Source organism: Luteibacter anthropi (assembly GCF_023699965.1).
Lineage (GTDB): Bacteria > Pseudomonadota > Gammaproteobacteria > Xanthomonadales > Rhodanobacteraceae > Luteibacter > Luteibacter anthropi.
Window position 1 is genome coordinate 1,731,374 of record NZ_CP077072.1, and the last position, 56,621, is coordinate 1,787,994.

54 protein-coding genes and 1 tRNA gene (2 of these 55 running past the window's edge) are annotated in these 56,621 nt (G+C 63.1%); 28 read left to right on the top strand and 27 right to left on the bottom strand.

Translation table 11 applies throughout. The annotated features are described in order from the left end of the window. From KR767_RS07715 to KR767_RS07735, 5 genes are all read left to right on the top strand, one after another. A protein-coding gene (locus KR767_RS07715; protein WP_250878700.1) for an LTA synthase family protein crosses the window boundary here: on the top strand, positions 1–1,029 show its 3' portion. Its footprint begins 870 nt before the window's first position; only the last 1,029 of its 1,899 coding nucleotides appear in the window; its start codon lies beyond the left edge, outside the window; its stop codon occupies positions 1,027–1,029. 244 nt (positions 1,030–1,273) lie between these two features. After that, positions 1,274–1,681 (top strand): GntR family transcriptional regulator, encoded by a 408-nt coding sequence (locus KR767_RS07720; protein WP_250878701.1) that lies wholly within the window; start codon positions 1,274–1,276, stop codon positions 1,679–1,681. Between the two features lie 19 nt (positions 1,682–1,700). Further along, on the top strand, positions 1,701–2,609 hold the full coding sequence (locus tag KR767_RS07725) for an ABC transporter ATP-binding protein (RefSeq protein ID WP_250878702.1): 909 nt from the start codon (positions 1,701–1,703) through the stop codon (positions 2,607–2,609). 16 nt (positions 2,610–2,625) lie between these two features. Then, positions 2,626–4,467, top strand: a complete 1,842-nt coding sequence (locus KR767_RS07730) for a hypothetical protein (RefSeq protein WP_250878703.1) — start codon at positions 2,626–2,628, stop codon at positions 4,465–4,467. A gap of 18 nt (positions 4,468–4,485) precedes the next feature. Beyond that, a complete protein-coding gene (locus KR767_RS07735) occupies positions 4,486–6,564 on the top strand; it encodes a S9 family peptidase (protein WP_250878704.1) in 2,079 nt (692 codons plus the stop codon). A gap of 45 nt (positions 6,565–6,609) precedes the next feature. Here the strand turns inward: KR767_RS07735 and KR767_RS07740 are convergent, their stop codons facing one another. The 6 genes from KR767_RS07740 to KR767_RS07765 all read right to left on the bottom strand — a co-directional run bounded on the left by KR767_RS07740 (position 6,610) and on the right by KR767_RS07765 (position 11,892). After that, positions 6,610–7,905, bottom strand: coding sequence for an OmpA family protein (locus KR767_RS07740; RefSeq protein WP_250878705.1), 1,296 nt, complete (start codon positions 7,903–7,905; stop codon positions 6,610–6,612). Between the two features lie 101 nt (positions 7,906–8,006). Then, the gene (locus KR767_RS07745) at positions 8,007–8,861 is read right to left on the bottom strand and encodes a cobalamin-binding protein (protein ID WP_250878706.1); all 855 of its coding nucleotides are present in this window, start codon (positions 8,859–8,861) and stop codon (positions 8,007–8,009) included. After that, positions 8,858–9,646 carry an ABC transporter ATP-binding protein gene (locus KR767_RS07750; protein ID WP_250878707.1) on the bottom strand — a complete coding sequence of 263 codons (789 nt, stop codon included), beginning with the start codon at positions 9,644–9,646 and terminating at the stop codon, positions 8,858–8,860. Before KR767_RS07750 ends, KR767_RS07745 begins: the two co-directional genes overlap by 4 nt. Further along, the gene (locus KR767_RS07755; RefSeq protein ID WP_250878708.1) at positions 9,643–10,605 is read right to left on the bottom strand and encodes a FecCD family ABC transporter permease; all 963 of its coding nucleotides are present in this window, start codon (positions 10,603–10,605) and stop codon (positions 9,643–9,645) included. Before KR767_RS07755 ends, KR767_RS07750 begins: the two co-directional genes overlap by 4 nt. A gap of 157 nt (positions 10,606–10,762) precedes the next feature. Next, the gene (locus KR767_RS07760) at positions 10,763–11,086 is read right to left on the bottom strand and encodes a DUF3011 domain-containing protein (RefSeq protein ID WP_250878709.1); all 324 of its coding nucleotides are present in this window, start codon (positions 11,084–11,086) and stop codon (positions 10,763–10,765) included. A 14-nt stretch (positions 11,087–11,100) separates the two neighbouring features. Further along, the gene (locus KR767_RS07765; RefSeq protein WP_250878710.1) at positions 11,101–11,892 is read right to left on the bottom strand and encodes a MipA/OmpV family protein; all 792 of its coding nucleotides are present in this window, start codon (positions 11,890–11,892) and stop codon (positions 11,101–11,103) included. 197 nt (positions 11,893–12,089) lie between these two features. On the opposite strand from KR767_RS07765, the gene KR767_RS07770 reads away from it, so the two are divergent. Both KR767_RS07770 and KR767_RS07775 read left to right on the top strand, forming a co-directional pair. Further along, on the top strand, positions 12,090–12,797 hold the full coding sequence (locus tag KR767_RS07770) for a response regulator (protein ID WP_250878711.1): 708 nt from the start codon (positions 12,090–12,092) through the stop codon (positions 12,795–12,797). A 6-nt stretch (positions 12,798–12,803) separates the two neighbouring features. Beyond that, positions 12,804–14,087 carry an ATP-binding protein gene (locus KR767_RS07775; RefSeq protein ID WP_250878712.1) on the top strand — a complete coding sequence of 428 codons (1,284 nt, stop codon included), beginning with the start codon at positions 12,804–12,806 and terminating at the stop codon, positions 14,085–14,087. A gap of 682 nt (positions 14,088–14,769) precedes the next feature. Here KR767_RS07775 and KR767_RS07780 read toward each other — a convergent pair. Together KR767_RS07780 and KR767_RS07785 are read right to left on the bottom strand one after the other, a co-directional pair. Beyond that, positions 14,770–15,060: a hypothetical protein gene (locus KR767_RS07780; RefSeq protein WP_250878713.1), complete on the bottom strand. Its 291-nt coding sequence runs from the start codon at positions 15,058–15,060 to the stop codon at positions 14,770–14,772. Next, positions 15,057–15,389, bottom strand: a complete 333-nt coding sequence (locus tag KR767_RS07785; RefSeq protein WP_250878714.1) for a hypothetical protein — start codon at positions 15,387–15,389, stop codon at positions 15,057–15,059. The genes KR767_RS07780 and KR767_RS07785 overlap by 4 nt, the downstream gene beginning before the upstream one ends. Before the next feature lie 1,355 nt (positions 15,390–16,744). Between KR767_RS07785 and KR767_RS07790 the strand changes: the two genes are divergently transcribed. The 4 genes from KR767_RS07790 to KR767_RS07805 are packed head-to-tail and all read left to right on the top strand — an operon-like array spanning position 16,745 to position 20,906. Beyond that, entirely contained in the window at positions 16,745–17,428 is a 684-nt protein-coding gene (locus KR767_RS07790) for a DUF3348 domain-containing protein (protein WP_166946005.1), read from the top strand. Positions 17,429–17,438: 10 nt separating this feature from the next. Continuing rightward, a complete protein-coding gene (locus tag KR767_RS07795; RefSeq protein ID WP_250878715.1) occupies positions 17,439–19,721 on the top strand; it encodes a DUF802 domain-containing protein in 2,283 nt (760 codons plus the stop codon). Further along, positions 19,718–20,368 (top strand): OmpA family protein, encoded by a 651-nt coding sequence (locus KR767_RS07800; protein WP_250878716.1) that lies wholly within the window; start codon positions 19,718–19,720, stop codon positions 20,366–20,368. Before KR767_RS07795 ends, KR767_RS07800 begins: the two co-directional genes overlap by 4 nt. Continuing rightward, on the top strand, positions 20,358–20,906 hold the full coding sequence (locus tag KR767_RS07805; RefSeq protein ID WP_250878717.1) for a DUF2894 domain-containing protein: 549 nt from the start codon (positions 20,358–20,360) through the stop codon (positions 20,904–20,906). The genes KR767_RS07800 and KR767_RS07805 overlap by 11 nt, the downstream gene beginning before the upstream one ends. Positions 20,907–20,958: 52 nt before the next feature. On the opposite strand, the gene KR767_RS07810 is transcribed toward KR767_RS07805, so the two are convergent. Together KR767_RS07810 and KR767_RS07815 are read right to left on the bottom strand one after the other, a co-directional pair. Beyond that, complete coding sequence (locus KR767_RS07810; RefSeq protein ID WP_166946013.1) at positions 20,959–22,185, bottom strand: MFS transporter; 1,227 nt, start codon at positions 22,183–22,185, stop codon at positions 20,959–20,961. Between the two features lie 165 nt (positions 22,186–22,350). Next, positions 22,351–22,989, bottom strand: a complete 639-nt coding sequence (locus KR767_RS07815; protein WP_166946014.1) for a TetR/AcrR family transcriptional regulator — start codon at positions 22,987–22,989, stop codon at positions 22,351–22,353. Positions 22,990–23,080: 91 nt separating this feature from the next. On the opposite strand from KR767_RS07815, the gene KR767_RS07820 reads away from it, so the two are divergent. Continuing rightward, complete coding sequence (locus KR767_RS07820) at positions 23,081–23,746, top strand: O-methyltransferase (RefSeq protein ID WP_166946016.1); 666 nt, start codon at positions 23,081–23,083, stop codon at positions 23,744–23,746. A gap of 3 nt (positions 23,747–23,749) precedes the next feature. Here KR767_RS07820 and KR767_RS07825 read toward each other — a convergent pair whose 3' ends face one another. The 4 genes from KR767_RS07825 to KR767_RS07840 form a co-directional block, all read right to left on the bottom strand. Next, positions 23,750–24,253 (bottom strand): P-loop nucleotide/nucleoside kinase family protein, encoded by a 504-nt coding sequence (locus KR767_RS07825; protein ID WP_250878718.1) that lies wholly within the window; start codon positions 24,251–24,253, stop codon positions 23,750–23,752. Positions 24,254–24,264: 11 nt separating this feature from the next. Beyond that, complete coding sequence (locus KR767_RS07830; protein WP_250878719.1) at positions 24,265–24,873, bottom strand: 2-hydroxychromene-2-carboxylate isomerase; 609 nt, start codon at positions 24,871–24,873, stop codon at positions 24,265–24,267. 8 nt (positions 24,874–24,881) lie between these two features. Further along, positions 24,882–25,682, bottom strand: coding sequence for a CmcJ/NvfI family oxidoreductase (locus tag KR767_RS07835; RefSeq protein ID WP_250878720.1), 801 nt, complete (start codon positions 25,680–25,682; stop codon positions 24,882–24,884). A gap of 143 nt (positions 25,683–25,825) precedes the next feature. Then, the gene (locus KR767_RS07840) at positions 25,826–26,719 is read right to left on the bottom strand and encodes a LysR substrate-binding domain-containing protein (RefSeq protein ID WP_250878721.1); all 894 of its coding nucleotides are present in this window, start codon (positions 26,717–26,719) and stop codon (positions 25,826–25,828) included. Positions 26,720–26,853: 134 nt separating this feature from the next. Between KR767_RS07840 and KR767_RS07845 the strand changes: the two genes are divergently transcribed. After that, entirely contained in the window at positions 26,854–27,828 is a 975-nt protein-coding gene (locus KR767_RS07845) for an alpha/beta hydrolase (RefSeq protein ID WP_250878722.1), read from the top strand. 84 nt (positions 27,829–27,912) lie between these two features. Here the strand turns inward: KR767_RS07845 and KR767_RS07850 are convergent, their stop codons facing one another. From KR767_RS07850 to KR767_RS07860, 3 genes are all read right to left on the bottom strand, one after another. After that, positions 27,913–29,232 carry a type II toxin-antitoxin system HipA family toxin gene (locus KR767_RS07850; RefSeq protein WP_250878723.1) on the bottom strand — a complete coding sequence of 440 codons (1,320 nt, stop codon included), beginning with the start codon at positions 29,230–29,232 and terminating at the stop codon, positions 27,913–27,915. Next, complete coding sequence (locus KR767_RS07855) at positions 29,232–29,480, bottom strand: helix-turn-helix domain-containing protein (RefSeq protein ID WP_166946030.1); 249 nt, start codon at positions 29,478–29,480, stop codon at positions 29,232–29,234. Before KR767_RS07855 ends, KR767_RS07850 begins: the two co-directional genes overlap by 1 nt. Positions 29,481–29,641: 161 nt before the next feature. Then, a complete protein-coding gene (locus KR767_RS07860; RefSeq protein WP_250878724.1) occupies positions 29,642–29,998 on the bottom strand; it encodes a DUF1428 domain-containing protein in 357 nt (118 codons plus the stop codon). A 243-nt stretch (positions 29,999–30,241) separates the two neighbouring features. Between KR767_RS07860 and KR767_RS07865 the strand changes: the two genes are divergently transcribed. The 8 genes from KR767_RS07865 to KR767_RS07900 all read left to right on the top strand — a co-directional run bounded on the left by KR767_RS07865 (position 30,242) and on the right by KR767_RS07900 (position 44,552). Further along, complete coding sequence (locus KR767_RS07865) at positions 30,242–31,246, top strand: glucokinase (RefSeq protein ID WP_250878725.1); 1,005 nt, start codon at positions 30,242–30,244, stop codon at positions 31,244–31,246. Further along, positions 31,243–33,597: a beta-N-acetylhexosaminidase gene (locus tag KR767_RS07870; RefSeq protein WP_250878726.1), complete on the top strand. Its 2,355-nt coding sequence runs from the start codon at positions 31,243–31,245 to the stop codon at positions 33,595–33,597. The genes KR767_RS07865 and KR767_RS07870 overlap by 4 nt, the downstream gene beginning before the upstream one ends. A gap of 130 nt (positions 33,598–33,727) precedes the next feature. Next, positions 33,728–36,907, top strand: coding sequence for a TonB-dependent receptor (locus tag KR767_RS07875; RefSeq protein ID WP_250878727.1), 3,180 nt, complete (start codon positions 33,728–33,730; stop codon positions 36,905–36,907). Between the two features lie 9 nt (positions 36,908–36,916). Next, positions 36,917–38,278 carry an APC family permease gene (locus KR767_RS07880; RefSeq protein WP_250878728.1) on the top strand — a complete coding sequence of 454 codons (1,362 nt, stop codon included), beginning with the start codon at positions 36,917–36,919 and terminating at the stop codon, positions 38,276–38,278. 4 nt (positions 38,279–38,282) lie between these two features. After that, entirely contained in the window at positions 38,283–40,991 is a 2,709-nt protein-coding gene (locus KR767_RS07885) for a glycoside hydrolase family 2 protein (protein ID WP_250878729.1), read from the top strand. Positions 40,992–41,001: 10 nt separating this feature from the next. Further along, on the top strand, positions 41,002–42,012 hold the full coding sequence (locus KR767_RS07890; protein ID WP_250878730.1) for a LacI family DNA-binding transcriptional regulator: 1,011 nt from the start codon (positions 41,002–41,004) through the stop codon (positions 42,010–42,012). A 12-nt stretch (positions 42,013–42,024) separates the two neighbouring features. Continuing rightward, a complete protein-coding gene (locus KR767_RS07895) occupies positions 42,025–42,846 on the top strand; it encodes a sulfotransferase family protein (RefSeq protein ID WP_250878731.1) in 822 nt (273 codons plus the stop codon). Beyond that, positions 42,843–44,552 (top strand): bifunctional sulfate adenylyltransferase/adenylylsulfate kinase, encoded by a 1,710-nt coding sequence (locus KR767_RS07900; RefSeq protein WP_250878732.1) that lies wholly within the window; start codon positions 42,843–42,845, stop codon positions 44,550–44,552. The genes KR767_RS07895 and KR767_RS07900 overlap by 4 nt, the downstream gene beginning before the upstream one ends. 28 nt (positions 44,553–44,580) lie before the next feature. Here KR767_RS07900 and KR767_RS07905 read toward each other — a convergent pair whose 3' ends face one another. The 5 genes from KR767_RS07905 to KR767_RS07925 all read right to left on the bottom strand — a co-directional run bounded on the left by KR767_RS07905 (position 44,581) and on the right by KR767_RS07925 (position 48,232). Next, positions 44,581–44,901 (bottom strand): hypothetical protein, encoded by a 321-nt coding sequence (locus KR767_RS07905; protein ID WP_250878733.1) that lies wholly within the window; start codon positions 44,899–44,901, stop codon positions 44,581–44,583. Further along, entirely contained in the window at positions 44,898–45,470 is a 573-nt protein-coding gene (locus tag KR767_RS07910; protein ID WP_250878734.1) for an RNA polymerase sigma factor, read from the bottom strand. The genes KR767_RS07905 and KR767_RS07910 overlap by 4 nt, the downstream gene beginning before the upstream one ends. Beyond that, positions 45,463–45,834 (bottom strand): DUF6249 domain-containing protein, encoded by a 372-nt coding sequence (locus KR767_RS07915; RefSeq protein WP_250878735.1) that lies wholly within the window; start codon positions 45,832–45,834, stop codon positions 45,463–45,465. The genes KR767_RS07910 and KR767_RS07915 overlap by 8 nt, the downstream gene beginning before the upstream one ends. Positions 45,835–45,865: 31 nt before the next feature. Beyond that, complete coding sequence (locus tag KR767_RS07920) at positions 45,866–47,380, bottom strand: serine hydrolase domain-containing protein (RefSeq protein ID WP_250878736.1); 1,515 nt, start codon at positions 47,378–47,380, stop codon at positions 45,866–45,868. A 102-nt stretch (positions 47,381–47,482) separates the two neighbouring features. Further along, complete coding sequence (locus tag KR767_RS07925) at positions 47,483–48,232, bottom strand: AraC family transcriptional regulator (RefSeq protein ID WP_250878737.1); 750 nt, start codon at positions 48,230–48,232, stop codon at positions 47,483–47,485. A 92-nt stretch (positions 48,233–48,324) separates the two neighbouring features. Here KR767_RS07925 and KR767_RS07930 point away from each other — a divergent pair, with 92 nt between their 5' ends. After that, positions 48,325–49,242 carry an NADP-dependent oxidoreductase gene (locus KR767_RS07930; protein WP_250878738.1) on the top strand — a complete coding sequence of 306 codons (918 nt, stop codon included), beginning with the start codon at positions 48,325–48,327 and terminating at the stop codon, positions 49,240–49,242. Between the two features lie 347 nt (positions 49,243–49,589). On the opposite strand, the gene KR767_RS07935 is transcribed toward KR767_RS07930, so the two are convergent. Continuing rightward, positions 49,590–49,665: transfer RNA gene (locus KR767_RS07935), tRNA-Ile, on the bottom strand. A gap of 319 nt (positions 49,666–49,984) precedes the next feature. On the opposite strand from KR767_RS07935, the gene KR767_RS07940 reads away from it, so the two are divergent. From KR767_RS07940 to KR767_RS07960, 5 genes are all read left to right on the top strand, one after another. Then, positions 49,985–50,248, top strand: coding sequence for a helix-turn-helix domain-containing protein (locus KR767_RS07940; protein WP_250878739.1), 264 nt, complete (start codon positions 49,985–49,987; stop codon positions 50,246–50,248). Further along, on the top strand, positions 50,245–51,567 hold the full coding sequence (locus KR767_RS07945; RefSeq protein WP_250878740.1) for a HipA domain-containing protein: 1,323 nt from the start codon (positions 50,245–50,247) through the stop codon (positions 51,565–51,567). Before KR767_RS07940 ends, KR767_RS07945 begins: the two co-directional genes overlap by 4 nt. Positions 51,568–51,637: 70 nt before the next feature. Continuing rightward, positions 51,638–51,856 (top strand): HipA N-terminal domain-containing protein, encoded by a 219-nt coding sequence (locus KR767_RS07950; protein ID WP_250878741.1) that lies wholly within the window; start codon positions 51,638–51,640, stop codon positions 51,854–51,856. Between the two features lie 76 nt (positions 51,857–51,932). After that, positions 51,933–52,142 (top strand): hypothetical protein, encoded by a 210-nt coding sequence (locus KR767_RS07955; protein WP_250878742.1) that lies wholly within the window; start codon positions 51,933–51,935, stop codon positions 52,140–52,142. Positions 52,143–52,144: 2 nt separating this feature from the next. After that, complete coding sequence (locus KR767_RS07960; RefSeq protein ID WP_250878743.1) at positions 52,145–52,453, top strand: helix-turn-helix domain-containing protein; 309 nt, start codon at positions 52,145–52,147, stop codon at positions 52,451–52,453. Between the two features lie 79 nt (positions 52,454–52,532). Here the strand turns inward: KR767_RS07960 and rpoD are convergent, their stop codons facing one another. Together rpoD and dtd are read right to left on the bottom strand one after the other, a co-directional pair. Beyond that, positions 52,533–54,401, bottom strand: coding sequence for an RNA polymerase sigma factor RpoD (gene rpoD / locus KR767_RS07965; protein ID WP_166946075.1), 1,869 nt, complete (start codon positions 54,399–54,401; stop codon positions 52,533–52,535). A gap of 178 nt (positions 54,402–54,579) precedes the next feature. Beyond that, the gene (dtd, locus tag KR767_RS07970; protein ID WP_250878744.1) at positions 54,580–55,020 is read right to left on the bottom strand and encodes a D-aminoacyl-tRNA deacylase; all 441 of its coding nucleotides are present in this window, start codon (positions 55,018–55,020) and stop codon (positions 54,580–54,582) included. Between the two features lie 162 nt (positions 55,021–55,182). Between dtd and KR767_RS07975 the strand changes: the two genes are divergently transcribed. Further along, a complete protein-coding gene (locus KR767_RS07975) occupies positions 55,183–56,091 on the top strand; it encodes an LpxL/LpxP family acyltransferase (RefSeq protein WP_250878745.1) in 909 nt (302 codons plus the stop codon). Here KR767_RS07975 and KR767_RS07980 read toward each other — a convergent pair. After that, on the bottom strand, positions 56,066–56,389 hold the full coding sequence (locus KR767_RS07980; protein WP_166946080.1) for a hypothetical protein: 324 nt from the start codon (positions 56,387–56,389) through the stop codon (positions 56,066–56,068). The two genes, KR767_RS07975 and KR767_RS07980, sit on opposite strands and share 26 nt — an antisense overlap. Beyond that, positions 56,386–56,621, bottom strand: partial view of an ArnT family glycosyltransferase gene (locus KR767_RS07985; RefSeq protein ID WP_250878746.1) — the final stretch only. Its footprint extends 1,708 nt past the window's final position; 236 of the gene's 1,944 nt are visible here — the last part of the coding sequence; its start codon lies beyond the right edge, outside the window; the stop codon is at positions 56,386–56,388. Before KR767_RS07985 ends, KR767_RS07980 begins: the two co-directional genes overlap by 4 nt.

Genomic DNA, 56,621 nt, shown 5'->3' on the forward strand with positions numbered 1-56,621 from the left:
GGCGGCGACGGCTACACGCCCGAACTGGACAAGCTTTCCAACGAAGGCTGGTGGCTCACCCGCACCTACGCTACCGGCACGCGTTCCGCACGCGGCCTCGAAGCGGTGACCACGGGCTTCATGCCCACGCCGGCCGAGGCAGTGCTGAAGCTGCCCCGCAGCCAGCGCGACTTCTTCACGCTGGGTGCCCTGCTCGACACCTTCGGTTATCACACCCGCTTCCTCTACGGCGGCGAAGCGCACTTCGACAACATGCGCTCGTTCTTCTTCGGCAACGGCTTCAACGAAGTGGTCGATAGCGCCAACTTCGAAACGAAGCCTTCGTTCGTTGGCTCGTGGGGTGCGTCCGACGAAGACATGTTCAACGAGTTGCACCAGCGCCTGCTCGACGATGGCGAAAAGCCCACACTCACCGTGGCCTTCTCGGTCTCCAATCACACGCCGTGGGAATACCCGGCAGGTCGCATCAAGGCCGAAGGCGAGCCGGCAAGCAACGCGAACGCCGTGCGCTACGCGGACTGGTCCATCGGCCGTTTCTTCGAGCGCGCCAAGCAGTCGCCGTACTGGAACCACACCGTGTTCCTGATCGTGGCCGACCACGATGCGCGCGTGTTCGGTGCCAGCCTCGTGCCGGTGCGTCACTTCCACATTCCCGCGCTGATCCTCGGCGCCGGCGTGCCGGTAAAGAAGGATGACCACATCGTCAGCCAGATCGACCTTGCACCGACCCTGCTCTCGCTGATCGGCATCAGCAGCGAGCACCCGATGCTGGGTGCAGACCTGACTAAGCGTTATCCGGATCGCGCCATCATGCAGTACGGCGACAACTACGGTTACCTGAAGGACGACACCCTCGTGGTGTTGCGCCCCAACCAGCCGGCCACGCAATACCACTACCTGGTCGATGGCGAGAAACTGGAGCCGCAGCCGGTGGACCCGCAGCTTGAAAAGCTCGTGCTGGCGCACGCCCTGTGGCCCAGCTGGGCCTACAGCAAGCAGCGCTACCGCCTGCCCGAAAAGACAAAATAACCCCTGTAGGAGCGCGCCTTGCGCGCGACCGGTTCATCGCCAAAACCCGGTCGCGCGCAAGGCGCGCTCCTACAACGTAATCGGGACAGCTACCGAAGGTGCGGGAGCCGATCGCGTCGGCGATCAACCCCGCGGTCCGCTTCACGCAGCACGCCCCGCGCAACCATCACCTGCCTTCCGGCCTATTGAACCCGGCGGCCCGCCTGTAGTGTACTACTCGCACTAGTACACATGGTTCACCATCATGGCCCGTACCCAGGCACTTCCCATCCAGATCACCACTGGCGATCCGCGCCCTATCGGCCGGCAGATCATCGATGCCGTGCGCATGCGCATCGCTACCGGCGACCTGCGTCCGGGCGCACAACTGCCCAGCGTGCGCGGCCTGGCACAGCAATTGACGATCAACCCGAACACCGTCGCCAAGGCCTATGCCGAGCTGACGGCCGAAGGCTGGCTCGAATCGCGCCAGGGGCTGGGGTTCTACGTCGCCGAACCGCGTCAGCGCCTGAGTTCGGCCGAGCGCGACCGGCGCATGGACGAGGCCATCCAGTCCTTCGTGCATGAGGTGATCGCACTGGATTACCCGCCAGAACGTGCGATGGCGCGGCTCGACAAGGCATTGGCGATCCTGGGCAGGAAGACGGCCTGAGCGCCGCAGGGGAGGGGATATGAACGACGATCCGGTGATCCGCACCATCGGGCTGTGCAAGCGCTATGCGGGCAAGATGGCGATTGACAATCTCGATCTGGAGATCGGGCGCGGTAGTATCCATGCCATCGTCGGCGCGAACGGCGCCGGCAAGTCCACGCTGTTCCGCATCCTGCTGGGCTTTCTCCCGGCCAGCTCGGGAGAGGCCTTCATCCTGGGTCGCGACTGTCGTTCACTCACGCCGCATGATCGCGAGCGCATCGGTTTCGTCAACGAAGAACACACGCTTCCGGGATGGATGAGCGTGGATGCGGTGACGGCGATGCAACGTCGCCAGTATCGTCACTGGCACCAGGAGACCTTCGACGAGACGATCGGCCATTACAACGTGGTGCGCACGCAAAAGGTGTCGCAACTCTCGCGCGGCGAACGTGCCGGTTTCAACCTGGCGCTGACGCTGGCGCAACAGCCTGAACTGCTGGTCTTCGACGAGCCGACCCTGGGCCTCGACGTGGTCGCCAAGCGGGCCTTCCTGGAAACCCTGCTTTATTCGAACGCCACGCGCGATTGTACGGTGGTCTACTGCTCGCACCAGATGGAAGAGATCGAACGGGTCGCAGACAACCTCATCATCATGGAGCGTGGTGCGCTGAGGAACATGTCGCCACCGGATGATTTCCGTGCACGCGTGATGCACTGGGTTGCCGACATTCCCTTCCGTGGCCCGGATGCCCGTCTCGTTCCCGGCCTGCTCGAAGTGCAACGCATCGACGGCCTGTATCACTACCTTGTGCTGGACCAGGGGGAAGGCTTCGCAGGATTCCTGCACGCCTGTGGGGCTCGTGATATCCATCACCTGCCCGTCAGCCTGGATCGCGCGGTGAACGGCTTTCTCGCCAAACACCACGCCGTGCCGCGTGCGGCCTGACGCGAGGACCGAAACGATGCCTGACATCATCCGCGCCGAATGGCTCCGCTATCGCCTCTGGGTACTGCTGTATGCACTGGCGCACCTGCTCGCGCTGGCGTTCCTGAATCGTCTTACCGATCTCGGCCAGCAGCCGGTCAATGTGCGCCGCGTCTTTGCAGCAGGTTATGTGGTTACCGGCCTGTTGCTTGGCCTGCACCAGATGGGCACCTGGAGGCGTCCCAACCAGTGGCTCAACCTGCTGCATCGCCCGGTGGCACCCTGGCGCATCGGACTGGGGTTGTTCATCGCCGGTTGCCTCGGCCTGCTTGTGGCGATCATGCTGCCTCTGCTACTTGCCGTTGCATGGCAGGCTTATGGGACGGCACGCGTCGTCGACCTTCGCCATGTACTGATCCCGTTGGCCGCGTTCCTGATAGCCATGTGTGCCTACTTCGCAGGAGTGTACGGCCTGCTTGCCGACCGACGGTACGCAGCGTCGGGGCTGGTGCTGATCCTGTGGATCATGGTTGCGAAGGCGTCCGGTCCGGCGGCGATCCTTTTGCAGCTCATCGCCAGCGGTTACACCTTTGCCCTTGCGATGCTCGCCTTCAGACCGGACCTGGGTTCACCGCCACGTTCCCTGTCTGCCCTGGTCCTGGTCGCGATTCCGGTACAGGCAGGTATCTACGTGCTGATCCTGCTGGGCGGTTTCATTGCCGAAATGGGCTGGATCATGTCAGGTACGCATCCTGGCAACATGGTGACGCCGCCGAAGGGTGGCTTTACCGAGGCCATGCGCATGAGCCCGCGTGATCGCATGCTCGCGGGCCTTGAAGATGTGTCGCTGCCCGATGCACCGTTATGGCGCGAGCAGGTGGCGCTTTCGGAAGTCCACGTCATCGAGCGACCGGCGGGTGCGCCTGCGCTACGCAATGAGATGAGCAACAGCGCACCCATGGCGTTCGAGGATCACGATGCGCGTATCCAATGGACGTTCAGCCACCGGCATATGCGTTACCAAGGGGTCGATATGGCGACCGGGCTTCCGGCCGGCATCCTCGGTGCAGGCGAGGACAATGCGGCCTTTCCGGCCCTTGCCACACCTCTGGGCGATCTGCCCGGATTGTCCAGGGGCGATGTCATCCTGGCGGCGGGACCGACGCTCTATCGATACGTGGCGGCGGTAAAACGTATCCTGCCTTTGCTGACGCTTCCCTCCGGCGAACGTATCGTGCGCATGACGCCGATCGGTGGCAGCGTTGCCGTTTTGAGTGATCGGGCGGTCTATCTCTACGACGGTCGCTACCTGGCCGATGGCGATCATGCGATGCATCCGCGGCAGCGAGTCGCCATTCCCGGTCATGCGGGCGATCTTTCCGCCATCGGGCTGGTGGAACTGGTTGACGGCTATCTGGTCTCTTTCACTTTCGCCGCCCAGGCCTATGACATGGTGGGCGTGCCGCCTTACCTGACCGTCCTTCGCGTCAACGACCAGGGCATGGTGACTCCTGTTGCCACCCGTGCACTGGGTGAGGACTATCCGGCGATCTACCGTTATCGCGCGTGGTGGCCTTCGCCGGTCATCCACGCGTTGCGCCCGTGGGCGGTGGGGTTCCTCGCGCCGGTCGATGACATGGACAGTCACGATACGCCACCCGTCCCCGCGCCCATTCGCACACTGGCATGGGCGCTCATGGGAATCAGCCTCCTGTGGGGCGCATGGCTGGCCCGGCGGCGCGAGCTGTCGACTCCCGCACGGCTGACATGGACGCTGGCCTGTGGGCTGATCGGCCTGCCGGCCGTCGCAAGCTTGTGGCTCATTCTGCCGGCTGCCGAGCGGGTACCTCGCCTGGAGCATCTTCCTCACCACGCCTGACTCCGATCCGGAGGTTTCATGAAATCGTTCCGGCCATGGCTCGGGGCGCTGGCCGCGCTCGTCTTTTGCAACACCCTTCAGGCTATGGATTTCGCAACGCGGTTGAAGATAGAGGCGGCCCGTCCCGTGGCGCCTCACCTGCCACGCACCGGTTTTCTACAGCGTACCGCCATCGAGCAAGCGGCTATCTCACCCGACGGCGGCCGCGTGGCATTCCTTCGCTCGAAGGGAAGTGACAAAGTGGTCTGGTTGATGGATACGACCAGTGGTGCCGAACATCCCTTGCTCGCGCGCAGCGATGCTCGCCGCCTGGCGTGGACCCGCAATGGGGAATGGCTGCTGCTGGTATCGCCGGGCAAGGTCTTTGCACTGGCCGCAGGCCGCGAGCGCGGTGCACGGGTGGTGATTGAACTGGGCGGCCCTCAAAAGCGGGAATTCATCGATATCGATCCCTCTACACCCACATCCATCGTGGTTCGCGAGCGGCTGCCGGATGCCATGGGCCGGCCCGTTGCATGGCGGCTGTCACGGGTTGGCATCGATGGCCGGGTGGACGTGTTGGATACCGATACCGACCGGATCGAAGGCTATGCCTTTGCCGGTACCGGCGTGCTCGCGTATGTCCAGCACCTGCGCGGGAAGTCGCTTGTGACGACGCGGATCGATGCATCCGGCGCCCGTAGCGATGTCATGCGATGTCAGGTCATGCGCCGCTGCGAGCTATGGCCCTTGCTGGACAGCAGCGGCGACCTGTTTTTTGTTGCGGATGAAAACGACTCGCCCACACGGCTGTACCGGATGAAAAATGGTGAGAGGGACGTCATCGCAGGCGATCCCGGTCGACTTGCGGATATCGCCGTCATAAGTGCAGATCCTGCATCCGGTCTGCCATGGCTTCTGAGTTTTCGTGGGCCCGTGGCCATGATCGGGGGCCTCGACGACAGGGCGAGGCAACGCCTCGCAGATCTGGAGCACCGGCTCCCCGGTCGGGCCCTTGCCATCGATGCGGGGCGTTCGCACTGGCTGATCGTGGAGCAGGGCGGTGATATGCAGGGGCGGCGATATTACTTGCTGGATACCGCCAGCAACTATCTGCTGCCCGTGCTCGAAGAGTTACCACTACGCGCCCGCGATGATGTGGCCGGACGCTGGCTGCCCTCCGATGCACTCGCCAGCCAGCTTCCTTTCGAATGGACGGCGTCCGACGGCATGCGCCTGCACGGTTTCGTCCGTGTGCCGCCGGGGCGTGACGCAAGGAACCTGCCCATGGTGGTTCTCGTTCATGGCGGTCCATGGGCCAGCGTAGCGCCGGATGATTTCGGTTCCGGCGTGGCGGCCTTTCTTGCCAACCGTGGCTACGCGGTATTCGAGCCGAACTACCGTGGCTCGGTGGGCTACGGAACGAACTATATGCTGGCCCCGCATGGCGATTTCGGTAACGGTCGCGTGCAGAAGGATATTGTCGAAGGCGTGCAGGCATTGCTTGCCCAGGATGTCGGTGACCGCGACAGGATCGCTATCGCAGGTGCATCCTTTGGTGGCTACTCGGCGCTGCTCGGCCTTACCTGGCAGGGCGATATGTTCCGCGCAGGCATCGCCATCGTCCCGCCCACCGACTTTGCGTGGGATATCGAATGGGTGCGGCGCTCGCGCGAAGCGAACGTGCTGTCGTCGAAACTGCCTTATGAAGACTGGATGTCGGCGGTGTCGCTGGACCCATCGAATACATCGACCATGGCACACCTCCATGCGCAGTCTCCGCTATCCAATACAGACCGGATGATGCGCCCCGTGCTGATCGTGGCCGGAGGTAACGATCAGCGCGTAGCGTTGCGCGGTGTGCTGGGCTATGTGGCGAAGTTGCGCCTGCGGGGTCACCCGGTCAGCCTGCTGGTCGACCCTGCGGCAGGCCATGCGGATGATCTTCCCCTGGGCCGGGAGACCACCTTCCATGTCATGGCGGCCATGTTGCACCGGTATCTGGGTGGCGATGCGGACGATCCCGCCGACATACCCATGGAAGATTATGTGCGACGCAATGGGCGATCCGATACCGCAGGCGTATTCCTCCTGCCTGTGCCGGATGCGCATCCATGAATCCCTGTGCCGCCGATGTCATGAAGGTGCGCGAGGTGACGGCACCTATCCGTCTCTCCGGTCGGCGTTATTCATGAATATCTTGATATCCACGCGCCGATCCGGCGCCATGCACTCGTCCAGTGCCTTGCCTGTCATCGTGGCCGGGCAGGTCGCCGATGCGGAAAGTGAGCCTTTACCCGCTGAGCTAATGCGCTTGTCGTCTTTACCCAGGCCAAGGCTCTTGGCGAGTTCATCGGCTACCGCCCGGGCGCGATCCTCTGAAAGCTTCTGGTTGGTGAGGCCGGCTTCCTGAGGAATGCGTCTGTCGGCGTGACCGGTCACAACGATGTTGCTGATCGCAAGGCCCGCAGATTTCATCCTGGCTTTTTGTTCCGTCCCAAGCTGGCTGATGATCGCGGTGCCTTGAGGGGTAAGCTCCGATCGCCCCCCTTCGAAAAGTATCTGGGTATCCAGGTTAACGCAGTGACTGATTTCCCCTGATTTGCTCTCGCGAACGATCCGGATGCCTTCACGACGCACTTCGATTCGCGCTTTATCCGGGGCGCCTGCCTTGTCACCGGGGATGGCAATCAGTGAGCGATCGCCGGGACCATGCCACCATACCCGCATGCCGTCCACGGCGAAGTCCTGCGTGCCTTCGACGCTGCAACTGAAGATGGGCGCATCGATCTTGGCGGCCGCAGCCTTGATGACGCGAAATTCTTCCGGCGTGGCGATGATCCGGACATTGTCCGCATAGATACCCATGTCCCGGAACGTGGCCAGCTCCATCCGGCCGACCAGCCAGGTCGATATGAGCATTGGAAACAGGATGCCCAGGGCAATGAGTATGGCTCCCACCCTACGGCTGCGCTTCGTATGCGCGGGCGTCGACCGGTTGGGATAGGCGATGCAATCGATGCCGAGGACAATACCCAGGCCGCCCATCATGAGAGCTGCCAGAAGCTTGAACCACTCGAATGCATCCAGGACCGCCCAGGCGATGTATAACGTCAAGCCGAGGATGGTGAGTGAGGGCAGCAGGAGAAGCAGGCCGAGGCCGAGGTTTTCATCCTTGACGCCCGGCCATGTTCTTCTGGCCTTCAGGCCCTTGTAGACCAGGTTTATACCCAGGCAAACGGCACTCCCTACCAGAAGCCAGAAAATATAGATGAGCCCGAAAGCCAGTGCCGCAAAGAGGAAAAGCAGCGTGTCGCCTATCTGGACGCCGGATGGGAAGAAATGGGCGTAGAAGTAACAGTACGCAAATACGATAAGCACACCGATCGCGGAAGCGATGCCGATGATGAGTTTGCCGATAGCCTGCATGGCCTCGGCCATCTCCTTGAGACTCGTCACGAGTGTTTCCCCTGAATCATCCATGGATGATGCGTCAATGCACGGATATATTCGCCAGTGGTGGCCCGCGCCGCAAGAGGGCAATGGGGCCCCGTGGGGCGCTACCTTGCTTTGTCCAGCCGACGACACAAGGCCTCGACTCCTTCAAGGATCGATGGCGAAGGAAGCGACAGCGTCGGGGCGTCAATAGCGAAAACCTGGCCATTCCTTGCCGCATTCAGCGAAGGGCTTTTCTTCCAGTTGGCGAGACTGTCTTTGTCGTCGCCTGTGGTGATGATGACATCCGGGTTACGGGAAAACACGGCCTCCCTGGTTATTGTCGGGGCTGCCTGGGGCAGGTCCGCGAAGATGTTCGATGCACCGCACAGGTTGATGGCGTCGTCGATGATCTGCGTATGGCCGATGGTCATCAGCGGCTTGTCCCATATCTGGAAAAACACGCTGAGCCGTCGACGTCCGGCATAGGTGGCCCGGAGCGACCCCAGTGCTGCATCGAGGCGCGTCGCATTGCGATTCGCCGTCTCGCTGGTGCCGGTGAGCGCGCCTAGCCGCCGGACAGTGGGAGCGATTCCCGAAAGGCGTGTGGTTTCCACGTAGAACAACGGAATGCCAAGGTGGGACAGTTTCTCTATCTGGGCTGTCGATGTGCCGCTCTTCCAAACCATGATGATGTCGGGCTTCAAGCTGACGATGCGCTCCAGGTCGAGCATCGTGGCATCCCCGACAACAGGAATGGCCTTGGCAGCTTCCGGATGGTCGCTGAATCGCGATGTGCCCACGATGTGATCACCGGCGCCGGCCGCAAACAATGCATCCGTGATGTTTGGAGCCAGGCTGACAATACGTCTGGCAGGTGCCTGTAGTGTCACGACATGGCCCGCATCATCGGTGACACTGACGGATGCCTGGGCAGCGCCGGTGGACAGCAGCGCGAGAAGGAATAGCTTTCGCATCATGGTTTCGGATTCGTCAGGCGACCGGCACGGAAAAAGCGTTCTCCGTCGATGTCCACGCCGTGGATGGGATGCCGGAATGCGGCGCTGAGGTTGTCACCGGTGACGACATCGAGCATCGGCCCGGCCAGGGCCGTGCCGTTTCCATCGAGCAGGATGGCATGCGTTGCATGCCGGATGGCGAGGTTGATGTCGTGCACGCTGTAGATCACGGCGCGCTCGTCGCGTACGGCCGTGCGCTCAAGTTCCTGCAGTACCCTCATCTGCTGGTGCAGGTCCAGCGACGAAAGCGGTTCGTCGAGCAGTAATACATCCACATCCTGCGCAAAGATGGCCGCGATATTCACGCGCTGCCGTTCGCCGCCGGAGAGCGTGGTGATATCGCGATCCGCCAGTGCGTCGAGTTCAAACGTGGCCAGTGCTTCACGGGTCGGTTCATCATCCTCGTCGCCCCAGTGCCAGAACGACAAGTGCGGATAGCGGGCCGAGGCCACCGCATCCCGCACCGTAAGGCTGAAGGCATCCGTGACGGCTTGCGGAAGGAATCCACGTCGCCTGGCAAGTGTCTTCGGGGAATAACGGGATAGAGGCTTTCCATCAAGGCTTACCTCGCCGCCGTCCACATCGCGCAGGCCGGCCAATGTCCGCAGCAGGGTGGACTTGCCGGCACCGTTCGGCCCGATCACGGCCCATACCTCACCGGCACGCACGTTCAGATCGAGCGAATGCACCAGCACTCGCTCCTGCATGCGAAGGTGCAGCTCTTGCGTCGCCAGCAAGGTTTTCATCGCCGCCTCACCAGCAGCATCAGAAAGGCGGGCACGCCGATGACGGCCATCACGGCGCCTACGGGAAGCTGGATGGGCGCCACGATGCTGCGTGACAACGTATCGGCCACCACGACGAGCGTGCCGCCGCCGATGGCACTGGCCGGGATGAGCACGCGCTGGTCGTTGCCGACGAGCCGGCGCAAGGCATGCGGTACCACCAGTCCGACGAAGCCGATGGTGCCTGCCGTCGTGACGGCAATGGCCGTGGCGATGGATGACAGCGCAAAGATCGCCGCTTTCACCGCTCCCGGTTTCACGCCCAGCGCGCCGGCGGAATCTTCGCCGCGCGTGAGCAGGTTCAACTGACGCCCCAACGGCACCACGACAAACAGGCAGGCGAGCAGGCAGATCGCGGGAATCCCCCACCAGGCCACGCCGCTCAGGTCACCCATCATCCAGAACAGCATGCCGCGAAGATCACGGTCGGGAGCGAGGACCAGCATCATGCTCACGATGGCGCCGGAGCCGGCGGCCAGTACCACGCCGATGAGGATGAGGTCGGTGGTGTCGTCGCGTTGTCCTGATGTCTGCCGCGACAACAGATCGCGATGCGCGAGCACGAACACGGCGATACAGGTGATGAGCGCGCCGATGCCCGCACCCATCGCCACGAACACGCTGCCCAGTCCGGCGAGCATCGCCCCGAGGGCACCTACGGCGGCGCCACCGGACAGGCCCAGCGTGTAAGGATCAGCCAGTGGATTACGCACCAGCACCTGCATCAGGCAACCGGCCATGGCCAGCAGGCCACCGACGCCAAACGCCGCTACCGTCCTTGGCAGCCTCAGTTCGTGGACGATGGTCCGGGCCGGTGTTCCGGTATCGGTCCACAGGGCCGTCCATGCCTCCGTGGCCCGGATCTCGCCACCGCCACACAGCAGGCAGGCCGCGCCCACGACACCTGCGACCACGAGCATGACGATCCACAACCGCAGCGCCGAGGCGAAGGTCGCGTTACGAGGAATCCGTCGGGGGGTGTCACCGTGCCGCACGCCTGCTCCGTCATGGGTCGGGCGGCCTCGGCCGCATGGCGGCAGGATAAAGGATCGCCGTCCAGGCGGTAAGGACGCGGCCTCAGTCGTCCACGAGGATGTCGAAATCAGCGCGGCAGCCTTTGTCTACCCATACGGAGTGACGGCTCCAGCCCCAGCTGCGTCCGTATTCGCACTCGGATACCGACAGGCGCTCGCGCAGGCGCACCTTCAGCAGGCGTCCATCCACCTCGCATCGACGATAGGCATTCTCGTAACTGGCACAGGACAGGCCTTTCGACTCGCCGCGATCGCGACCATGGTCCGGATCGTGGCCGCGCCAGCTGGGATCGGCGGCGCATCCGGCGAAGAGGATCAGGCCGAGCAGCGAGAGGTAGTGCAACACTCGTACAAAGGTCACGTACATGGTGTGTTCCTCCCTCAAAAGCGGTAATCGACGGATGCGCCTGCGAGATAGCCCATCTTCTTCTGCACGATGGGGCTGTCGCCGACGTCCTTGAGGTAGCGGGTGCCTTCGGCCGTGAAGCAGGTCATCCAGTGTTCGCCGAAGCGGTGCGTCCAGGTCACGCCGGCCGTGGCCGCGTGCAGGCCCGCGCCGGGCGTAAAGCGCTGGAAATGCGTGTTGGCGGCCTGCTTATCCGTGACGCCGAAGTAGGTCTGGTTGTAGTCGGCGTTGCCGTAGTGGAGGGCGGCATTGAGATCGATGCTGTCGTTCTCGCCGCTCCAGGCCAACACATGGCCGGTGAGGTGGTAGCTCATGCCGTAATCAGCATGGTTCACGGCCTTGCTGGCGACGAGACCGATGTCGGCACGCTGGCCAAGCTTCAGGCCCATGCCCACATTGGCGAGCACGGACGGCTTGATATCACCCATGCCCTTGAGGAAGTCCGAGCCGGGGCGCGCCACGTCGTCCTGGTCCTTGCGGCCCGCGTCCATGCCGGCCGACGTGGTGATGAAGAACTGGTCGGTAAGGCGGAAGCGAAACCCGACGCCCTGCATGCCATCGATGAAGAAGCCATTGCGGAAGGTGAAGGAGGCATCCAGCAGCGGGGAAACGCGGTAGTCCTTGCTGCCGGCATAGCGCGGCACATAAGCGGCACCCAGGCCGACGTAGGCCGGCGGGGGCGTGTCGCCGCTGCTGTCCTGGGCATGCGCGCAGGGAGCCAGCAAGGGCAGGGCAAGGGCGAGATACAGGGGGCGGATCGATTTCACGGGGGGTACTCCGGACCTGGGAATGGGAACAGGACAGGAGCGTAGGTACCCTGCGGCGGAAAGACTGTGGGGTCTTTGCGGGGCAATTGTGCTTATGTGTAGATGCCGGTTACAAATAAACACAATTTCGCCGGCGTAATCGATGGTGGGGCGCCGGGGCCAGTGCTATGTTGCCGACGAATCCGGTTCGTGACGCCATGCATAGACTACTTCTCATCGAGGACGACCAGCGCCTCGCCGCGCTCGTATCGGAGTTCCTCGGCCGCTACGCTTTCGACGTTCGCATCTGCCCGCGGGGTGATATCGCCGTGGCGGCATTCAACGACATCGCACCCGACGTGGTGGTGCTTGACCTGATGCTTCCCGGCATGGATGGTGTGGAGGTCTGTCGCCGTCTGCGGCAGTTGAGCGACACGCCCATCGTGATGCTTACGGCACGTGTCGATACGATGGACCAGATCTCCGGGCTTGAACTGGGTGCGGACGATTACGTGCTGAAGCCCGTGGAGCCGCGCTTGCTACTGGCGAGGATTCGGGCGGTGATGCGCCGGACGACGGCGGCTGAGCGCACCCCGGAAGCATCGCGCGATAACGTACTGACGTATGGCAACCTGCGCATCGATGAGCTGTCACGCGACGTCGCCTGGAAGGGCGATTCGGTGGACCTGAAAACCACCGAGTACAACCTGCTCCTGGCATTCGCGCACGCGCCAGGTCGCGTGTTGAGTCGCGACGAGTTGATGAAGCAGTTGCGCGGCATCGAGTTCGACGGGCTGGATCGCACCATCGATGCGGGGGTGTCACGGTTGCGTCGCAAGTTCGACGACATGGCGCAGGAGCCGCAGAAGTTCAAGACGGTGTGGGGCAGGGGATACCTGTTCAATCCGTATGCGTGGGACGAGTAGACAGCCATGTTGCGTACGTTCTACAAGCTCTATCTTTTTCTCATCCTGGGACTTGCCATGGCGGCCGTCGTGGTGGTGCCGGCCATGCAATATCTGCTGGTGGTGCGCCTGAGTCCCTCGGATGCGGAAGATCTGCGCTCCACCATGTACGTGCTCCGCGACATGCTGGCCGGTCAGGACAACGCGAAACGACAGCAGACCCTGGATGACGTGCAGCCGGCGCTGGCGATGGTCCGGTTTGAACTGGTGGACAGGTCGCGGATTCCATTGACGGAAACGCAGGGGCGGCAGCTCGACCTGGGTTATGCCGTTGATATGGGGCCGGACGACATCCTGCTCGCCATCCCGCCATCGCATCAGCTACTGCATACGCGGCAGATGCAGTCGCCAGGCTCAAGTGCGGTGTTCCGTGTACTGGCATGGTCGATGGTGGCGGCCGTGATGCTTGGTGGCCTGTTCCTGTGGCTGAGATCACATTGGCGCGACCTGGAAATCCTTCGCGAGGCAGCCCAGCGCTTCGGTGACGGCGAGCTGCACGTGCGCTCGGGCCTACCGGCGCGTTCCAGCGTGGCGCCGCTGGCTACTAAATTCGACAGCATGGCCTCGCGTATCCAGACCCTGGTATCCACGCAGAGCGAAATGATCAATGCAATATCGCATGAGCTGCGCACACCCATCGCGCGCTTCGGCTTTGCGCTGGCCCTGCTGAAATCAAGTGATGATGAGGACGAGCGACGCCGCTATATCGACATGATGTCGGAAGACATCGGTGAGCTCGACCAGCTCGTAAGCGAACTGCTTTCCTACGGCGCACTGGGCCAGCCGGGTCGCGAGCCGGAGCGCTGCAAGGTCAACGTCACCGAGTTCATCGACAGCGTAACCGGCAGCCTCGCGCTGGAAATGGAATTGCGCGACATCCATTGCCACGTATCGGTGTTTCCAGCGGATGCGGTGGCACAGTTCGATCCGAAGCTCACGGCCCGCGCCCTCATGAACCTCATCCGCAACGCCATGCGCTACGGCCGTGGCCACATCGACATCACGGCCACCATGGAGCGCGGCATCCTGGTCATCCGCGTCGACGACGACGGCATCGGCATCCCCGCCGCCGACCGCAAATCCATCTTCGAACCCTTCCACCGCCTCGACCGCAGCCGCGACCGCAGCACCGGCGGCTTCGGCCTGGGCCTGGCCATCGTCCGCCGCGCCATCACTTCCCAGGGCGGCCACGTCGACGTAGGCGACTCCCCCACGGGCGGCGCCCGCTTCACCCTCCACCTCCCCCTGTAGGAGCGCGCCTCGCGCGCGACCGGTTGGAATGGTGTCGCTCCGTAGTAAAGCGGTCCTTGTGGTGCGTCGCTTCGTAGGGAGGGCTCGCCTATCGGCCTCGCGCTCGGCGCCTGTGGCGTGGTCGCTTAGAGGCGACGGGGGCGGCCCTTGTCGCTCCGGCCTGCGGTGTCCCTCGGGAAAGGAGGAGCCGCTGCGCGGCTCAGTGTCTTATGGCTTGCGCCCCTTCGGGCACGGTGAGCGGGCGGGGTTTCCTGACTCGACATCCTGTCTCGGCAGGAAAGGCCGGCCTTCCTGGCCGGCCCCGCTTCGCGGCCTTTTCCGCCCACTCCCCTCACCTCCATCAAGTCGCGCCAAGCGCCGCCCCCGCCGCCTCTCCCGAACGGGATCGCAGGCTGTTGTAGGAGCGCGCCTGCGCGCGACCGATTGTCACGAACACCATCATCGTTTCGATTCCACCGGTCGCGCGCAAGCACGCTCCTACAACTTTTCCGCCCGCTCCACTCACCTCCATCACCTCGCGCCAAGGGGCGCCCCCGTCGCCTCTCCCCACGTGATCGCAGGCTGTTGTAGGAGCGCGCCTGCGCGCGACCGGTTGTCGCGAAAACCATCATCGTTTCGATGCATCCGGTCGCGCGCAAGGCGCGCTCCTACAGGGATACGGTGTCGTCAGGCGCATCGCTTCCTACCGCGACATCCCCCAAAGCCAGACCGCCCCCAACGACGCGCCCACCAATCCCGCACTGGCCGCTTCAAACACCATGCCCGGCCACACCTCCCGCGGTAGCAGACACCCGTGCGCCGCCATATCGCCCACGGCAAACGACCCGGCGATAAACGCCACAAACGACAACACCGAAAATATCCGCGCCCCCGTCGCCAGCGAACACCTCTGGCCATAGCTGCTCAGGTAGACAAGCAGGTTCACCACCAGCAACACCAGCGCCACACCCACTTCCCACAGCCCCACGATCATTTCGCGCCTCCCAGTGCGCGCACCTCATCCCACATACGCCGCACGTTCGCCTGCCTGGTGCATTGCAGACCCATGCGATAGAGCACGTTGACGCCGGACATCGCCCGCGCCACACAGCGTTGATTCGGCAATTCGGTTTCGGCCATGTACTCCGTAAGGACAGACTGCATCGCCTCGGCATACGCCTGCCACGCGGTCGCGTCATTCATCAACGTATCCATGCTGGCCTCAGTATTCAGGCCAAAGCTCCCCTCGCCGAGGACGCCATCGTTTTTCGGATCACTCATCTCGTTGGTTTTCCCTAAAGCGCCGCCTTCCGAGCGGGGCACGCCAAGGGCCGTGCCCCTCATCGACTCGGGCGACGAGATCTCACGATTCCCGCGTTTTGTCCGGTTTTCTCACAGGCAGGGCGCTACGCGCCGGGTGCGACGGCAGAGCCAGAAACCGTGAGGAATCAGGACGAACGCGGGCGTTAGCCGCGTCCTGACGAGCGTTTAGGACGTCCCTGGACCGTCCGGGACAGACGGTGGGTGTGAGAATGCCTTAAGATTTGGCACAGCCATATCAACTCCTAACTCAGTTGGTTTGGTCAGCGGGCGGAGGTGTTAGCGCACCTCCGTTCCGCGTCTTTCTCGATACGTCGAGCGATGGTTGTCTGCCGAGCCGTCAACGAACAAGCAGACAACGCGCACACCGTACCAAATTGCGCATGCGTTTGGGTATGGAAATATTCTCAAAAATCGCCCCCGTCGTTCCTGCGCACGCAGGAACCCAGCGCCTCGGTTTGCCAGCAAACACGATGACGTTGCATCGGCTTTGGCGCCAATCGTTTCGATATCCATCCAGCGCCACACAATCCCTGTAGGAGCGTGCTTGCGCGCGACCGGTGGAATCGAAACGATGATGGTGTTCGCGATAACCGGTCGCGCGCAGGCACGCTCCTACACGACAGTAGTTACGCCAGGTTAGTCGTGAGGTGGCGCCGGTCGCATCAGCGATTCATCGTGCGACACCGCATCCCTGTAGGAGCGTGCTTGCGAGCGACCCGTGGAATTGAAACGATGATGGTGTTCGCGATAACCGGTCGCGCGCAGGCGCGCTCCTACACGGCAGTAGTTAGGCCAGGTTAGTCGTGAGGTGGCGCCGGTCGCATCGGCGATCCGTCTTGCGACACCGCATCCCTGTAGGAGCGTGCTTGCGCGCGACCGGTGGGAATCGAAACGATGATGGTGTTCGCGACAACCGGTCGCGCGCAGGCGCGCTCCTACAACAAGCCGCGATCACGATGGGGAGAGGCGGCGGGGGCGGCCCTTGGCGCGACTTGATGGAGGTGAGGGGAGTGGGCGGAAAAGGCCCTAAGGGGGCCGGCCAGGAAGGCCGGCCTTTTTCGCCGAGGCAGGAGCCGAGTCGAAAAACCCCGCCCGCTCCCCGTGCCCGAAGGGGCGAAGCCATAAGACACTGAGCCGCGCAGCGGCTCCTCCTTTCCCGAGGGACACCGCAGGCCGGCGCGCCAAGGGCCGCCCCCGCTGCCTCCAGGCGACCACGCCACAGGCGCCGAGCGCGAGGCCGACAGGCGAGCCCCCCTACGAAGCAGAACACACCAGCCCCGAGCCCATTCAGCTTCCCACGGCCCACCCCACGTTTCGCGTGTAAAATGCCCGTCTTTTGGCCAGTAGACCCCTAAGTGCAGGCACCTGAACGAACGACTGTCCGCGGCCCGACGTTCATCCGCTTGATCGCCCGTCTCAGCCGCGCCCCGGCTCCGCAGCCGGGCGGCTCGCTGCCGGACCGGCTCAGCCGCTGGCTGGCCTGGAGCCATGCCATTGCGCTGTCCACGGCGCTGGACGGCAAGCTGCCCGAGGCTCCTGAGGATGCCCCCCTCTTTGGCAGTGCCGTGGAGGAGGAGTGTGTCCGGGCTCGGGCGCAGCTGGCCCAGGCCATCGTGACGGGACGCGAGCCGGTGGCCGTGCCGGCACGGGGTGGGCAGGTGCCTGCGGCTGATGCGCCGCCCGAATACGTCGTTTTCCGCCAGCGTTACCTCACCATGCAACGGGCCATGCAGGCCGCCACCGGGCGCCTGCGCGGCGACCTGCGCGATATGCTGGCCGGTCGTTCCCCTGACATGGGGCGGCTGGCAGAGGTGGATGCCGTGATGGAGCGCTCCTTGAGCCCGCTCGAACACGGCCTGCTGGCTAATGTCCCTATCCTTCTCGCCGAGCGCTTCGAACGCCTGCGTCGCCTTGCCCCGGAAGACTCCCTCGCGTGGGTCGATGTCTTCCGCAAGGACATGCAGAGCGTGCTGCTCGCGGAGCTGGATGTCCGCTTCCAACCGATCGAAGGGCTGCTTGCCGCCCTTCGCGCCAGTTAACCGGAAAATCATGTTCAGAAACCTTATTCCTTCCGTCGTGTTCCTTGCCGGCCTGGCCGTGGTCTGCTGGATCGGTGTGGGCTACGTGGGCTCCAATCCGCTCGGTGCCGCCATCGCGATCCTGGTGGGCGTGTGCTACCTGGCCGGTGCGATGGAGCTTTACCGCTATCGCCAGGGCACCACGGCGCTGCGTTCAGCGGTTGGCGAACTGAATGCGACACCCGAGAGCATCGATGGCTGGCTGACCCGCCTGCCCGAAGGCCTGCGCAATGCCGTCCGCCTGCGCGTGGCGGGTGAGCGCGTGGCGTTGCCCGCACCAACCCTTACTCCTTACCTCGTTGGCCTGCTCGTCCTGCTGGGCATGCTGGGTACCTTGCTGGGCATGATGGCAACGCTGCGCGGCACCGGGCTCGCGCTGGAAAGTGCCACCGACCTGCAAGCCATGCGTGGCTCGCTGGCGGCACCCGTGAAGGGGCTGGGTTTTGCGTTCGGCACATCGATCGCGGGTATCGCCACGTCGGCGATGCTGGGCCTGCTTTCGGCGCTGGTCCGTCGCGACCGCATGCTGGCGGTGCAGTCGCTTGATGCGAAGCTCGGCACCACCTTGCGCGAGCATTCGCAGACGCATCAGCGCGAGGAATCCCTGCGCCTGATGCGGCAGCAGGCAGAGGCCATGCCGCTGCTGGTCGATCGCCTCGAAGCGATGATGGCGTCGATCGAGAAGCACAACGTGGATGCCACCGAGCGCCAGCTTGCCAGCCAGCAGGCGTTTCACGCCACAGCGGAGGCGATCTACACGAAGCTTGCCGCGTCGGTGGAGCAGTCGCTTAAGGAAGGCATCGCGGATAGCGCGCGTGCCGCCAGCGCGTCGATCCAGCCAGCCGTCGAGGCCACCATGGCCGGGCTTGCCGGTGAAACTACCGCCCTGCGCGAAACGGTGACGCAGGCGGTGCAGCGTCAGCTGGACGGCCTGTCGGCGGGTTTCGACGCATCCAGCAAGGCACTGTCGAGTTCGTGGGGGGATGCCTTGTCGCAGCAGCACGAAACGAATGCGGCGCTTGTGCGGGATCTGCAAGGTTCGTTGTCGAAGTTTGCCGATACGTTTGAAAAGCGCTCCGCTGATCTGGTCGATGGGGTTGCAACGCGTCTGGATGCGGTGGGAGCCGGCGCAGTCAGTGCATGGAACGATGCATTGGCGAAGCAGGAAGCGGCCAATGATGCGCTCGGGTCGCGTAACGCCCAGGCACTGGATGCCGTTACGGCAGCCTTCGGCGAACGCGCTGCCGCCCTCGTCGATACGGTGAGCCGCTCGCATGCCGAGATGCAGTCCGTGCTGGAGTCGCGTGATGCGCAGCGTCTTGCGCAGTGGAAGGACGCGCTGGCTGAAGTCACTACCGGCCTCAACACCCAATGGACGCAGGCCAGCGAACAAGCATTCGCAGGTCAGCAGGCCATCGTCGATGGCTTCGAGCGCACGGCGAACGAGATCGTTGCCGGTGTGCAGGTGCGTTCCGGCGAAACCATTGCCGAAGTTGCGCGCCTGGCGCAGGGCTCGGTGGACGCACTTGGCTCGGTCGCCAAGACCTTGCAGTCCCAGTGGGAACAGGCGGGCGAAAAGGTTGCCAGCCAGCAGCAGGCCATCTGCGACACGCTGGAGCGCACGGCCGAATCCATCACGGCCAGCGCAAAGACGCATGCCGGCGAAACCATCGCCGAGATCTCGCGTCTGGTCGAGGCCGCGGCCGAAGCGCCGAAGGTGGCGGCCGAAGTGGTGGGCGAGCTGCGCCAGAAGCTGTCGGACAGCATGGTTCGCGATACTTCGATGCTGGAAGAGCGCACGCGCCTGCTGGCCACACTTGAAACCCTGCTCGATGCCGTCAACCACGCATCGGTCGAACAGCGCACGGCGATCGATGCCCTGGTCGGCACCTCGGCCGAACTGCTTGAGCGTGTCGGTACGCGCTTTACGGATCACATCGAAGCCGAGACGGGCAAGCTGGAAGCCGTGGCGGCACAGGTCACCGGCAGCGCGGCGGAAGTTGCGAGCCTGGGCGAGGCCTTCGGTGCGGCCGTGCAGATGTTCGGGCAATCGAACGACCAGCTCATGGAGCGTTTGCAGCACATCGCCCAAGCGCTGGACCAGACCTCGACGCGCAGCGACGAACAGCTGGCCTACTACGTCGCACAGGCGCGCGAAGTGGTGGACCTCAGCGTGCTGTCGCAGAAACAGATTCTCGAAGACATGCAGCGCCTCGGTGCCTCGCGTGAGAGCGAAGGAAACGACGCCGCATGAATGACGAGATCGATCTCGAAGGGGAATCGTCCACTCCGATCTGGGCCGCCTTCGGCGACCTGATGTCGGTGCTGCTGGGTGCCTTCGTGCTGATTCTCGTGGGCGTGATCGGCGTGCAGCTGCAACTGACCAGCCGGCTCGACCAGGAAGTGAAGCAGCACCAGGCGGAAACCCAGCGGCGCGTGTCGCTGGAGCAGGCGCTGGCCGTGCCGCTCGCCAGCGGCCGGGTTACGCTGGTCAACGGCCGCATCGGCATCAGCGGCAGCGTGCTGTTCGCACTCAATTCCGATCAGCTCCAGCCGGAAGGCCTGGATCTGCTGAAGAGCCTCGCCGGCCCGCTCACGGCCTACCTGCGCTCGCGCGATGAAATCCTCATGGTCAGCGGTTTCACCGATGATCAGATCGTGCACGAAGGCAACCGTCGCTATGCGGATAACTGGGAGCTGTCGGCGCAGCGTGCGCTGACCGTGACCCGTGCGCTGGTAAGTGAAGGCGTGCCGGCGTCGTCGGTGTTCGCGGCGGCGTTCGGACAGGAGCAGCCGGTGGCATCCAATACCGATGAGGATGGCCGGGCGAAGAACCGCCGCGTGGAGATCGCGCCGATCCCGAAGCCATCCAATGCGCCCGCGAACGCCCATGGTCCGTGATGCGGCCCGCGCCATCCGGCATAGCCTGGTCGAGGCGCTCGAACGCCGGGCATCGTCGATGGAAGGTCCCGCGCGGCGCCTGCTCGACGAGCGCATCACCGCGCTGCGCGCGACGCCTGAGGAAGCCGGCGACGTCGTTGCGAGCGAACGCACGCGTGGCCCTCTGGGCCAGCTGGTCGATGGCATGACGCCCCCGGCGCCTACCTGGCCTGAGCTGCCGGAGCTGGAAGCCTTTCATCTGCTATGGGATGCACAGCGCTCGGAAAGCCAGTTCCGCCAGTCGCTCGATCATGTGCCGACGGATGCAGGGCCGTTGAATTCCAGCGCGCTGGTGCATCGCTCGATCGCCTTGATGCAGGAACTGTCGCCGCCTTATCTGCGCCACTTCCTTTCCTACGTCGATGACCTGTCCTGGCTCGAACAGATGAGCGCGGCATCGGCGCCGGCAGTAAAGGAAAGCCCGAAGCCGAAGGCGGTAAAGGCGCCCAAAGCTCCCAAGGCACCCGCTGCGAAGAAGCGCACGCGCAAGAAGACCTGAGTGGGTGTGAGAAGAGGGGCGCCGGGAGGCGCCCCTCTTTTTCAAGCAGGTTTCAAGCGGACGCCGTGCGCTCGTGTCGCCGGATGGTCGTCGCTAGTCCGATGGCCGCGCCGATGGCAACCGGTATACCGATCAGCCAGGGCAGCGTTGCGGCCATGCCATACAGAAGCATTCCCGTTGCCGGACCTGCGGAGTCCTTCAGGTCATTGACTGTCGAGACCGCCGCCATATAAGACGCGCGTGATTTCGGGGGAGCCAGGGCATTCACCGTAACCGGCACCAGGGGACCGAACAGCACCTGTGCCAGGGAGAACAACGTCACGCTGGCATAGAGGGTGAGCGCCACCGGTGGCAGAAGCAAAAGCAGGAAGGCAGCGGCCAGCGTCATGCCGGATGCGATGACCAGCGGGTACGACGAGATGCGCTCGCTCCACTTCGTCACGGGCCATTGCAGCAAGGCCATTACGGCGGCACCGTAGGTAAACAGCAGGCCCACGCCAGAAGGTGACAGTGCGTGCTCCCCGTTGGCATACAGGGGAATGACCGCCGCCGACCAGCCGTCCACGATTTCCAGAAGCACGAACCACAGCAACAGCATGGCAAGTCGGCGGTCGCGGAAGGCGGGAAACAGCGCGGACAGCCCTTCTTCGTCTTCCTCATCGTCGTGCGCCGATCGCTCTTCCAGCGGACGCGTTTCGGGCAGCAGGCAGAACACAAGCAGTGCAGCGACCAGAAGCGATATTCCGCAACCGACAAACACGGTGTTCAGCGATAGCAGTGCCAGCGCGGCACCCAATGCGGGACCGGCAATATGTCCCGCACCGGATGCGATGCGTGCCGATGCAAAACGCATGCGCAACCGATCTTCCGGCACCACATCGGCAATCACGGTCTGTACGGTCGGATGCAAGGCACACTCGAAAATGCCGATCGCCAGCAGGCATAAAGCGATGGCGAATACACCGTGCATCTGCGAGAGAAGCACGAAGCCAAGCCCTACACCAAGCGTGGAGCACAGAAGCACGGGGCGCCGTCCGATGCGGTCGGCGATGCCACCGAGCAGGGGCGTGGCCAGAAGCTCTCCGCCGGCATAGCAGGCGAGCAAAAGGCCGATGTAACGCGTGGGAATACCCGCCTCATGCTGCGCCCACAGGGCGAAGAACGGCATCAGCGCGCCGTCGGCGAGGCTGGCAAGGAAAAACAGGAAGAGCCCGAGGCGGTCCGGGGCGATGGGGCCGCGGCCAAGGAGGGGCGCGGCAAGGAACGTAGGTGGTTTCATGTCGTCAACTCATGCGCAAGGACGCGAATGCAGGCATTCGCGATACGGAGCGCGTTGGTTGACGTGAACGCTTACGACAGCCCGGTCAGGGCCGCGAGCGAAACGTAGCAGGGCCTATCCGGCACTTCAAGTGCAGTCGCCGGGCGTATGGCGCAGCAAACCTGGCTAGGACGATCTGGCCCCACAACTCACAAGGTAAGCGCAAAGCATGTCCGCGACGGCATCGGAATAGGCGGAAATCTCGCCCGCATCGTGGCGTTGCTCGGAGAATTCCTTGCCGAGGGCGCCGAGCGTGGTAGAGACGATGTCTGTCACCGTGGCAATGGTGGTTTCAGGGGCTGCAGGCAGCACCTCACGTATGAACGTTTCATAGCGTCGCGTTCCCTCGGTCCTCAAATCATGGGCTTCGGGAGCGACGCGATATAGCGGCGCCGCATCGTTCAGCGCTGAGCGTACGCCGACTTCATCGCATTCGGACTGGATGAAGGCATGCGTCAGCCGACGAAGGCGTTGCAGGGGCGAGGTGGCCTTGTCTTCAAGGATGTCCCGCATCATCGCCGAGGTCTGCTGCCATTCGTCGCTTTGCAGGCGGAACAGGATGGCGGCCTTGTTCGGGAAATACTGGTAGATGGAGCCGACGCTGACGCCGGCCTTCTCGGCCACCCGGGCCGTGGTGAAGCGCTGCGCGCCTTCCTTGGCCAGAACCTGAGCTGCGGCTTCCAGGACGATGGCGATCAGCCCTTCAGAACGTGTCTGCTTGGGTGATTTCCTTAAGGAAATCGTTGGGTTGCGGCGCTCTGGCATGGGCGGGTCCTAATGCGATTAGAAAACCTGACGAATTGATCGCATTCTAATCCGGCGTCGACCAGCACGCATCTGCCCCGGAGATTCTCCCTTGTCTACCCTGACCTGCGCCCCCGTGGCGCCTCTTATCGACCGTCTTTTCGACGAAGCCGCCCGCGCTTCGCCGCTCGACGTGCCCGCCGTGGCATCGCTGACGGCAGGCGAACGCAATCGCCTGATGCGCAGCAAGACCGACTACCTGGACTTCTATGGGCATCTGAAGGACATGCCGCTGGCGGTGTCCCGCGAAACAGGCATGTTGCTCTACATGCTCGTACGCCACAGCCGTGCGCGTAGCGTCGTGGAATTCGGTACGTCGTTCGGCATTTCCACGTTGTATATCGCAGCGGCACTTCGTGATAACGGCGGTGGTCACGTCATCACCTGCGAGTTCGAACCGTCGAAAGTGCAGCGTGCGCGCCGGCACCTTACGGAAGCGGGCCTCATCGACCTCGTGGAAATACGCGAAGGCGATGCGCTGCACACCCTGCGCAGCGACCTGCCCGCGTTGGTGGATGTACTGCTGCTCGACGGTGCCAAGGCCCTCTATGCCGACGTGCTCGACCTCGTTGAAGCGAATCTGCGGCCCGGTGCACTCGTGGTGGCCGACAATGCCGAGTACAACCCCGAGTATCTTGACCGGGTACGTTCGGCGGGAGGCGGATACCTCTCCGTTCCCTTCGCGGATGACGTGGAATTGTCGCTGCGTCTGTACTGAGGTTCAGGCCTGGGCGACGACCTGTACATCGTGTATCTCGATCTCCACATCGTCCATCGGCTGCCAGTGATCGCTGGCCATTTCGAAAAACGCTTCCGGTACCTCCATGGCGAAGGTAGGGCCTTTCTCGCGGTTGCGCCGCTGGACGCGTTCCCTGCGAACCTCGCGGGGTGCATCGAGAAGGTAGACGATCATGTCGTAGCCGGCTTCGTCGACCATGGCGTAGAAGCGTTCTCGGCTGGCCCGTTCGACCAGTCCCAGTTCAAGCACCACGTCGTGTCCGCGATCCAGGATGTCGCGGGCTGTGGTCCAGATTTGGGTGAAGCAGCGTTCCTTGCGTTCGACGTACCAGGGCATGAGGCCTTCGGCGGGACGGTCCGGGCTGAACAGGCGGACGAACCAGGCATCGAGGATCAGCGCCGGTGCCGCGTGCAGCAACTGAAGGCTGGCGACATACGTGGACTTGCCGGCACCGACCGGGCCTTCCACCAGATGAATCCTTGCCATGCGTGCTCTCCTTAAAATCGTATTGTAGCGGAGCGATGTTTCAGGGCGAACGCCATGGCGTCGTCGAGACGGTCGTCGCCCCAGAACATTTCGTCGCCCACAAAGAAGGTGGGGGCGCCGAAGATGCCGCGTGCTGCGGCCCGGTTGGTCTGTTCGCGAAGTTTGTCCTTGTTTGCCGTGGATACGGCTTCATCAAGAATGGCTTGCGCAGGCAGGCCAAGCCGGTCGAGCACGCGGGCAAGGGTATCGGCGCTGTCGATATCCTCGTCTGCCGCGAAGTTGAGCTTCATGACTTCACGCGAAAACGCGGCGATCCACGGCTGCTGCGCGCCGACGAGTGCGACTCTTGCAGTAAGGATCGACCGTCGCGGAAAGACACTGGGCACCGACCAGGGAAGGTCATAAAGCTCGCAACGCCGGGCCATGTCGCGCCATACGTACTGGCGCTTCAGGTCCTGCGACACGAAGGGCGAGGATTCCCAGCCCAGCGACTGGAAGATCGGGCCGAGCAGGAAAGGGCGCCATGTGATATCCACGCCGTGCCGTCGCGCGAGTGTTTCAATGCGCATCACCGACAGATAGCTGTAGTTGCTGCCGAAGTCGAACCAGAACTCGATCATGGACGGTCTCAATCGAAGATGACGAGGCAGCGGGCCTCGATGCTTTCACGCAGGGGCGTGCCTGCCGGCACGTCCGGCAGCTCGAAGGCGGCATGGGGGGTGTAGCGCGCCACGCCGCTCACCTGCGAGTCGTATTGCTTGAAAACCAGGGCTTCGTGCCGATCCATCCCGGAGAAGTACGACCACCGGTGACGATGGCCATGGCGAAGCATGTAGATCTCGCCCTTGCGTTTCGGGTAGTGGACATCGGCGACTACCAGCTCCGAGGCATCCACCGTACGGGCATCGCAGACGGCCAGCGGCGTATCGAGCACCGGCCCCCGGATGGATCGCCAGACATTGACGATCGCATAGCGCGATCCATTCGCCATGGCGGCGTCATCGCCGATCACCAGGCCCAGGCGTCGCTGCCCGGATTGTTCGGTGTAGTCGTTATGGATGCGGCCGTTGGCGGCGGCAGGCTGGCCGCGTGACGAGCGGCCGAACGACAACGCACGACGGTCCGCCTCGCGCTTGCGTACGAGGTGATCGAAGACGTAGGCACGCGTAGCCCCGGTCGCTGCCAGGGCCAGGGATGCCACTTCCGGGTAATAGACGCGGGCCAGCTCGTCCTTGTCCTCGAAGTCGCGCACACCGGTAGGGGCATCGCACAGCACGAAGCCGCAATCGTGCACCGAGCCCTCTGTTCGACGCGCATCGGCAATGAACGTGGTACGGATATCGTAATCGGCGCTCTCCCAGGACTGGCCGTCCGGGGGCGGATAGGCGTACTGGAAGGGGCGCTCCTCAGTGCGAGACAGGTAGCTCATGCTCGCAATGACGCCAGGAAGGCGTTGGGACAGGGGGAGATACACGGCACGGTTCCGGCGAGAAATCCGTGCCTATTGCACCGCTCGGCGGCGGCCCGTTCAAACGCTCAATCCTCATGCCTGCCATGCGCGGGGAGCATGCGTCAGGCGGATGGGCGCGCCTGCGCAACGAGCCAGTCCACCACCGTACGCGCATCGTCGCCCGTATCTTCACTCAGCAGCCAGTATCCATGATCGCTGCCATGCGGCGCTTCGGCAGGTGCCAGGGTCACGAGCTGACCTTCCGCCAGCATGGTGCCAAGCAGTGGCACCCGGCCCAGTGCAATACCCTGGCCGGCCATGGCCGAATAAGCCACCTGGTCGTACTGGTTGAAGCGCAGGATGCTGCGTGGCCGGCCTTGGGCCATCGCGTGCGTTTTCAGCCAGGTATCCCAGTGCAGCCAGGGACGGGCAGGATCATCGAATTCAAGCAAGACCTGGTCATCGACAAGGTTTTCGCCCAGACGCAGGGAAGGATGCGCGACCGGGGCAATAGCCTCGTCGAAGAGATGCAGGGCACCTTCGGGCGCAGCCGATCGCGAGCAGTAGCGAATCGCGAGATCGACGTCTTCCCTGGCCAGATCGGTGAGGCGGTTCTGCGCGGCGATGCGTAGTTCGATACCGGGATGCGCGGACTGGAACTGGCCCAGTCTAGGAAGTAGCCAGAGGCCGGTGACGCCGATGCTGGCACTGAGTGTGACGATGCGACGCCGCGCCTCGTCACCAATGACGCCTACGGCTTCCTGCAGTTGTTGTAGCGCGGCATCGGCGGTGCGGAACAGGCGCTCACCCTCGGCAGTGAGCGTGATCGAACGATGCCCGCGCACGAGCAGCTTTACGCCCAGCCGGCTCTCCAGTGCATGCACCTGGCGGCTGATGGCCGACTGGGTCAGGCAGAGGTCTTCCGCTGCGCGGGTGATACTCATGCGCCGGCCCACGGCGACGAAGCCGCGCAACGGGTCCATCAGGGACGATAGTGAAAGCAGCGATACCGGCATGGGGCAGGTCCGACGGAGCAAGGCCACATCTTACCGGCGGATCGTGCCCGCTCCCCAGCCGGGTCGCTCCAGCCTTTCGCCACATTGCCGTGTTGCCATGCCAGGACAGGGAATTCATGGCTGGGGATCGGATCATGTGCATACGTATAGCGTCGTTATTTGCGTTCATCGCCGTCGCGCTGGGTTGTGCCTCCGTGCGCGCCAACGACTGGGTACACCCAGGGCCCGCATGGGAGCCCGAAGCACCACGCAAGCAGGTGCCGCTATGGCCGGAGGGCCTTGCGATAGCCAGGCCGCCCGTGAAGGGGCCGGAGGGCGTATGGAACGAACAAAAACCCGGAGCGCCCGCACCCTTGGTTGCCATCGTGAACGTCAGCCACCCGACCATGACCATCTACCCACCCAAGGGAAAGAACAGCGGCGCAACGATGGTCGTGTTCCCCGGCGGCGGTTACCGCGTGCTTGCCATCGAACTGGAAGGCACGCAGATCTGCGACGCATTCACAGCCAAAGGCATGACCTGCGTCGTGCTCAAGTACCGGGTGCCGGGTTCCGGACCCTGGTGGAATGACGACTGCAACTGCGGCAAGGAGCCAACGGCGCCGATGGCATTGCAGGATGCGCAGCGCACCATGGTGCTCTTGCGACATCAGGCGAAAGCGCTGCAGATCGATCCGCAGCGCATCGGCGTGATCGGCTTCTCGGCGGGTGGTCATATGGTGGCTGATATCAGCAATCATCCTCGCCTGAGCTACAAGCCCGTTGACGATGCGGATAAGGAGAATCCTGTTCCCGATTTCGCCATCGCGATGTATCCGGGGCATCTGTGGGACCAGGACGAACACGGCGTGAAGCTGCATCCCAGGAACAAGATCAGCACCAAGGCACCGCCCACCTTCATCGTGCAGGCGCAGAACGACCCCGTCGACGATGTACGTAACTCGGTGAGCTACTACCTTGCGCTCACGAAGGCAGGTGTTCCGGTGGAGATGCACCTGTATGCGAAGGGAGGGCATGCGTTCGCCCTGCGCAAAACAACCGATGCCATCGGCGGCTGGCCCGCGTTGCTGGATACATGGTTGCGCGGGCTGGGGGTGCTCACCGACTGACGATGGTATCCCCCGGGGCACCGGCGGCAGCCATGTCTTCATGGTCGCTACCCGGGGGCTTATCGTCGAACATTGGCGCAATGATCAGGCGGCGAGGCCGAGTCGAAGGGCTTTCAAGCGGCGTCGGACGCCTGCACTGATGGATTGATGCAACGCTTCGGGAAAATCGCCTGGCAGACTGGCTTCGAGCTGGTCGAGTGCGCGGTCCATGTGCGTTGCGATATCGTCGATAGCCCTGGCCGAAAGGGCGGGCGGTATTTTCGCGGCATCTGCACTTTGCTGGAAGTGTCGCGCCTGAATCTCATCGATGCGGTAGTGGCGCTTGTCACCTACGGACATCGCCATTTTCATTTGCTTGCGTTCGATCTTGCGCGCATCCACGGCGGGCTGGGCACTGAGGACATCGTAAAGCGGAGTCAACGCATAGTTTCCGCCCGGGCGAAGAAAGAGGCTGAAATTCTTGGCATGACCATCGGTGGCACCCAGTAGCCAGAACACCAGTTGAGCCTGCAGCACGGTGCGGTGATCCTCGGCCGGACGATCGGCACCGCTAAGAAGCCCGGCTATATCACGGAAGCCTGGACCACCATCGCTTTGGTACTTGCGGGAAGGTGGTACGGAAAGTGCCTGGCAGAAATCTTCCTGTGGAAGACGAATCAGGCGCCCTTCGCTCCAGTGTCGATCAAAACGCTCGATGACCAGGGCCTTGGTGTTGCCAAAGCGCATGATCTGCGCATTGTTCACCGGCAGGCCTAGGTGTTTCAGAAGCTGAAGACAATAGAATTCGTTTTCGACGCTGTCGGAAAGATCGACGCCGTTGGGCAATGTTCCGATCTGTGTCTTGAACAGGTGCGTGGTTGGCGTGGTTCCGTGGGGTTTCAGCCATTGACCATCGAGGCGAAGCAGGGCGGTCTTCTCCTGGGCGCCCGCGATGGATATCCGAAAGTCATCATCCTTGCGAAGTCCCAGTGGGGCTTGTGCCAATGACGTAAGCAGCTTTTCGATGGCCTCATCGTCGACGCGTTCACCGGAGATCGCGGTTGTATCATTCGGTGTATCGTCGTCGTCACTTTCAAGGAATTGAAGCGCGCCAACGCAATCCCTGCCGATGGCGGCCAGCAGGCTGTACGCATCGGGTCCGGCGGCGCCGATTTTTTCTGCCACGCGCTTGCGCAGCTCCGGAGAGTCAGGCAGAAGATTGTCGAATACGGCCACCACGGGTTCACCGTGCCATGCCTCCTCGCGAAGCGGCAGCGACAACGAAACCGGGAAAGCCTGGGCGCGATCAAGCCATTCGCGATCGTAGCGGAACGCGATGGCTCCGCTGGTTTCCTTGAGCAGATGCCCTACGAGCCGATGGTTCTGATAAACACGTAACGGCGGATGTCGTCGGCTTCTTGCCATCAGTCAATCAGCTCCCGGATATCGATTCCATGGCGGCGGTCGCCGATCTGGAATTCAAGATCCAGCGCGGCCAGGATCGCCAGGATGGTATCGATCTGACTGCCCGGCTTCCCGTTCTCGATCTGCGAGATCGTGGCCTGCCGGAGCCCGGTGCGCTCTCCCAGTTCGTTCTGGTTGAGTCCCAGGCGCTTACGGTGACGGCGGATAACGGCGCCAATCTGCTTGGTTGAGCGGGCGAGGTCGGGCATGGAATAAGCCTCCTTATCGAAATATGCGCTATCTCGTATAAAAAGGCAATATACAACTTGGCGTATATTTTATACATATACGCCAAAGCGAATAAATTGAATTTATACGCCATGGCGTATGTACGCACCGCTTCCGGCGACATAGCGGATTCGATACACCGTTAGCCCGGCAAGCTGACGACCGATGTAAAGCCGCCAAAAATCATGCGCTTGGCGTCGAAAGGACAGTCACTGGCGGCGGCCATGCTCGGGTCCTCCATGAACTTCGCCATGCCCGCATCGCGGGTGGCCTTGTCGGGCCATTCGACCCACGAGAACACCACGGATTCCTCCTGCTGTGCCTGCACGGCACGGCGGAAGTCGGTGACCTTGCCGTCGGGCACGTCATCACCCCAGCACTCCACCACCCGCAGGGCCCCCACTTTCAGGAAGAAGGGATCGAAGGTGCGGGCGTGTTCAATGAACTTTTCGCGGTTGGCGTTGGGCACGGCGATGACGAAACCATCGATGTAGGACATGACTATCTCCTGGCATGAGGGCGGCCGGGATGGCCGCCTTCATGTATACGACGAATGAGCGCCCTCGGTATCGACATGAGCTTCCGCGGAGTCGTGGCGACGCCTTGCACCCGGTTCCATCCCTGTTGCGGCATGTCTTGACACCGGTGTCAGTCCCGTTACACCCTGATGTCCAATCCGGTGCGGGGGCATGCGGATCACGTGATTCACCCGTGGGTTTCAAAGGGGTGGGGGACATCGGGAATGCAATTTCTTGCGGGCGATATCGGCGGCACGAATGGCCACGTCGCGCTTATGCGCGCTGCCGACGATGGGACGGGCGTTTTCGAGACGCTCGCCTATCGCGTGTTTCCCTGTGCCGCGTTTCCCTCGCTTGCCGCGCTGCTCCACGCCTTCATCGAGGCGGAGGTGCGCACTCCGGTTGCGCATTGCGTACTGGCGTGTGCCGGCCAGGTGATGGGCGACGAGGTGGTGAACGACAACCTCCCGTGGCACGTCCGGATCGACGACTTGCGCGCCACGCCTGGCCTGGTCGAGATCGCGCTCCTCAATGATTTCGAAGCCCTTGCCTACGCCATCGACGGTCCGTTGGCCGCCAGCGGCAGGCATCTGTGCGGGCCGTCGGATCGAGGCCCGGGGCCGTCCCTGGTGGTTGGCCCCGGCACGGGGCTGGGTGCGGCCTTGCATGTGCCCGGTGTAACCCGGCCAACCGTACTCACGACGGAAGCCGGCCAGATGGATTTCGCGCCCCACTCGTTGCGTGAGCGCGACGTACTCGCGTGGATTGCGCCGGAAGGGGGTTATGTACCGGTCGAAGCCATCGTATCGGGGCCGGGTCTGCTGACCATCTACCAGGCGCTTTGCGCACTTGATGGCGAGATGCCGGTGCTGGCGACACCGAAAGACGTCACGACAACGGCCTCGGCGCAGGCCAATCCGCAGGCCGTGGAGGCGGTGGAGCTGTTCTGCGCTGCCTTGGGAAGCTTCACCGGAAGCCTTGCCATGACCTGCGTGCCTACGGGAGGCATTTTCCTTGCCGGTGGTTTCCTGTCTTCGCTGTTCGATCTGCTCAAGCGCAGCGCGTTCGAAGAGCGTTTCCTGCATGGTCGCAGTGCGCGTCCCCTGCTGGCGCAGGTGCCGGTGTGGGTGACCGAGCATGGTTGCCATGGCGTGCAGGGAGCCGCGCGCTGGTTTCTGGGGCGTCGCGAAGCGCCCGAAGCCACGTTGTCCGAGGGGCTGGTCGCATGAGGCAGCGTAAGCCGACGCGATGTAAACGCCACTTCGTACTGACGTGTGCAGCCATAGTCATCGCTGTGCACGCGATAAGCGGGTTCGCCACCGCTGCACCGGTACCTGCGTGGTCGCTGGTTCCCATGCCCGCCGTGGTGAAGCCGTCGGGTGCCGGCGTGTTGGACATTGGCAATGGTGCGGGCGTCGTCGTACGTGGAAGCGATGACGCGGCCATGGCCGCTGTCGTGAATCACTTCGTGCAGCGCGTCGCCGACGTGCGTGGGCTGACGATAGGCCAAACAACAAGCGACAACGCGCCCGTGGCGGTGACGTTCGATGTGCGCCCGGATGCGGCTGTCGTGGGTGACGAGGGCTATGCACTGGTTATCGGCCCGCAAGGGATTATCGTCACGGCCCGTACCGCACGCGGTGCGTTCTATGGAAGCGTGACGGTGTGGCAGCTGTTGACGCCGCCGGGCTGGACACGAGGTGCCATCGCACATGTGCCCTACGGCACGATCGAGGATCACCCCCGATTTGCATGGCGCGCCCTGCTGCTGGATTCCAGCCGGCACTACCAGGATGCCGACGAGATCAAGCGCCTGATCGACTGGATGTCGCTCGACAAGCTGAATGTGCTCGTGTGGCATATCACCGATGACCAGGGCTGGCGCCTGCCGATACCGAAGTATCCCGAGCTGTCTACGGTGGGTGCATGTCGCGACGCCGTAGGTAATGACAGTGAGGTGTCGGGCGGGCGATCCAGACCTTATTGCAAGGTCTACACGGCAGCCGAGATCAGCGACATCGTGCGCTACGCCGCTGAGCACTACGTCGACATCGTTCCAGAGATAGATCTTCCCGGGCACTCGCAGGCCACCATCGCCGCCTATCCCTGGCTGGGCGTGACAGGCAGGCGCCCGTCCGTGTGGACCGACTGGGGTGTCAGTCCCTGGCTGTTGAACCCGAACGCCAGGACCCTGCAATTCGTCAATGACGTGATGGACGAGGTCATGCGCCTGTTCCCATCGCGCTACGTCTCCATCGGCGGCGACGAGGCGGACAAGCAGCAGTGGAATGCCTCGGCCGAGGTCAATGCGCAGATGAAGGCGCTGAAACTGGCCAGCATGGATGAGCTGCAAGGCTGGTTCATGCAGCAGGTCGCCACGTACCTCGTCGACCACGGTCGCACCCCGGTGGGCTGGGACGACGAAGTAGCCGCTGGCGTGGCGCTGCCACGCGGGCAGGTCGTGATGTCCTGGCATGGCGATCACGACGAGCGCGTGGCGCTTGCGGCGCTTCGCCAGGGGCACGATGTGGTCATGACACCGCAGGAATCGTTGTACTTCGATCACCTGCAATCCGGGCACCCAGACGAATGGGCCGGGCCGCCGCCCGAGGTGACGTTGCGCCAGGTATACGACTCGCAGCTGGTGCCGCCAGGTACTAGTGCCGACGAAGCGAAGCATATCATCGGCGTGCAGGCCGGCCTGTGGGCCGAGCAGATGCTGACGTTCGCACACACCCAGCATGCCGCGTTCCCGCGTATCGCCGCGCTGGCGGAACTGGGCTGGTCGGCGCCCTCGGCTCATGACTGGAACGGATTCCTGGCACGACTCCCCGCTCAGATGGAGCGTTATCGCGCCTTGGGCATTGGCGTCGCGGATACCGCCTTCGCGCCGACGTTCCAGTTATCGCGTGCGACGGGCGGCGCGTTCAGGGCGGTGCTCGACAATCAGGTCCATAGTGGTTCCATCCGCTACACCACCGACGGTACAGCGCCGTCGGCGACATCCGCGATGTATGCGCAGCCGCTCACGATGCCCGCCGGGGTGACGTTGCGAGCTGCAACGTTCGCACCGGACGGCAGCGTGCTCGCCTCGGCCCGGTCAGTCCAGGTCACCGAAGCCACCCTGTCAAGTCGCGACAGCACTGCACTGGAAACCTGCTCGGGTGAGCTGCCGTCGCGCTTGCAGGGCAGCAGGCCGGCACATGGCCCGAGTCCGGTGTATGCCGTCGAGATCGGAAACGCCTGCTGGATGTGGCGCATGGCAGACGTAAAGGGCGCCAGCCACGTCGCCGTGACGGCCGAAAAGCTGCCGTGGCGCTATGGCGACGAAGCCCGGGGCGCCGTAGTGCGTGGAAGCCACGATGGACAAGACGCCATCGAGATCCATGCAAACGCCTGTGATGGCCCACGGCTCGCGACGCTGCCGCTTGGTCGCGCCACGCCTTTGGGTAGTCAGGTGCATCTGGAAACGAAGCTTTCCACGCCCATCGCGGCGGATGCGCATGCCTTGTGTGTGTTTGTGACCGGCGACCCTCGCGAGGGGCAGTGGGCGCTGGGAAGGATGTCGTTCTCGAAGTGAAGTAACGCGGTGCGCGGGGGCGCGCCGGGGGGTTGGGGAAAACAAGCATTGGCACCACGACGGCGTGCGCTTTCGCGCGCGTCCGGGCATTACGCGTTCCTGGCAGGCAACAGTCACGAGGTCACGGCCCATGTCCACACCACTTTGTAAGCATCCCTTGTCGTTCGCTATCACGCTGACGCTGCTGGCTGTCGCTTCGACGTCGGCAAGCGCTTCCACGTTCTTCGATATCCGGCAGGACGCGCAAGCCGCGCCGCCCGCAACGCCGGCCGCGCCGAAGAAAGAAGGCGACAAGGACGATCAGGACGGCGCCAGGAAGGCTGTCGACCTCTCGGGCGTCACGGTTACCGGCGTGCGCGCATCGCAGATGAAGGCGATCGACGTAAAACGCGATGCCGACAAGATCCAGGACAGTATTACCGCCGAGAACATCGGCGCGCTGCCCGATACGACGATTACCGATTCGCTTCAGCGCATCACTGGCGTGCAGATCAATCGCGATGCGGGCGTGGGTACATCAGTGGACGTCCGCGGCCTGCCCCAGGTGGGCACCATGCTCAATGGCGAGATCTTCATCACGGCGGACCAGATCGATTCCCAGCAGCCGGATTTCAGCATGCTGCCGTCGACGCTGTTCCATGGTGCGGACGTGGCCAAGTCGGCGACCGCCAGCGAAACCGACGCGGGCATCAGCGGTGCCATCGACCTGCACACCTACCGTCCCTGGGACCTGCCATCCGGTTTCACGTACAGCTACTCGGCCAATGGCGAACGCGGTTCGACCACGAAGCACACGGGGCCCGAGGGCAACGGCCTGATCTCCTATAACGACAACGGCCGCTGGGGTTTCCTGATCTCGGGTGACTACTCCGATACCCGACGCATGAACTCCACCGAAGGCCTGGACCAGTATGGTGCCGTGCTCAACGGCGAGAACGCAGTCAGTTCCGGCGGCTACAACGGGTTCCTTACGCCTTGGAACGGCGCACCCATTCCGTCGAAGATCGTGCAGAACGCCGATGGCAGCGTGGACGTGAACGGTGACGGCAAGTCGAACGGCGTTTTCCTGGGTAGCCAGAACTTCGGCGTCAACCAGATCATTACCGAGCGTAAGCGGAAATCAGGCAATGCCTCGTTCCAGTTCGATATCGGTAACGGCTTCAGCCTGACGAGCGATTACTTCTACTCGCAGCAGCACGAGTTCGATCGTAACGTCGGTATCCAGTTCAACTCCACCAATTGGCAGGGCGCGACCTATGTGCCGCTGCAATCGCGGGATACGGGCCGGCCGGCACTTGGCCAGTACGGCACGCCCGAGCCTGGCTGGGAAGGGTCGAATATCTTCACCACGCAGGTGTACCAGAAGTGGCCGGGCGACGTGGAATCGTATTCGCAGATGATCCGCAAGTTCTCCGTGGCGAAGAACCTGAACCTTCAGCTGGACTATGACGACGGTGGCCCGTTCACCGCATCATTGCGGGGTATCCATGACACGGCGTCGCAGTCGCTCCAGGAAACCGACGTCAACGTATCCGATTCGGATGGTGCCCTGTGGCCCAACGTCCTGAAGGATGGCGTATCCGACGACGCCGTGCCGCCCGGGACGATGGTGTATCCCGCCGCACTGGGTGGTAACCGTGTATTCAATCCCTCGGGTATCCCGCAGAACACCTTGCCCATCGTGGCCGACTTTCGTGGCCGCTACCTGAAGATCGATACACCGGCCGAATTGGCGGCAGCATTCGCCAATCCGGCCGCCTGGACGATGAAGGCGCTCGAATCGTCGGGCAACTACGACCGCAAGGTGGCCCTCAACGCCTTGCGGTTCGACGGCAAGTTCGACTTCAACGATGGGTTCAAGCTCGAATTCGGCCTGCGCAACAGCATCCGCAATGCAAGCAACAAGGGCTGGACCTTCGAGACCCCGGTGTATGGCGGCATGGGTGCGAGCGATCCGAACGGGTGTCTGGTGCGCTATGTCGGCGCCGACGTGGTGTTGAACAGTGGCTCGTGTACGGCCGGCAACGACCAGGGCTATTTCCGTGCCGGCCCGCTTTCGGCCATCTCCATGCCGAATACGGCCGCACCACTGGCGAGCAACTTCAAGGCCTACAACAACCTGCTCGGGTCCGGCATCAACTTCTGGGCGCTCGACCCCGATGCCATGAAGAATCCCGAGGCGTTCTGGAAGTCGCTGTATCCCGATACCGTTCGGGTTGGCGAGCCGGGTACCACGTGGGGCGTTCGGCTCAAGGAGCTTTCGGGTTATCTCCAGGGTGACTTCAACGGCACGATCGGTGATATGCCCTATAGCGGCAACGTGGGCGTGCGCATCATCCAGAGCAAGCTCAACGTGACGCAGCACCTGACGGGCGCACCAGGGGCCTATGGTGACGAGCCCGAGGACGTGGGTACGGATATCACCCGGCGATCGTACCGGGACATCCTGCCGTCGCTGAACTTTGCACTAGACGCGACCGACAGCCTGAAATTCCGCTTTGCCTATTCGAAGAACATGATGCCGCTGAACCTGAGCACCTGGGCGGGCGGCCTGACCCTGAACTACTCGTTGTCCGAGACGCCCGATGGCCCGGTGTTCCGCGTTGCCAACGGTACGTCCACCGGCAACCCCAACCTCAATCCCTGGCGTTCCACCAATTTTGGCGCCTCGGCCGAGTACTACATCAACCCCACCAGCATGATCAGCCTCGCGCTGTTCCGCATCAATGTGGACAGCTTCATCAAGAACGGCAGTGTCACCAACTGCACGCTGCCCGATGAAGACGGCGTGGTACGCAATCACTGCATCGTCATTACCCAGCCCGTGCAGGGCACGGGCAACAGCATCAAGGGTGCGGAATTCGACTATCGGCAAGGCTTTACCTTCCTGCCAGGCATCTTCTCGAAGACGGGCATGGAGCTGAATGCCACTTACGCGCCCAGCAATTCCGGCGAGCGCGACCTGGCAGGCAAGAAGATCCCGTTCCAGGACAACTCCACCAAATCGGGCAACTTCATCCTGTGGTACCAGGACGACCGCTTCCAGGCGCGCGTGGCGTACAACTACCGCTCCCGGCGCGCGGTATCCGATAGCGTTGGCGGCATCACGGGCCTGGAGCTGTACGAGGCCCCGCAGGAATACATCGATGCGTCGGTCTCCTACAAGTTTTCCAAGCAGATGGAAGTGTTTCTCAACGGCACGAACCTGACCAACGAATACCAGCGCTATTACCTGACATGGTCGAACCAGCCCGGGCACTCGACGTTCTCCGAGCGCATGTTCATGTTCGGCATTCGTGGCCAGTGGTAGGGGGACATCATGAGCGAGCGTAACTTCCATCGGTCGATCGGGGTTTTCTCCGGTACCGCCATCAACATGACCCAGATGTGCGGCATCGGCCCGTTCATCACCATCCCGTTGATGGTGGCGACCATGGGCGGTCCACAGGCCATCGTCGGGTGGATCGTGGGCGCCTTGCTGGCGATGGCCGATGGGCTGGTGTGGGCAGAGCTGGGCGCGGCCATGCCGGGCTCCGGTGGCACCTATGTCTACCTGCGCAGGGCGTTCCAGGAGCGCAGTGGCAAGCTCATGCCGTTTCTCTTCATCTGGACGATGCTGCTGGCGATTCCCCTGCTGATGTCCACGGGCATCATCGGCATGGTGGAGTACCTGCAATTCTTCTTCCCCGGCATGGGCTGGTGGACCGCGCATCTGGTGGGGGTGGTGGCAACGGCTCTGGTGACGTGGTTGCTGTACCGCCGCATCGAGTCGGTACGCATCATCACCATTGCGCTTTGGGTGATCATGCTCGTTTCGATCATCGGCGTGGCGGCAGCCGGGTTCTCGCACTTCGATGCCCGGCTGGCATTCGATTTCCCGCCGGGCGCGTTCGGTCCGCATTTCTTCGCCGGACTCGGCGGGGGGCTCATCATCGGCGTCTACGATTACCTTGGTTACAACACCACGGCCTATATCGGCGACGAGCTTCGTGATCCCGGGCGCACCATGCCGCGCACCATCATCATTTCGATCACCGCGATGATGGTGATCTATCTCCTGCTCAACATCAGCGTGCTGGGCGTGGCGCCATGGCAGGAGATCGCGACATCCAAATCCGTGGCATCGCTGGTGGTAGAGCGGAGTTGGGGCCATGCGGCTGCGGCGGTGATGACCGTGCTCATCATCGTCACGGCGCTGGCGTCGGTGTTCACCGGTCTGCTCGGCGGTTCGCGGGTGCCGTACGAAGCGGCACGTGACAAAGTATTTCTTTCGACATTCGGCCGGCTCCATGGGAAGGAAGGTTTTCCCCATATAGCCCTGCTGACCATGGGTGCGGTCACGGCGGCCGGCACCTTCTTCGACCTGACCGAAGTCATCAACATGCTGCTGACGGCGATCATCCTGGTGCAGTCCATCGCCCAGGTCGTTACCCTCATCACACTGCGTCGGCGCGAGCCGGGGCTTCACCGGCCTTACCGGCAATGGCTCTATCCGGTGCCTTGCATCATTGCGCTGCTGGGCTGGATATACGTCTACGTATCCGCTTCGACACTATCGTTGGTGCTTTCGGGTGCATGGATCATCGCCGGGCTGGTCGTTTTCCTGGTGTGGGCGCGTGTGAATGCCGCATGGCCGTTCGCGCCGCAGGATATCCAGCGCACGGCAGCCAGGGAGCATTGACGCCATGCAGAACGCAGTACGAACGATCTTCGTGACCGCCATCGTGATGGGCGTGGCCCTTGGCCCAGCCGCGATGGCAGGTACCACGTACGCCGATACGCGCGTTGCCGCGGAGGCAGGAACCGTCAACCCCATAAGCCGGTGGCAGATCCAGGACGACGCGAAAGCCCAGCAAGGCGGCGCCGAGATCTCTGCCAGTGGTTTCGCCACCAGGGAATGGTATCCGGTCACCGGACGCGCCACCGTGATGGCCGGCCTGCTGGAAAACGGCGTCTTTAAAGACGATGTATTCCACAGCGACAACCTTCGTGCCGTGCAGGTGCCTGACGCCAGCGGCAACCTCTTCGTGACGCCGTGGTGGTACCGGGCGGGTTTCGACCTGCCAAAGGCAGCCGCAAAGCGATACACGCTGCTGCGCACCCACGGCATCATCTCGGCCGCAGATGCCTGGGTGAACGGGCAGAAGGTTGCCGACCGCGCGGATCTGGCAGGGGCCTATCCCGAGCACGACATCGACGTCACCCGCTGGGTACACGCAGGTGCCAATGCGGTGGCCTTCAAGGTGTATCCGGGTGATCCGCGAATGAGCCTGTCCATTGGCTGGGTGGACTGGAATCCCACGCCGCCGGACAACAACATGGGGCCCTGGCGCGGGGTGGACATCGTCCAGACGGGACCCGTGGCGTTGAGTGCACCGCATGTGATGTCCACGTTGTCGGCAGACCTCAAGCAGGCGACCCTGGCCGTGAGCGTCACGGCGACCAACCTGGATACGGTGGGCCATGACGCCACCGTCTCGGGCACCGTTGCCGACAAGCCGGTGCAGCAGACGATCCGTCTCGCCCCTGGTGAGGTGAAACGGGTATCGCTGGCCTCCGGATCGACGCCAGCGGTGACGCTGGACAACCCCAGGGTGTGGTGGCCCGTTGGCATGGGCGACCATCCGATCTATCAGATGGCGTTGACCGTGGCGGTCGATGGCGCTGCGTCGGATCGCTCGGCAACAACGTTCGGCATTCGCCGCGTGGAATCCACGCTTACCCGCCAGGGCTATCGCCAGTTCACCATCAACGGCCAGCCCCTGCTGATACGCGGTGGCGGCTGGGCGCCCGACATGTTCCTGCGCGACGATCCCGCGCGCATGGAGGCCGAGTTCAGCTATGTGGTGAACCTGGGCATCAACACCATCCGCAGCGAGGGCAAGCTGGAGAACGACCGGTTCTACGACCTGGCCGACCGCAACGGTATCCTCGTGCTGGCCGGCTGGGAATGCTGCGACAAGTGGGAGGCCGCCGCGAAGACGGGCGGCGAACCCTGGAACGACGCCGATATGCGGGTGGCGAAGGCGTCGATGGCCAGCGAGGCCCGCCTGTTGCGCAACCATCCTTCGGTGATCGGCTTCTACATCGGCAGCGACCATGCCCCACCGCAGGCGCTTTCGAAGATGTATACGGATACGCTTCGCGACGAAGGCTGGTCGTTGCCTGTCATTTCCGCCGCCGTGGATGAAAAGACGGAAGAGGCCGGCCCATCGGGCATGAAGATGGCGGGCCCCTACGACTGGATTCCGCCGTCCTACTGGTACGGGGACAAGCAGGGCGCAGCCTTCGGCTTCGATTCGGAAGTGAGTGCGGGTGCGGTGATTCCTCGCATCGAAGATGTGCAGCGCATGCTGTCGGTGCAGGAGCAGGAAGCCCTGTGGAAGTACCCGCAGGCGCGTCAGTACCACGCCTCGGCCGACTGGTCGACGTTCGCCGTGCTCACGCCGTTCGATACCGCACTGGCAAAGCGCTACGGTGCACCGACGGGCCTTGCCGACTACGTGGCGAAGGCACAGCTCGATAACTACGACAACGTACGTGCACAGTTCGAAGCCTTCAATGCCCGCATGGGAGCTGATAACCCTGCCACTGGCGTCATCTACTGGATGCTCAACAGCGCCTGGCCGTCGTTGCACTGGCACCTGTACGACTACTACATGAATCCGGCGGGGGCCTACTACGGCGCAAAGAAAGCCAACGAACCGGTGCACATCCAGTATTCGTACGATTCGCGTTCCGTCGTGGTGGTGAACCACACATTGGATGAACGTCACGGGCTGAAGGCGTTGGTAAAAGTCCGCAACCTCGATGGCAGCGTGCGCTACCAGAAGCAGGTCGAGGATATCGAACTTGCGGGAAACCACGCGCAGCCGGTGCTCGATCTGCCGTCGGTCGCCGGGTTGTCCACGGTCTATTTCGTCGAACTGGAACTTGTCGGGGCGGACGGCAAGCCGGTCAGTCGCAACGTCTACTGGCTGTCCACGCGTGAAGATACGCTCGATTGGGCGAAGTCCAACTGGTACCTCACACCAGTGACGCAGTACGGCGATTTCACGGCCCTGGCATCCTTGCCGAAAGCGACGCGTGAGGTCCACGCCTCGACCGTTCGTGAAGGCGATGAGGATGTTACCCGGGTGACGCTGTCCATCCCTGCCTCATCGCCATCGGCCGCCGTACAAGAGCACCTGACCATACGCCACGGCGCGAAGGGCGACCTTGCGCTGCCCGTGAGGTGGACTGACAATGATGTCACGCTATGGCCCGGCGAATCCGCCGTGCTCACGGCGCGCTATCCGGCGCAAGGCTCGGTCGGTACGGTGGTCGAGGTATCCGGTTGGAATACGCCCGTGGAGCAGGTGGCCGCGGGAGTCACCCAGGGAACGAAGCATTGAAGAGGCCTTCATGTCGCGCGTGACCATTAACGATGTGGCTCGTGCGTCCGATACGTCGAAGAAGACCGTTTCGCGCGTGCTCAACCAGGAGCCTGGCGTGCGTGCGGAAGTGCGCGACCGCGTCATGGCCGCCGTGGCCGAGCTCAATTACCGGCCACTCGCGTCGGCGCGCAGCCTCGCCTCCAATCGCTCCTTCATGATCGGGCTGCTCTACGACAACCTGTCGCCCAGCTATGTCATGGAAGTGCAGGCGGGCGTGCAGGAGGCCTGCGAGGCGCAGCAGTACAGCATGATGGTGCAGCCGCTGGATTCCACGGCGAAGGATTTCATGGAGCGTGTCGAGGGCATCCTCTGGCGGCATCGTCCCGATGGGCTGGTGCTTACGCCACCCATCACGGACCACCCGGCGCTGCTCGCCCATCTGCGCGCCACCGACGTGCCGTTCGCCTCCATCGCACCGCGCAAATCCAAGGGCATCGCCGGGGTCATCCTGCAAGAGCGCGAGGCCGCCGCCGCCATGGTGGATCACCTCGTCGCGCTGGGACATCGCCGCATCGCGCACATCATCGGCGACCCGAAGCACGGCGCAGGCGTATGGCGCCTGGCCGGGTACCGCGACGGGATGAAGCGTGCCGGGCTGGATGAGCGTGCCGACTACATGGTGCAGGGCCAGTTCTCCTTCGAGTCGGGCGTGAAGGCGGCCCGCCAGCTGCTGAGCCTGAAACAGCGGCCCACGGCCATTTTCGCGGCTGACGATGATATGGCCGTCGGCGCCATCTGGGCCGCGGCCGAAGCCGGCGTGCGGGTGCCTGACGAGATATCCATCTGCGGCTTCGACGACACCACGATTGCGACACGCGTGTGGCCCCTGCTCACGACAGTGCACCAGCCGGTGCGCGACATGGGTAAACGGGCCACGGAAGAACTCCTGCTGGGACTGCTCGGCAAGGGCGATCCCAGCATGGTCGAAATGGATTACCAGATGCGCCTGCGTGCATCCACGGCGCCCGCACCCCGATAGAGGAAACACCGCATGTCAGAGCGCCGGTTCCATTTCATCTCCGGCCTGCCCCGCGCGGGCACTACCTTGCTCGCCGCGATCCTCAACCAGAATCCGCGCTTCCGCGCCGGCATGACCAGCCCTTTGGCCGACATCATGGGCGTGGTGGTGGCCGAGGCCAGCAGCAAGAACGACTTTGCCTTTGAGGTCACGGATGAGCAGCGCGTGGCCCTGCTACGCGGGCTGGTGGAAAACTTCTATTCGGTCGATGCGCGGCCGGAAGCGGTATTCGACATGAGCCGCCTGTGGTGCAGCCGCATGGGGCTGCTCAATACGTTGTTCCCCGGCGTGAAGGTTATCGCCTGCGTACGTCAGCTGGCCTGGGTGCTGGACAGCATGGAACGGCTGGTACTCAAGCAGCCGGTGAGTGTCAGCAAGGTGTTTCGCTACGACACGAACACGACGGTGTACTCGCGTGTCGAGGCACTGACCGATCCGCGCGGGATGGTCGGGTTTGCCTATCAGGCGACCAAGGAAGCGTTCTACGGCGAATACGCGCGCGATCACCTGTTGTTGCTGACCTATGAAAGCCTGGTTCGCAATCCAGAGGCAGCCATGCGAGCGGTATACCGTTTTCTTGGCGAACCCTGGTTCAATCATGACTTCGACAACATCGCCTACAGCGCCGACGAATTCGATGCGCGCGTGGGCATGCCGGGACTGCATGTCGTTCGAGCCAGGGTCGAGGCCGTGGAGCGCACACCCGTCCTGCCGCGCGAGGTCTTCGGGCGCTTCGCCAACGAGGCGTTCTGGGCGGATCCGAAGAACAACGTCAACCAGGTGACGATCGTTTGACCACGCTGGTCGAGCCGCACGGCGGAGTGCTGAAGGAGCTATACCTGCCCGAGGCGGAGGCTCTCGCTGCAAGGCGTGCCTCCGGTGCGCTTCCCAGCGTGGTGCTCGATCACCGGCATCTATGTGATCTTGAACTGCTTCTGGATGGCGCGTTTTCGCCGCTGGACGGTTTCATGCGCGAGGCGGATTACGATGCCGTCGTCGATGGCCTTCGCCTGGCCGATGGCACGCTCTGGCCCATGCCCATCGTGCTCGACGTTTCCGAAGACGCTGCGGCATCGCTTTTGGTCGGTCAGGATATCGTGCTGCGTGATGGGCAAGGTACAGCGCTGGCGCTGCTCACCCTGTCCGAGATCTTTCGCCCGGACAAGGCCCGTGAAGCCTTGCAGGTCTACGGCACGCTGGATGTGCATCATCCCGGTGTCGCCGACCTGCTGAAGCGGGGCGGGGTCTATCTGGGCGGTCGTGTTCACGGCTTGCAGCGGCTGGCTCATCACGACTTCGTCGACCTGCGGACGTCACCTCGCCAGATGCGTGCCTACCTCGCCAATCAGGAATGGGAGCGCATCGTCGCCTTCCAGACGCGCAACCCGCTGCATCGTGCGCATGTCGAGCTGACGCAACGTGCCATGGCTGCCATAGATGGAAAGCTCCTTCTGCATCCCGTCGTCGGGCGTACCAGGGACGGGGATATCGACACCTACACGCGCGTCCGCTGCTATCGCGCGTTGGTGAAGCACTATCCGGCGAAGGCGGTGAAACTGTCGGTCCTGCCACTGGCCATGCGCATGGCGGGACCACGCGAAGCGTTATGGCATGCCATCATCCGCAAGAACTTCGGCGCGAACTTCTTCATCGTCGGTCGCGATCATGCCGGCCCGGGAAAGGATGTGTCTGGAAGGCCGTTCTACGAGGCACGAGCTGCCCAGGTTCTGGTTCAGGCCTATGCCGACGAGCTGGGTATCACGGTGCTTCCCTTCGCTCCCATGGTGTATTCGGCCGTAAGACAGGCCTATGTCGCCGCCAACGAACTGCATCCGGGTGAAACCTCAAGTGACGTCTCGGGCACCGAACTGCGCAAGTACCTGCGTGACGGTAGCCCTATCCCGGCATGGTTCACCTATCCGGAAGTGGAAGCCATCCTTCGCGAGCGCTTTCCGCATGCGGCAAACCGCGGATGCGCCGTTTTCTTCACGGGGTTATCCGGCGCCGGCAAGTCCACCCTCGCACAGGCGCTCATGGCCAGCCTTCTCGAAAACACGGGGCGGCAGGTCAGTCTGCTCGATGGCGACGAAGTGCGGCAAACCCTGTCCGCCGGCCTGGGCTTTTCGCGTGCCGACCGCTCGGCGAACATCCGGCGGATCGCCTATGTGGCAGCGGAAATCGTCCGTCATGGTGGCATGGCGATCTGTGCCCCGATTGCTCCCTATGCGGACGATCGGGCAGTGGCGCGTGCGCTGGTGGAGGTGCATGGTGATTTCATCGAAGTGCATGTGAGCACGCCCCTCGATGTATGCGAAGCGCGCGATGCGAAAGGACTCTATGCACAAGCCCGCTCGGGGGCGCTCAAGCACTTCACCGGCATCAGCGATCCTTACGAGACACCGGACTCCCCGGAGCTTCGCCTTGATGGCTCGGAGCAGTCGCCTGCCTTTCTCGCAGCCCGCATTGTCGAGATGCTTCGGGAGCGTGGCTTGTTGGGTTGACCTCAAGCTTGCGCCGCGCTGGCAGTATCTAGTCGTCGGATTCCGCGAGGCCCCAGCCCAGGCCGAGCAGCGACATGCCGCCTACGACAAGCAACAGGGCGATGGCGGCGGTTGAGGGGCGACTATGCATCCAGTCGCTCCACCCGGCATGCAGCACGGGGCTAGGCCACAGGCTGAGGCAGCCTGCGATCAGTCCGACACCGGCACCGGCCACCGCTAGCCAGGGCACCGGACGACGGCGTGGGGGCAGGCGTTGCATGAGTCGATCAGTGAAACCATCGTCCACGACCGGGCCGTCGAATCCTGCGCGCAGCAACGCGCAGATTGCATCGTCATTGTCGGGTGTCATGCGGTGTCTCCGTGATGATCGGTATCTTGCCATGGGGTAAGCCACTGCTTCAGCTTCTGCTTGCCGCGTAATGCGTGGCTCTTCACCGTGCCCAGTGGCATGCCGAGTACATAGGCTGTCTCTTCATGGCTCAGGCCGAGCTGAAAGCAATGCAGTAGCACCGCCTGTTCGCCGTCGGACAAGCGTTGCATGGCGCGGGAAAGATCCAGCTGCAGGTCGAGCGGCTGCGGCGGTGCCGATAAGGAGGCAGTGGCATCGTCATCACTACGGACATCGCTCCAGCTTGTCCTGCGCCGTGCCTGCAGGAAACAGCTATAGGCAATGCGGTAGAGCCACGTGGAGAACAGCGCATCGCCACGAAACTGGTCCAGTTTCTTCCACGCCTGCAGGAAGGCTTCCTGCGCAAGATCATCCGCCGTGGCGTCGTCGCCATGCGTCAATCGCCTGAGCTGGGCGCGCACCATGCCCTGGTGCCGACGCACCAGCTGGTCGAATGCCCGTCGATCGTCGCTGGACAGGACGCGCCTGATGAGCGCCCTGTCCATGTCGCCGATGCCGCTCTCAGCCATGCGCCTCACCACGCTGGTTCAACCACCAGCTGGCGAGATAACCGAGGCCGGTCATCAACGGCAGGAGGCCGAGCCCCCAGAGGCTGCGGATGCTCAAGCCATCGTCCAGGTGGCCGGGCAGTGCGAGTAGCATCATCGTCAGGCCAAGACCTCCGCTGATGAGTACCAGTGCACGGCGCCGCTCCGAGTACTCCACGCGCTGCTCGACGAGCAATTCGTGAGGCAGCGTGACGCCCTTGTCGGCCAGCTCCAGCAGCATGCGATAGCGTGCCTGTGTCTGCATGTGGCGATAGCGCAATACGAAGAAGATGGCCAGCACGGGGGCTGCCAGTACGATGAGGGGAATCAGGTAGACGGCATCCATGGGATCGCTCCGGTCATGATCGAATAAGGTGTCAAGGCGCCGGTGATGCCGGCGCTTCGGCGGCAAGCAGGTCGGCGATGTGTTCGACGAGCATCCAGTGCTGCGTCGGTCCTTCGTTGCTGGTAAGCGCCACGATGGCGCCGGTCTCCCATACGATCTGCAGATTGGCCGTGGTCCCCTCAATGCCGCCCGTATGGCCACGGATATGCACGCCGTGGGACAGCCGGTCACCGAAGCCCGCGGCGTACGCCCCTGGTCCGGCCGGTACCTCGTCGTCGAACAGTGTCGACAAAGTGGCCGCGTTGACCAGTTTGCCATCGTGCAGCGCCGTGGCGAAGGCGATCAGGTCGGCGTTGGTCGAGTAGCCGCCACCGGCCGGGCCGCCCTTGGCGCCGAGCTTCATCCATGCGGCTTTCCAGTCGCGGGAGAAAACCCCTTCCCGGTAGTAGCCGGTGGCAAGGCGGGGGATGACATCGTCCAGCCTGTCGAAGCCGCTGGATGTCATGCCGGCGAGGGCGAATACATGGTGCTGGATGTAGTCGTCGTAGGTTTCTCGCGACACCTTTTCCACGATCCGGCCGAGCAGGACGTAACCGGCGTTACTGTAGTTCCACTGCTTGCCGGGCTCGCCAGTGACGGGCTGGTGGGCGATGAGACTCAGGTAGTCCCCGGGATCGATGTAGCGTTCGCGGTGCTGGAAGTATTCGTCCACCATGAAGTCGCCCAACCCGGCGGTGTGGTGCAGCAGTTGCCACAGCGTGATGCGTCGGGCGAGTTGCTGGTCGGGATATTCGGGTAACGCCTCCGCCAGCGTTGTCTTCCAGGAGAGCTTGCCGGACTCGACGAGCTGCGCGATCGCGACGGCCGTGAACATCTTGCCGATCGATCCGACATGGAACCGGGTGTGATCGTCGATGGGCACGGCAAACGATCGCTCTGCCATGCCCCGGCACTCATTCACCAGCACCGCCCCGGCGACCTTGACCGTCACGCAGCCTGAGAACCCGTCGGCAGTGGCAAGCCTGTCGATAGCGCCTCTTACGAGTCTGGCGATCTGCTCTTGGGATACAGGCCCCTTCGGCCATGTCGCGTAAAGGCCGGCATCCTCCATGGGGAAGAGCGTGGCCTGGGCGAGCTTATCTGGCTGCTTCGGATCGACAACGAGGACAAACAGACCCTGCCGACCGTCGCGGCGTGCCCTGACCGCCAGCTGGAGCATGCCGGGCTGGTGCGCATCGGAGCGACGATCGACGACATCCAGGCCGCCGCTTTCACGGTTGGCGATCATCAGCTCACTCAGGAAGGCCGCGCGGTCGTCCTTGGGCATGGTTGGCGTGATGACACGCTCGGCCCATGTCCGCAGTGTGGCCGGGTTGTTCGTGTCGATCCGTTGGACCAGCTGATCGCCCAGCTTTCCTTCGGGCGAGTCCTGAATGGCAATCGTGGCGTTTACGGTGAAGGGCAGGGCAGCCAAGGCCGCCGCGAGGGTGGCAATGCGGAGTGTGAAACGGATTCCTTTACGACGTGCCAGGTGCGGCGCAAGCATCTCGGTACCTTCCGTTGGGTGGTCTCGAAGGCTTGGATGCGTGGGTGGCGTTGTTTGGATGCAGGATCAATTCAGCGGTGAACAGTCACTGGGCGTTTGCGCCTATGGTGGAGTCAGATCGGCGAATGCCGTGGGCGTCATCGTAGTGACCTGGCGAAACGCATGCGCGAAAGCGGCCGTACTGGCGAAGCCGACATCGCGCGCAACCTTCGCCGGCGCATCGCCGCGCCCCAGATGCTCCATGGCTCTGACGATCCGCGCGCGCTGACGCCAGGCCTTCAACGTCAACCCGGTTTCGCGCGGAAACAGTCGGCTCGCGGTGCGTGCCGATGTAGCCGCCCGCTGGGCCAGCGTGTCCAGGTTCAGTCGCTGGTGCGGGTCGCCAAGTAGCAGTTCCGCGAGGCGCCTTGCGGCGGGGCTTGAAGGCAGCGGCAGGAAGGTGGGGGCTTCGTCCATTGCAGTGAGCTCGTGCAACATGAGCTGCAGCATGAGATCTGCCTTGTCTGACGCAGGATCGCTCCCGATGGACTCAGTGAGCAAGGATCGCAGTAACGGTGTCACTCGTAGTGCAAAGGCTCGATCAAGCAGGCCTTGGCCAACCCAGGCACCTAGCGCGGATGGCTCCCAGTGGACCATCCACAATTCGGCGTCCGTCACGATATCCAGCCGGTGAGCCACACCTGGCGGCACCCAGGCTGCCAGGTGCGGTGGCACCAGCCATACGCCGTCGTTGGTGTGGATCTGGACCATGCCTGAGGCGGCATAGGTCAGTTGCGCTTCCGCGTGTGCATGCAGGGGCAGGCTTTCATCAGATCGCTTGACGACACGGCTGATGGTGTGGGCATGGCTCATGGGTATTGGCGTCTTGGCAATGCAGGATGGCGTCACATCGATAAAACGGCAACCTACCATGGTCCGCGTCCACCATCCAACGGAGTACCACGATGAAGGCAGTAGTCATCCATGAATACGGCGGCAATGATGTTGTTGAAATTGCCGATGTGGCTCGGCCCGCCCCGGGGCCCGGTCAGATCCTGGTCAAGGTGCAGGCGGCGGGCGTCAACCCTATCGACTGGAAGATCCGCAACGGCGCTGGGCAGCGCCTGGGCATGACTCTGCCTATCTATCTGGGCAGCGAGCTGGTCGGTACGGTCGCGGAGGTGGGCGAGGGCGTTGAAGGCTTCATGCAGGACGAAAGCGTATTTGCCCTGGTGCCCTCCGGTGCCTTCGCTGAATACGCCGTGGTCGAGGCCGTGGACGTTGCGCACGTTCCGGCAAACCTCACCATGGTCCAGGCCGCCGCATTGCCTTTAGCGGGACTTACCGCATGGCAGGCCCTGTTCGACAAAGCGAGCCTCGTCGGCGGCCAGCGGTTACTGATCACCAATAGCTCTGGTGGCGTAGGTTCACTTGCCGTGCAGTTCGCCAAGGCTGTCGGTGCTCATGTCACCGCTGTCACGTCCTCGCGCAACGAAGCGTTCGTTCGCGGCCTGGGCGCCGACGAAGTCATCGATTACGCCAGCCAGCCGTTCGAGGAACAGGTTAGCGACATGGACGTGGTCTTCGACGCGGTCGGCGGCGACACCTTCGAGCGCGCCTTCCAGACGCTAAAAAAAGATGGCTGCATGGTGACGGCAGTGGCGTTCCCGTCCGACGAAGCACGACGTCATGGCGTGCGCGTGGAGCGCGCCTTTACTGTCTCCAATGTGAAGCAGCTCAACGAAATCACGGATTTGGTCGAGGCGGGCAAGGTGACGCCTCATGTTGGAACGGTACTTCCGCTCACCGACGTTAGAGAAGCGCTGGCGCTCTCGGAAGCGGGGCGTTCTCGCGGAAAGATCGTGCTGCAGATTTCTGGGTGATCGGCAAGAAACGCGTGAAGCATCGACCACCCAGACCGCTTGGTCGCAGCAACAGTTGAGCATAGCTGCGCCTTTCCTACGGAAGCGCTGCGCGTATCTGGTGCATGGATGCGCGGGAGCGCGTAGCGAGAACAGACCCATGTCTGCCCTTGGCCGAGCGACCGCGCAGGGCAGGCGCGGCGACAAGAAGACGAAGGCAAAAAAACCTTAAGTCATGGGCTTGTTTGCGGAACTGGCGAAGAGGGTGGAATTCGAACCTGCAGCAAGCTGCGCGCACGTCGGATTTCCTGCCGTGCCATTGGGGGCAAACTTGATGGATCGCATATTTCACATCCGCCCTTTCGACGTGGTGGGCCCACCAGGACTCGAACCTGGAACCAAAGGATTATGAGTCCTCTGCTCTAACCATTGAGCTATAGGCCCTTGCGGAGCGGGGAGTGTAGCGAAGCCATGCTTTCTCGCCCAGCCTGATACAGGTGCTTCTGGCATTTATCGCGTTGGGACTTGGGTGGAGGACACATGAATCCACCTTGGATTGTCCGACTCATTTCTCGTTCTTTGGGATATTCCCTATGAATGTAAGGATTTGCCTGGCGGGTTCGTCGCTGCCAGCCATTTTCCTTTCGTTCGTAAGGATTTGGGTGCGTCTAAGCACTAACGGCTCATATTCCTTATGAACGTAAGGAATTTATCGGCTATAGTGAGACGCAGCCATTAATCCGCACGAACGCGAGGAATTGGGATGAAGATCCGACTGAACTCCGCCAGGGAGCTGGGTCCCCTGGTCAGGGGAGCCCGTAAGGCTCAGGGTCTGCGCCAGGACGCCACGGCGGAAGGCATCGGAGTGAGCGAGAACTTCCTCGCCAAGGTCGAGCGGGGCGGCGAAAGCGTCCAGTGGGGCAAGTTGTTCGACGTACTGAACGAATTGGGCCTTTACGTCGAGATCGATGTGCCGGAAGCGGCCTTATCCATGGCGCAGAGGCGCCAGCGGGAAACACCACGATGAGCGACGCGGTCACTCCCGCTCCGCGTACGTTGGTTGCCAGCTTCGACGGACGCTCGGTAGGCATGCTCGCTGAGAGCAAAGGGATCTGGCAGTTCACCTATACGCCCGACTGGCTGGCCCGAAAAGAGCGGTTTGCGCTGTCTCCCGCGTTGTCCCTGGCCGGGTCGCCTATCGTGGATGGTGGGTCAGAGCGCCCCGTACAGTGGTATTTCGACAATCTGCTGCCGGAAGAAGCGCAACGTCAACTTATGGCCGCTGACGCTCATATCCGAGCCGCCGACGCGTTCGGTCTGCTTGGCTACTACGGGGCGGAATCCGCAGGTTCGTTGACGCTGTTGCCTCCGGGAGAACAACTCCCCCCGGGAAATGCGACCGTGCTATCGGATGAGGAGCTATCCAGGCGCATTCGTGAGCTGCCAAAACATTCCCTGGCGGCCGGCGCGGAGAAACGAATGTCCCTGGCGGGGGCACAGCATAAGTTGGCCGTTATCTTGAAGGACGGTCAGTTGTGGCAGCCGACCGGTGCGGAACCATCGACGCATATCCTCAAGCCGGATCACCCTGGTGTCGACTACCCGCATAGCGTGATCAACGAGTGGTTTGTAATGACGCTTGCCAGGCGCATGGGTCTGATCGTTCCCACGGTTTATCGTCGCTATGTGCCCGAGCCGGTGTATCTGATCGAGCGTTTTGACCGCACGATGGCGAAGCCAGTGAAGCGGTTGCATGCCATCGATGCCTGCCAGCTCCTCAATCTTGACCGTCAGTTCAAGTACCAGCAAGGAAGTATCGATGTCATGTCCAACATCATCGATGCCTGCCGCAACCGGCTCGTGACGCGCTGGCGGCTTTACGACTGGTTGGTCTTCAATGTGTTGACCGGCAATGGCGATGCTCACTTGAAGAACCTCAGTTTTCTTGTCGATCCAGAGGGCGTGAATCTTGCGCCACATTACGACTTGCTCAGTACGGTCTGTTACGGATCCAGGGCGTACGACGGAAATAGCTGGCCTTCATCATCCACTTTGGCGTGGCCGATCAAGACTGTCGAGCGATTCGCCGATCTCGATTTTGAAGGCATGGTCGAAGCCGGTACGGCGATGGGACTATCCCGAAAGCAAGCTACCGAACGACTTACCTTGATGTGCGTAGGCATCCTGGATGCTGCAAAGGACTTGCTGTCGGAAACGGAAGATGAGAACGAGGCACTGTCACGATTGATGGGTATCGGCATCACGCTCGAAGGCGAGTCGCGCTGCCTGCGTACGATCGTCTATGTCGTGATCAAGGAGATGGTGGATCGCATGCTACGGACTTAGCGATAAGGAGGGGCGTGGGTGGGAGGCGGGTACAGATGTCGGCTATGGGTTGGTCTATCTATTCGACTTCATGGGCCGGAACGATGCGGCTGCCGTGGGGGTCAATGCGCCCGTGGCGCTGCAAACCTACACCCAAAGCACCTGGCCGCCTTACCTGATCGATCTCTTGCCCCAGGGGTTCGGGCGGCAGCGGCTGCTTCGGCAGATGGGCTTGCCTGAAACCGCAGGGGCATCGGCCGACTGGGCGCTGTTGTCCGTGGGTGCGGGCAACCCTGTCGGTAACGTCTGAACGGAACCGCTTCGAGACATTGCCGAATACCTTCGTCGCGACGTAGCGAACGTCGCCCTTGGCAACAAGGAGAACCATGCGCGCAACACGGCTATCTAGCGCCGTGCGTCAGGCTGCCGAAGCGGGCGGCGTTCCCGAGGAGCCTTTGCTTGACGCGCTCACTGGCATGTTGCCGGCCCTTAAGGCGTTGCGTGCGAACGCGCTTGCGCTTGGCGTGGATGAGGCGGTGATGGACATGCAGCGCGCGACAATCGAGAACGTCGTGCGCCAGATCGAGGCGTTCTGATCGTGGACAAGCGCTTCCATCCCATGTCGGCGAGCGAGCAGCTCGAAGTGCGGCTGGCCTTGCTTGAGGACATCGAGGGACATCCCGATCGTCCGATGGCCGATACCATCCGGTTCATACGCACCACGCTGCGTCTGACGATCGCCGAGTACGCGAAGCTGTGCGGCGTCTCGGCGCGAGGGCTTGCCGATATCGAGCGTGGCCTCACGAGCCCCACGCTGGATACCGTGGCGAAGCTGCTGAAGCCCATGGGCCTGCGAGTAGGTGTCATGACGCGAAAGCAGATGGATCGTTCCGGAGGCACCGGGTAAACCCCGGTACCCTGGCTCCGACAAAAAGAAAACGCCCGCTTGCGCGGGCGTTTCTTCATCTACTTTTCGTCGCTACCGATCAATCGATATCAAGGAACGAGCGCAGCGTCTCCGAACGGCTCGGGTGACGCAGCTTGCGCAGGGCCTTGGCTTCGATCTGGCGGATGCGCTCGCGGGTGACGTCGAACTGCTTGCCGACTTCTTCCAGCGTGTGATCCGTGTTCATGTCGATGCCGAAGCGCATGCGCAGCACCTTGGCTTCACGCGGGGTGAGGCCGGCGAGCACGTCGCGCACGGTTTCCATGAGGCCCGTTTCCGTCGCCGACTCGACCGGCGAGCTGGCGTTGGTGTCCTCGATGAAATCGCCAAGGTGGGAATCCTCGTCGTCGCCGATCGGGGTTTCCATGGAGATCGGTTCCTTCGCGATCTTCAGTACCTTGCGGATCTTGTCCTCGGGCATCTCCATTTCCTTGGCCAGTTCTTCCGGCGTCGGCTCGCGGCCGAACTGCTGGAGCATCTGGCGGGAGATGCGGTTGAGCTTGTTGATCGTCTCGATCATGTGCACCGGGATACGGATGGTGCGTGCCTGGTCGGCGATCGAGCGCGTGATGGCCTGGCGGATCCACCACGTGGCGTACGTGGAGAACTTGTAGCCGCGGCGGTATTCGAACTTGTCCACGGCCTTCATCAGGCCGATGTTGCCTTCCTGGATGAGGTCGAGGAACTGCAGGCCGCGGTTGGTGTACTTCTTGGCGATGGAGATGACCAGGCGCAGGTTGGCCTCGACCATTTCCTTCTTGGCGCGACGGGCCTTGGCCTCGCCCACCGACATGGCGCGGTTGATTTCCTTGATGTCGGTCAGCGGCAGGTACAGGGTGCGCTCGATGGAGGCGAGCTTTTCCTGTTCTGCGTCGATCGCTTCGCGGAAGTTCTTGATGTTCGGCGACCACTTCTGGCGCTTGCGCGACAGGTCGGCGGCCCACTCGAGGTTGCCCTCGTTGGACGGGAAGCTCTTCAGGAACTCGGCGCGCGGCATCTTCACCTGCTTGACGAAGATGTCCATGAGGATGCGCTCGTGGTGACGGATGTCGTTCACCACTTCGCGCAGCTTGCGCACGAAGCTGTCGATCAGGGCCGACGGCAGCTTGAGGTTGAGAAAGGCTTCCGACATCTGCTCGCGGATCTTCGCGACCTTCTTGTCGGCGATCTCGGCCTTGGGCGCGGACTTCTGGAACTTGCCGTGCAGCGAGCGCAGTTCTTCCATGCGGCGCTTCACTTCTTCCGGATCCGGACCGCTCGGGCCTTCGTCCTCGTCGGTGCCGGAGGCATCGACGCCATCGTCGTCGTCGTCTTCGGAGTCGGCGTCGGCAACTTCGGCCGGGTTGGCCGCGGCGGCCGCCTGGGCCTGGTCCTCGGCGGCTTCCAGGTCGGCGAAGCCGGCCAGGATCTCGCTGAGGCGGCGCTTGCCTTCCAGGTGCTGGTCGTACTCTTCGAGCAGGAGCTGGATGGTGAGCGGGAAGGACGACAGCGCGGTCTGGACCTGGTTGAGGCCTTCTTCGATGCGCTTGGCGATGGCGATTTCGCCTTCGCGGGTCAGCAGCTCCACGGTGCCCATTTCGCGCATGTACATGCGGACCGGGTCGGTGGTGCGGCCCACCTCCGAGTCGACGGCAGACAGCAGCGCCACGGCTTCTTCGGCCGCGGATTCGTCATCCGAGGCGGAGCCGGGGGCGGCGCCGTCGCTGATGGTGTCGGTGTCCGGGGCGGAATCATGGACTTCGATGCCGACGCCCTTGAGCACCGCCATGATGTCTTCGATCTGCTCCGGATCGACGATGTCGTCGGGGAGGTGATCGTTGATTTCCGCGTAGGTCAGGTAGCCCTGCTCCAGGCCTTTGGAAATGAGCTGCTTGATTTCCGACTGTTGCTCGTGAGCTTTATTAGTCATGCCGACCGCCGCGGGGGTTACAGGAACCGATCAGTATAGTCATTTGATGATTTTTTGACCAGTTTTCAAGTGGATCGGCCTCATCGGGGGTACGCAAAAATCGCGCCAGAACGGCCATTTGGGCCAAACGGACACGATCCGGTGAGGAGGAAGGGGCCTTTCGCCCCATGGGATGACCTCAGCGCACCTCCAGACGGAAGGTGACCGGGCCATCGTTGATCAGGTGAACCTTCATATGGGCCCCGAACCGGCCGGTTTCCACCCCGGGGTGGGCTTTCCGGGCCAGGGCGACCAGGTAATCGAACCAGCGCAGGCCTTCTTCGGGGGGCGCGGCGCTGGTGAAGCTGGGGCGCATGCCCTTGCGGGTATCGGCGGCCAGGGTGAACTGGCTCACCAGCAGCAGGCCGCCGCCCGTGTCGTTCAGGCTCAGGTTCATCTTGCCCTCCGCGTCGGAGAACACCCGGTAGCCGAGCAGACGCTCCAGCATGCGCTGGCACTGGGCTTCGCCGTCGCCGGGCTCCACCGCCACGAGCGCAAGCAGGCCGGCGCCAATGGCGCCCACGGTCTCGTCGTCCACATCGACTCGCGCGGATTCGACGCGCTGGATCAGTGCAATCATGGAAATCCGTAGCGGCTGATGGCGCCATAGCTTAAGGGAGGAACGCGCCCCGGGCGATTCGGTTCACAGCGGCCTGGATGCCCGGGGTGGTCATTCGTTCAATAAAACGCGCCGCGGCGCCTGCGCCCCACTTCCCGGCGCCCTTCTCCTAAACTTCCCCGGATGCGTCCGGATATCTACCTCCTCTATCTCCTGCTGCGCCTCGTCAGCTTCCTGCCCCTGCGTACGATCCACGCGGCCGGCGCCTGGATCGGCCGGCGCTCGCTGGCCTCGCGCTCGCGCAGCGCGCGCTACACGGCGGTTAACCTCAAGCTCACCCGTCCGGAACTGACGGAAGCGGCGCGTGCCGCCCTGCTCAGGGAGACGATGGAAGACTCCGGGCGCTCGGTGACCGAAGTAGCCGCCATCTGGGGCGGTGGTGCCGAGACATCGCTCGGACTCGTGCGTGAGGTGGTCGGTGGTGAGTTGTTCGAGGCGGCGCTGGCTTCGGGCAAGGGCGTCATCATCGCCGCGCCGCACCTGGGCTGCTGGGAGCTGCTGAACTACTGGCTGTGCAGCAAGACGCCCATGGCGATCCTTTATCGGCCGCCGCGCATCGAGGCCATCGAGGCCCTGCTGCGCAAGGTGCGCGGCAAGCTGGCGCCGGAACAGGTGCGTGCCGAGGGCGCGGGGGTGCGCACGCTGTTCAAGCGCCTGGGTGCCGGTGGCACGGTGGGGATCCTGCCAGACCAGAAGCCGCGCGAGGGCGAGGGCGAGTTTGCGCCGTTCTTCGGGGTGGATGCGCTGACCATGGTGCTCTTGCCACGGCTTGCCGCGCGCACCGGGGCCACGGTGCTTTTCAGCTTCGCCGAGCGGCTGCCGGAGGGCCTGGGCTTTCGCATCCATGTGCTGCCCGCGCCCGAAGGCATCGACAGCACCGACCTCAAGCTGGCCTGCGCGGCGTTGAACCGTGGCGTGGAGCAGTGCGTGGAGCGCGCTTTCACGCAGTACCAGTGGCACTACAAGCGCTATACCGCCTACGACCGTGCCGACCCCTACCGGACGATCAACCCTTTCGCGCCAGGCGATTGAGGAAGACGGTCATTTCCTTTTCGGCCTGCTTGTCGCCGCGTGCCGCGGCGGCTTCGATGCCCTTGCGCCACGCATCGGCGGCGCCGGCTTCGTCGTCTTTCGCCAGCAGGGCCTTGCCCAGCAGCTTCCACGCCGCCGAATAGGCCGGGTCGAACACCAGGGCCTCGCGGAAGGCGTGCGAGGCCTCCAGGTACTGGCCCTCGCCGAGCAGCGCGTTGCCGATGGAAAAGCGCAGCAGGGCTCCGTCGCGGGGGCCGCCGATCTGCGCACGCAGGCGTTCGACGAGGGGATCGCTCATCGCAGTGCCGTCCGCGTCCGCCAGTATTCCTGTGGATACAGCAGGGTGGGCTGCTTCGGCTCCGATGGTTCACGGCCGCTTTGCAGTGCTTCCAGCGTGTCTGCGTCCCAGATCATCAGCCAGCCGGTGCGCGAGGGCTGGATCAGGCGGGCGTAGCGGAAAGCCTCGGCCGGCGGGTGCTTGGCGTAGGAGATGATCAGGCCGTCGGGGTGATGACGGGCGAAGTCTTCCA

What these genes read in the sequence shown, in the direction of transcription:
- KR767_RS07720 (WP_250878701.1), top strand. Translation starts at nt 1,274, where the DNA reads ATGGCCCGTACCCAGGCACTTCCCATCCAGATCACCACTGGCGATCCG.
- KR767_RS07725 (WP_250878702.1), top strand. Translation starts at nt 1,701, where the DNA reads ATGAACGACGATCCGGTGATCCGCACCATCGGGCTGTGCAAGCGCTAT.
- KR767_RS07730 (WP_250878703.1), top strand. Translation starts at nt 2,626, where the DNA reads ATGCCTGACATCATCCGCGCCGAATGGCTCCGCTATCGCCTCTGGGTA.
- KR767_RS07735 (WP_250878704.1), top strand. Translation starts at nt 4,486, where the DNA reads ATGAAATCGTTCCGGCCATGGCTCGGGGCGCTGGCCGCGCTCGTCTTT.
- KR767_RS07745 (WP_250878706.1), bottom strand. Translation starts at nt 8,861, where the DNA reads ATGATGCGAAAGCTATTCCTTCTCGCGCTGCTGTCCACCGGCGCTGCC.
- KR767_RS07750 (WP_250878707.1), bottom strand. Translation starts at nt 9,646, where the DNA reads ATGAAAACCTTGCTGGCGACGCAAGAGCTGCACCTTCGCATGCAGGAG.
- KR767_RS07755 (WP_250878708.1), bottom strand. Translation starts at nt 10,605, where the DNA reads ATGCTCGTGGTCGCAGGTGTCGTGGGCGCGGCCTGCCTGCTGTGTGGC.
- KR767_RS07760 (WP_250878709.1), bottom strand. Translation starts at nt 11,086, where the DNA reads ATGTACGTGACCTTTGTACGAGTGTTGCACTACCTCTCGCTGCTCGGC.
- KR767_RS07770 (WP_250878711.1), top strand. Translation starts at nt 12,090, where the DNA reads ATGCATAGACTACTTCTCATCGAGGACGACCAGCGCCTCGCCGCGCTC.
- KR767_RS07775 (WP_250878712.1), top strand. Translation starts at nt 12,804, where the DNA reads ATGTTGCGTACGTTCTACAAGCTCTATCTTTTTCTCATCCTGGGACTT.
- KR767_RS07780 (WP_250878713.1), bottom strand. Translation starts at nt 15,060, where the DNA reads ATGATCGTGGGGCTGTGGGAAGTGGGTGTGGCGCTGGTGTTGCTGGTG.
- KR767_RS07795 (WP_250878715.1), top strand. Translation starts at nt 17,439, where the DNA reads ATGTTCAGAAACCTTATTCCTTCCGTCGTGTTCCTTGCCGGCCTGGCC.
- KR767_RS07800 (WP_250878716.1), top strand. Translation starts at nt 19,718, where the DNA reads ATGAATGACGAGATCGATCTCGAAGGGGAATCGTCCACTCCGATCTGG.
- KR767_RS07805 (WP_250878717.1), top strand. Translation starts at nt 20,358, where the DNA reads ATGGTCCGTGATGCGGCCCGCGCCATCCGGCATAGCCTGGTCGAGGCG.
- KR767_RS07810 (WP_166946013.1), bottom strand. Translation starts at nt 22,185, where the DNA reads ATGAAACCACCTACGTTCCTTGCCGCGCCCCTCCTTGGCCGCGGCCCC.
- KR767_RS07815 (WP_166946014.1), bottom strand. Translation starts at nt 22,989, where the DNA reads ATGCCAGAGCGCCGCAACCCAACGATTTCCTTAAGGAAATCACCCAAG.
- KR767_RS07825 (WP_250878718.1), bottom strand. Translation starts at nt 24,253, where the DNA reads ATGGCAAGGATTCATCTGGTGGAAGGCCCGGTCGGTGCCGGCAAGTCC.
- KR767_RS07830 (WP_250878719.1), bottom strand. Translation starts at nt 24,873, where the DNA reads ATGATCGAGTTCTGGTTCGACTTCGGCAGCAACTACAGCTATCTGTCG.
- KR767_RS07835 (WP_250878720.1), bottom strand. Translation starts at nt 25,682, where the DNA reads ATGAGCTACCTGTCTCGCACTGAGGAGCGCCCCTTCCAGTACGCCTAT.
- KR767_RS07840 (WP_250878721.1), bottom strand. Translation starts at nt 26,719, where the DNA reads ATGCCGGTATCGCTGCTTTCACTATCGTCCCTGATGGACCCGTTGCGC.
- KR767_RS07845 (WP_250878722.1), top strand. Translation starts at nt 26,854, where the DNA reads ATGTGCATACGTATAGCGTCGTTATTTGCGTTCATCGCCGTCGCGCTG.
- KR767_RS07850 (WP_250878723.1), bottom strand. Translation starts at nt 29,232, where the DNA reads ATGGCAAGAAGCCGACGACATCCGCCGTTACGTGTTTATCAGAACCAT.
- KR767_RS07855 (WP_166946030.1), bottom strand. Translation starts at nt 29,480, where the DNA reads ATGCCCGACCTCGCCCGCTCAACCAAGCAGATTGGCGCCGTTATCCGC.
- KR767_RS07860 (WP_250878724.1), bottom strand. Translation starts at nt 29,998, where the DNA reads ATGTCCTACATCGATGGTTTCGTCATCGCCGTGCCCAACGCCAACCGC.
- KR767_RS07865 (WP_250878725.1), top strand. Translation starts at nt 30,242, where the DNA reads ATGCAATTTCTTGCGGGCGATATCGGCGGCACGAATGGCCACGTCGCG.
- KR767_RS07870 (WP_250878726.1), top strand. Translation starts at nt 31,243, where the DNA reads ATGAGGCAGCGTAAGCCGACGCGATGTAAACGCCACTTCGTACTGACG.
- KR767_RS07875 (WP_250878727.1), top strand. Translation starts at nt 33,728, where the DNA reads ATGTCCACACCACTTTGTAAGCATCCCTTGTCGTTCGCTATCACGCTG.
- KR767_RS07880 (WP_250878728.1), top strand. Translation starts at nt 36,917, where the DNA reads ATGAGCGAGCGTAACTTCCATCGGTCGATCGGGGTTTTCTCCGGTACC.
- KR767_RS07885 (WP_250878729.1), top strand. Translation starts at nt 38,283, where the DNA reads ATGCAGAACGCAGTACGAACGATCTTCGTGACCGCCATCGTGATGGGC.
- KR767_RS07890 (WP_250878730.1), top strand. Translation starts at nt 41,002, where the DNA reads ATGTCGCGCGTGACCATTAACGATGTGGCTCGTGCGTCCGATACGTCG.
- KR767_RS07895 (WP_250878731.1), top strand. Translation starts at nt 42,025, where the DNA reads ATGTCAGAGCGCCGGTTCCATTTCATCTCCGGCCTGCCCCGCGCGGGC.
- KR767_RS07905 (WP_250878733.1), bottom strand. Translation starts at nt 44,901, where the DNA reads ATGACACCCGACAATGACGATGCAATCTGCGCGTTGCTGCGCGCAGGA.
- KR767_RS07910 (WP_250878734.1), bottom strand. Translation starts at nt 45,470, where the DNA reads ATGGCTGAGAGCGGCATCGGCGACATGGACAGGGCGCTCATCAGGCGC.
- KR767_RS07915 (WP_250878735.1), bottom strand. Translation starts at nt 45,834, where the DNA reads ATGGATGCCGTCTACCTGATTCCCCTCATCGTACTGGCAGCCCCCGTG.
- KR767_RS07920 (WP_250878736.1), bottom strand. Translation starts at nt 47,380, where the DNA reads ATGCTTGCGCCGCACCTGGCACGTCGTAAAGGAATCCGTTTCACACTC.
- KR767_RS07925 (WP_250878737.1), bottom strand. Translation starts at nt 48,232, where the DNA reads ATGAGCCATGCCCACACCATCAGCCGTGTCGTCAAGCGATCTGATGAA.
- KR767_RS07930 (WP_250878738.1), top strand. Translation starts at nt 48,325, where the DNA reads ATGAAGGCAGTAGTCATCCATGAATACGGCGGCAATGATGTTGTTGAA.
- KR767_RS07940 (WP_250878739.1), top strand. Translation starts at nt 49,985, where the DNA reads ATGAAGATCCGACTGAACTCCGCCAGGGAGCTGGGTCCCCTGGTCAGG.
- KR767_RS07945 (WP_250878740.1), top strand. Translation starts at nt 50,245, where the DNA reads ATGAGCGACGCGGTCACTCCCGCTCCGCGTACGTTGGTTGCCAGCTTC.
- KR767_RS07950 (WP_250878741.1), top strand. Translation starts at nt 51,638, where the DNA reads ATGGGCCGGAACGATGCGGCTGCCGTGGGGGTCAATGCGCCCGTGGCG.
- KR767_RS07955 (WP_250878742.1), top strand. Translation starts at nt 51,933, where the DNA reads ATGCGCGCAACACGGCTATCTAGCGCCGTGCGTCAGGCTGCCGAAGCG.
- rpoD (WP_166946075.1), bottom strand. Translation starts at nt 54,401, where the DNA reads ATGACTAATAAAGCTCACGAGCAACAGTCGGAAATCAAGCAGCTCATT.
- dtd (WP_250878744.1), bottom strand. Translation starts at nt 55,020, where the DNA reads ATGATTGCACTGATCCAGCGCGTCGAATCCGCGCGAGTCGATGTGGAC.
- KR767_RS07975 (WP_250878745.1), top strand. Translation starts at nt 55,183, where the DNA reads ATGCGTCCGGATATCTACCTCCTCTATCTCCTGCTGCGCCTCGTCAGC.
- KR767_RS07980 (WP_166946080.1), bottom strand. Translation starts at nt 56,389, where the DNA reads ATGAGCGATCCCCTCGTCGAACGCCTGCGTGCGCAGATCGGCGGCCCC.